Genomic DNA, 57671 nt, shown 5'->3' on the forward strand with positions numbered 1-57671 from the left:
AAAGCTACTATTTAATTTTTTATTCAGTTCTTCTGATGATCAATTGCTCCTGCCATTTGCACAGATAACTCTGAAACCTTAGCAGTAACCATGCTCATTTCGGACTGAGTTACAAACTGCTGATTCTGACGGATATAATGACGCATTTCCTTAAAAGCTCGCATAATAAAAATGCTTTGTTGCTCAGCTAACTCACCTCTAAGAACTGTCGCTAACATATAAATTCCTTGCTCTGTAAAAACATAAGGCATTTTTCTTCTACCACCATCCTGCCCTTCAAAAAATGAATCATTCCGTGAAGTCGCATTTTGCGACTTCACCAAATCAACTTCCTCTCTTGTCAATTGAAACATAAAATCTTCCGGAAATCTGTTTATATTTCGTTTAACCTGCTCATTTATTCTTTTGACTTCATATCCATAAATATCAGCTAAATCACTGTCGAGCATCACCTGTTGCCCGCGTATCGTATATACACAGTTTCTAATAGACTCAACTGTGAGTAAGTCTGTTGTATTTTTCATAAACACTATATCCCTTTGCATTTCCTTTTTTGAAGTCACAAATTGTGACTTCATATATTCTATATTCAAACAATGTGATTTTTGTGGTCGCAAAAATCGACCGCAAACCACCTTTTCAAATTTTTAAACTCTTTCCTACATCTCTTCAAGACTTTCTATCTTCTTCAAGGCCTCCACATAAGCCATAAGTCTCTTCTGCTGTTCTTCTCTAAGATTGTGATAATCTTCAATCATCTGAATATCTCCCGGCGTAAATTTGCTTTCAGGACTTGCTGCAGCAATTTCCTCTTCATCCTCAATTCCTTTACCGGTAAGAAGTTGCTCCGGAGTAATTTGCAAAACATTACAGATGTCCATTATCTTTTCTACAGTAGGATTGGTCTTTCTCTTTTCCTTTCTAAACTTACATAATTTGGCGCCGTATTTTTTACAATGACAATAATATTCGCCTAATGTAAAATCCATAACCATCTTTATGTAAAAGTTCAGTAAAAGTCTTGAAAAATCATATGAACTCATGATTGTATAGATAGATTCCCCCGCCAAACAGTCCCATGAACACCGCAGGGTACCCTATAAAGCAAAATAGCCAAGTTATTTCAGGTAATATCAATCTTCCAATCAGTCCCCATATCAAACCGCCAGTTAATCCATATAGTATTGTTGTAAGCCAAATAAACATTGTAATTTTATGATTCTTCTTGACCTTCAAGTCATTTACAAAACTCCATATTTTAGACATGCTCTGCACCTCCTAGCGCAATGCTAGCAGATACATGTAAAATCTATTATCAACATTGGTAAAATGTACGTAAAAAAACTCGTGACCACCAAATACCGATAGTCACGAGTTTTTATTTATATCATCTGAAAATGTTTTAGAGCTTCTTCAATCGCTTTAACCTTTTCCTCCGGACATCCAGGCTGTCTGCTATTCTCAGATTTTGGCTTATTGTAATTCTCTCTTTCTATAATCCCATGCTTCTGCTTTACCTGAGCAATGTTCAGATTTGTCACATGAAATCCATAGTGTTTATGCACCCATTCTTCGATTTCCTTGTATGTGGCCTTTGTCTCTGCACTTGTAGCATCAATCTCATCAAGATTAATTTCTATCTCGATATGATCATCAGGCTTTTGTTGGGACAGAAGAACAACAGTCTCCACATGGCTGCTCCAGGGGAACATATCGCAGGGACGGATGGATTTTAGGGTGTAGCCGCCGTCTGAAAGGTATCGTAGGTCTCTAGCAAGGGTTGCGGAATCGCAGCTTACATAGACGATACGGTCAGGAGACATCTTTAGCATGGTCTCAAGACACTTTTCGTCGCAGCCCTTTCTAGGGGGATCTACTACGATAACATCAGGGTTAAGGGCTGAGCCGCCTTCCCCTTTAGCGTAAAACTCAGGAAGAACCTCCTCTGCTTTTCCGCAGAAGAACTCCGCATTTTCTATGCCATTTCTAAGTGCATTCTTTTTGGCATCCTCTATCGCCTCAGGCACGATCTCTATTCCGTAGACCTTTCCTGCTGCCTTTGCCATAGATAACGTGATGGTTCCTATTCCGCAGTAAAGATCCCAGACAGTCTCTTTTCCTGTAAGGCCGGCGTATTCTATGGCCTGGCCATAAAGTTTCTTCGTCTGGGCAGGGTTTACCTGGAAGAAAGAAAGAGGCGAGATTTCAAACTCCAGATCTCCGATCTTATCCTTAATGGTGTCCTTGCCCCAGATAGTATGTACCTCTGTGCCCATTATGACATTGGTCTTTTCAGTATTAATGCTGACAGAAATGCTGGTCATTCCCTGGATCTTCACAAGGGCATCAATAAGCCTCTCCTGGCCCGGAATGAAGTCACGCTTCATCTCCCTGCCTGAAGCCCCATTTCTTGCTCCGTAATTCAGGACAAGGCAGACCATGATCTGTCCGCTTAAAAAGCCCTTCCTTATGAGCACGTGGCGCACAAGCCCATGGCCTGACATCTCGTCATAGGCACTGACATGGAAGCTCTTTATGTGCGAAAGAATGGCATCCAGAATCTCCTCGTTCTCAGTAACCCCGATCATACAATCGGACACCGGGATTATGCTGTGGGTCCTTCCTGCATAAAAGCCTGCCACAGGATTTCCGTCCTTACCTACTCCAATAGGGTACTGTGCCTTGTTCCTGTATCTCCAGGGCTCTTCCATTCCCATGATTGGCTCCATAATGCCTTCCACAAAGGCCTCGTCAAAACCTCCCAGCCTCACAATATTATTCCTGACCTTGTTCTGCTTAAAGAAAAGCTGCCTTTCGTAGGTCATGTTCTGAAGCTGGCACCCTCCGCACTGTCTGGCAACAGGACATGGTGCCTCCTGCCTGAAGGGTGACTTCTCAATGATCTCCTCAAGATGGGCATAGGCGTAGTTTTTCTTGGCCTTCATGACCTTTGCCCTGACCACATCGCCAATCACAGCATCCTTTATAAAAAGAGTATAGCCATCAATCTTGCCTATACCCTCCCCATCGATTCCAATATCTGTAATTTCCACTGTCAGCATGTCATCCTTACGATACTGACCAATCTCTTTTTTGTTAGCCATAAATATCCCTCTGGTCCATTTTACTTAGACCACTTCAGCCTGTGAAGCTCGCCTTCCCTCTCAAGTCCGGCGAAATCATTTTGCCTAAGAGCCTCGTACAACACTATTGCCACTGAATTAGACAGATTAAGTGACCTGATGTCCTCCAGCATTGGAATTCTGATGCAGGTCTCTTCGTTTTCCACCAGTATCTCCTCGGGAATTCCAGCGCTCTCTTTTCCGAACATTATGTAATCGTCCATGGCAAAAGAGACTTCGGCGTAGGTACGCTTTGCCTTGGTGGTGGCGTACCATATCTTTGCCCCGGGATGCTGTGCCTTAAAATCCTCATAGTCTATATATCTGGTAACAGAAAGCTTATCCCAGTAGTCCATTCCGGCTCTCTTTAGCTCTTTTTCACCAAGACGAAATCCCAATGGCTCGATCAGGTGAAGGGAAGTTCCTGTAGCCACACAGGTCCTTCCTATATTTCCGGTGTTCTGTGGAATCTCCGGCTGATGTAAAACTATATGCATAATTTACTCATCCTCTGCATCCATGGCTGCTGCTTTTGGAAGAGAGAAAATAAACTCCGTTCCAACGCCCTGGGTGCTTATTACATTTATGTTTTCCTCGTGGGCTTTGATGATCTCTTTTACAATGGAAAGGCCCAGTCCTGTGCCCTTCTTGTCCTTACCTCTTGAAGCATCTGACTTATAGAACCTGTCAAAGATAAGCTTCTGATCTTCCTTGGGAATACCAATTCCGCTGTCCTTCACCGATACAAAAACCTTGCTGTGCTTTTCCGTGGTCTCGATCTTTATAGAAGAATCATGGTGACTGAACTTAATGGCATTATCAAGAAGGTTATATAGTACCTGCTGGATCTTACTCATATCAGCATTTACCAGCATCTTGTCGTCCGTCAATACCAGCTCAATGGCAATATGCTTATCCCTGCAGGAACCCTCGCAGGACTCAGCCACCTCCCTGATGACCTTGTTGATATCAAAGTCTGTCTTATCAAGGAGCATGCCCTTGGAGCTTATATTGTTCAGCGTCAAAAGCTCATTGGTGAGCTTAGTCAGTCTGTCAGTTTCGTTAATAACAATTCCCAGATACTTACCATGCATCTCCTCCGGTATTGTTCCATCCTGCATAGCCACAAGATATCCCCTTATGGAAGTCAACGGAGACCTGAAGTCGTGGGACACATTGGCAATGAATTTCTTCTGGTCCTCCTCCTGACGGGCAATCTCACCTGCCATATAGGAAAGAGAAGCTGCCAGATATCCCATCTCATCCTCTGACTCCACAGAAAACTCATATCCCATATTTCCCGCAGCGTACTGCTCTGTAGCTGTTGTGATCTTGCGAAGTGGCACATAAACCAGCTCCGTGAAGAAGATCAGGATGATAAGAGACAACAGGAAAAGAACTATCAGCATAAGGTAGGAAATATTTAAAAGGGTATTGGCCTTACTCTGAAGTCCGGCTATAGGAGTATGTATTACCACATAAGCCTGTACCTTGTAGTTAGCTGTAATAGGCGCAAAAACACTGAGCATTTCCTGCCTGAAGGATCCCCAGAAATTACCTGTGGTGTAATAGGAACTGCCTGTTACCGTAGGATCAAACCCATCGATCACTACCTCATTCCCCGGAACCAAAGCTCTGGAGGAATCAAGAACCAGTCGTCCTGATGGGTTTACGATCCATATGGGAGAACCATCCATATACATGGAAAGAGATGTCAGCTCCCCATAAACCGCCTCTAATGATGTTTCACTGTTATAAAGATCTGCCGCATAGGTGTTAGCTATCTGTGTGGCCATCTGGTACATGCTGTCAGCCTTGTCCCTCCTAAGGCGATCATAGGTCATGCCATACACGAAGGTTGCTACCACAACAAATCCAAATATTCCGAAAAGCAGATATGCCAACAGAAATTTGACATATAGAGTTCTTTTCATTTACTGCTGTACCTCAAACTTATAGCCGATACCCCAGATAGTAGCCAGTCTCCACTTCTCGTGGTCGCTTAGCTTTTCACGAAGACGCTTGATGTGCACGTCAACGGTTCTGGTATCGCCGATATATTCATAGCCCCAAATCTGATCAAGGAGCTGCTCTCTGGTAAATACATGGTTTGGAGAAGCAGCCAGGAAGTACAAAAGCTCCAGCTCCTTTGGTGGCATATCCACTCTCTCGCCCATATATGTAACAGAGTAGTTGGTCATGTTGATCTCAAGATCAGGGTATCTGACAACTTTGTCATCAGACACAGGAGTCTCCTGTACCTGTGGCTTAAAGCGCCTAAGAACAGCCTTTACTCTTGCCACAAGCTCTTTTGAATCAAAAGGCTTCTCCATATAGTCATCAGCCCCCATCTCCAGGCCAAGAACCTTATCAAAAACCTCGCCCTTGGCAGAGAGCATGATGATCGGCACCTGTGACTTTGTGCGGATCTCTCTGCAGACCTGATAACCGTCAATTCCCGGAAGCATCAGATCAAGAAGAACCAGGTTTGGTTCAAAGGTGTCAAAGGTGTTGATGGCTGTCTCACCATCATTACATATCTTGGTCTCGAAGCACTCTTTTACCAGATAAAGAGATATAAGCTCTGCAATATTATTGTCATCATCTACGATCAAAATCTTCTGTTTAGTAACCATTTATCCCCCTTGCTTACTTCATAAAAGTAACTATGGTAACGCCCGCGTCACCCTCTCCAAACTCACCGAGTTTAAAGGACTTGACGTAGGGCACACCCTTTAAATAATTATGTACTGCCTGTCTAAGAATACCGGAGCCTTTTCCGTGAACCACCCTGACGTTATTAAGGTGTGATACGTAGGCATCGTCCAGATATTTATCCAGTGCTGCAATAGCATCGTCGCTGTTCTTGCCAATAAGATTTATCTCTGTCCTTATATTGGAAGCCTTTGAAAGATCCATCTGCCCTCCGGAGGTATTCCTTCCGTAGAACTTCTTCATTGCAGCCTTTGGATCCTCATCTCCAACCAAAACCAGGTCTCTGATGTTGGCCTTGGTCTTTATGATTCCGCACTGAACAAAGAGATTTCCATCCTTGTCGGGCTTTGACGATATGGTTCCCTTAAGCCCCATGGACACTATCCTTACAGTCTCACCTAGCTTTAACTGGGATTCCTTAAGTACAGGATGATTCTCCTTTGGCTTTTCCTTCTTGGCAATGGCCTTGTTCTTGTCCGAGATCTTCTGACCAAGACTGGTCCTTGTCCTTTCAAGATCCTGCATAGAGGCATTAGGGCCTGCCTTCCTGAAGACTCGTATGGTCTCGTCTGCAACGTCCTTGGCTTCCTGAAGGATCTCTCTTGCCTGCTCATTTGCTTCACGAAGGATATCATCACGCTGCCTGTCCAGCTTATCCGTCTTTTGCTCAAGCTGCTGACGGAGCTCCTGAGCTTCCTTCTTGTACTGCTCTATCTCAAGGCGCTCATTTTCAATGATCTTACGGCTCTTTTCCAGATCGGCCAAAAGATCCTCAAATTGCTTGTCATCTGTGCTTATCTGTTCCTTTGCTGCCTCGATGATACGATCTGAAAGGCCAAGCTTTGAGGAAATAGCAAAAGCATTACTCTTTCCGGGAAGTCCGATAAGTAGCTTATAGGTGGGCTTTAAGGACTCCACATCAAATTCGCAGCTGGCGTTCTTGACCCCTTTTGTATTCAGGGCATAGACCTTGAGCTCGCTGTAATGGGTGGTTGCCAGTGTTCTTACCTTCCTGGTGTGAAGCTCATTCAGGATAGATATTGCAAGAGCCGCTCCCTCTGTAGGATCAGTTCCTGCCCCCAGCTCATCAAACAGGCACAGCGAGTTCTCATCCGCCTTCTCAAGGATTGATACCGTATTGGTCATGTGCGACGAGAAAGTTGAAAGAGACTGCTCAATACTCTGCTCGTCTCCAATGTCTGCATAAACCTCTTCAAACACCGCAAGCTCTGACCTGTCCCCGGCAGGAATCGCAAGACCAGCCTGTCCCATCAGAGTTAAAAGACCTACTGTCTTAAGTGTTACTGTCTTACCACCGGTATTAGGTCCTGTGATGATAAGCATATCAAAGTCCCGACCGGCATAAACATCAATGGGCACCACTCTGTCCTTGGGAATAAGTGGATGCCTTGCCTTCTTAAGGTCAAAGGCATGATGGTCGTTAAATATCGGCGTTATAGCATTTATCTCAAGGGCATAGGATGCCTTGGCAAAAACAAAGTCAAGATCCGTCATGATCTCGCTGTTATAGCGGATGGTATCCACATGCTCAGCCACAGAAAGGCTCAGCTCTGCCAGGATCTTCTCAATCTCTGCCTGCTCCTGAAGAGCCATCTCCCTGAGTTTGTTGTTCAGTTCTACAACAGCCGCCGGCTCAATGAAAAGAGTTGATCCCGAAGATGACTGATCGTGGACAAGGCCGTTTATCTGAGACTTATACTCAGCCTTAACAGGGATACAGTATCTGTCACCACGCATGGTAACAACTGCATCCTGAAGGTAGGTGCGAAGTGTCCCGTTTATCATCTTGTTCAGTTGTTCATGGATACGGTCATTGGCAAGCATTATCCCACGTCTTATGTGCTTAAGGGCAGGACTTGCCTCAGAACTCATTTCATCCTCTGATACAATACATCTTCTGATCTCTGCAGATACAAAGGTAAGTGGCTCAAGCATCTCAAAGGACTCTGAAAGGGAATCCCTTGCTTCATCGTCCCTTCCGGGTCTTCCATAGCTCTTTACCCTGTTTACATTGTCAAGAAAAGCTGCCAGCCTCAAGAGCCCCGCCATATCAAGAGAGCTTCCGATCTTAAGTGCCTTTAGTGTTCCGGAAAAGTCCCTGTTATCCCCAAAGTTTATAGAACCCTTTTTGAAAATCCTTGCTATGGCATCAGAGGTCTTTTCCTGGTTCTTTCTGATCTCCTTTATATCTGTGGAAGGAAGCAGCTCTTTGCAAAGCTTTTTTCCTGGCTCAGAAGAGGCATGGTCAGTGAGTTTGTTTATTATCTTGTCGTACTCAAGTACGCGTAGTGCTTTAGTGTTCATTGTCGATCCTTATTAAATGCCTTATTTACGTAGTAATCCACATTACAGTTTATCATTTACGCGCAAAAAAAGGAACTGCAAGCTTTATTAACCTGCAGTTCCGTCTTCTCAAATTTCAATGGGACTATATGCCATCTTGACATTGATGTCCTGATTATAATTTCCGAAGCCCCTTCCAAATATGGTAAGTCCGCCCACATGCTCTGCACTGTCCGGTACTTCCAGTTTAAACTTAAGGGCACTCTTGGATGTAAATTTGAACTGATCGATAGATGTATCAGATATCTGGAGGCCATCTATGAAGGTTCCCTTGTGGTTAACCACAAGCATTTTAAGAAGTCCATACTGATTCCAGTTTGGGAACCACCAGTCAGGGGTGAAGATTCCTTTAACATCTCCGAAATCTCCTGGGCTTGTCCAGGTTCCAAGCAGGGTATCATTCAGATAAAAATAGATATCTGAAGGCCATACATTATTTACTCCCGGTGCCTCTGAGCTCAGCTCCAAAGAAATACATATCTCATCTATCCTCTGGTTTGAAGGAACAAAATTTGGAATAGCATACTCAACAAAGCCCTTGGTGAACCAGAGAATATCTGCTTCATACCTGTCCGGATGGGCAAAGTATCTGGTATCGTCCACCTCTCCAATCAGCCTTGTGCTTGTAGCAAGACCACAGGTAGGATATACACAGTAATCTGAAAACAGCCCCACCTTGATGTCTGTGGTATAAACATTCTCATTCTCAGGCTTGTCCTGAAGTTCAATAAGTATCTTGTCCAAATGTACAGAGCACACCTTCTGGTTGCCATGACCGGATGCTTCAGAAGAAACTGTTACAACTCCGCATTCTTCCAGCTTTTTTATATGACTGGTCAGAGCGCCATTGGTAATATTCAGGCGACTTGCCAGCTCATTCATATTCATGGCATTTTCATTTAGAAGTATCTTTATTATCTCGACTCTGACATCTGAGCCAAGAGCCTTAAAAAGCTCTAGTCCCTCATCAAGAGATTTAATATGAAGCATTGGACAACCCCCATTATTTGATTCCGCTGATTGCGATTGATTCAATGATAACGCGCTGGAACAAGAAGAACAATACCAAAGTTGGAAGCATTGCTATTACTGAAGCCGCCATTATCAGGGCATAATCACTCTGTATCGCATAGTAGTGATTGAAGGATCTGATAACCACCTGCAATGTCCAAAGCTTTTCGCTTCGAAGGAAGATCGTTGGTGCAAGATAGTCATTCCAGATTCCCATAAACCACAGCATGAGCTGGGTACCAAGTGCTCCCTTCATAAGAGGAAGGAAGATCTTATAGTAGATCTTGAAATAGTTACATCCATCAATCTTAGCAGCATCCATAAGGTCTGATGGGATGCTGTAAAGATTCTGCCTCAGGAAGAATATCATGCTTACATTTCCAAAGCATCCCGGAATAATCAGCGGTGCTAAAGAATTTGTCCAGCGAAGCTTGGTAAAGAGCACGTACTGAGGGATCATTACTACTGCAAAAGGAATCATGATTGTTGCAAGGAGCGCAAGGAATAAAGCATTCTTGCCTCTGAATTCCATCTTTGCAAAAGCAAAGGCAGCCAGTGATGAAGTGAATCCACCGATAAGAAGTACCGGGATCTCAACCTTTATTGTGTTGAAGATACCGCTTATGAACTGGCCCTTTTTCATAACCTCTGAGTATTTTCCAATGAGGATAGGATCCGGAATGATAGTAAGGGTTCCGGAAAGGATCTGATTCTTTGTCATAAAAGATGTTGCCACCATATAAATAAGTGGGAACACCATTGTTATCGCAAAAAGAAATAACAGGATAAATATTAAAACATTAAACGCCTTCTCCTTGGGAGTTGTGACGTGATCAGACTGATAATCTTTTTTACTAGCTTTTGGTTTGTTCATTAATGCTACATCCATTGTCACACCTCCTTAATCTATAGTCTTAACCCATTTATCCTGGCCCCAGAAGTTGATGGCCGTGATAATGAATATGATTATCGCAAGAATAACTGCAACTGCACTTCCGTATCCCAGCTGGCCATTGGTGAAGGCCTTTTCATACAGATAGAATACAACTGTCGCAGAGCTGTAGTTTGGTCCGCCGTTTGGTGTCATAACCTGAACTTCTACGAATACCTGGAAACCACCGATAAGGGAGGTGATAAGTACATAGAAGGTTACAGGCGAAAGAAGCGGAAGTGTAATGTTGCGGAACTTATTCCATCCGTTGGCTCCATCGATCATAGCCGCCTCATAATAGTCTCTTGGGATATTCTGTAATCCCGCCAGGTAGAGAATGACGGTTCCTCCAAGTCCCTTCCATACCATAAATATGATCAGGGAAATCTTTACCATGTGCTCATCACCGAGCCAGTTAGGTCCGTGCATTCCTGTTAGGAATTTGTATATTCCATTTAAAAGACCGTAGTCATAGTTGAACACCCATGCCCACAAAATTGAAACAGCAACCAGTGAGGATACTACGGGAACGTAGTACATGGTGGTGAGGAGTCTTTTCCCGGGAATTCCTCTGTTAAGTCCCATAGCGATCAGCATACCCAGGATCATTCCGATAGGAATACCGATCATATAGATAATGGTTGTAGCCATGGATTTCCAGAACTTATAGTCTGCAAAAATCTTTGCATAATTGCGAAGCCCCACAATGTTGCCCCACAGCGAATTCATTCCGGTCCATTTACTGGTACTTGCTATAAGTGCGAACACGATAGGGTATGCCATAAAGAGCATAAATCCGACAAACGGAGCTGCTATAAAGAGCCACGCCCATCGCTCTTCTCTTTTTGCCATGGCAGATCTGTGTACTTTAACTTTGTTCTTTGCCATCTTTACTCTTCCCCTGAAAAATCTTAAAAAACGAGCCCCTCAGCAATTATACAGAGGGGCTCTGTTTGGTTTATGATCTAGTGTTTGCCCAAATTACTTTGTAGCAGAATTCTGAAGCTCGATAGCTTCGTCAAGAAGTGCCTGCATCTCAGGCTCTACCTGGTTGAGGTAATCCTGAACTTCGATGTCGCCGTTCTTGATGTTGAATACACCTGACCAGAAAGGTGTGAACCACTCTGAGTTGTATGTGTAATCTGTCTCCTGAAGAGCTGCTGCGTAGTGATCATTGCCATCAAAGTATCCGAAGATTACATCAACGTTTGAAGCGTAAGGAACCTTGCCTGAATTTACAGCGTCCTTGAACTCGCCATAAGCAAGCTCTGTGATGTTAGGAAGCTGGATAGAAGCACCAGTTGAAATACCTGAAACTGCTCTCTGTCCGTCAACATCTGTTGAAAGCTTTGAAACAAGCTCTGCGCAAAGGTCAGGATACTCTGTTGTAGCAGATACGCAGTAACCAACTGATCCCATCCATGTGTGTGATCTTCCATCACCTGAAGGTCCTACAGGCCATCCGCAAAGATTCCACTTGTAAGGGAATGTAGCGTCATCCATGAATGCTGCAACGTCCCAAGTACCACATGCGTAGAAAGCAACCTGGCCATCAAGCCATCTCTGGTATCCACCAAGAGCTGTATCCTGCTCAACAGAAGGTGTAAGGCCATTTCTTGTAAGGTCTGTGTAGAATGTAAGGGCCTCTGTAAGCTGAGGGTTGTTTGCAACGTTAACCTTTGTCATGTCATCGTTGAGGAACTTAACACCGTTTGAGTAAAGGATAGGTGTCATGCCCCACTGATCAGCACATGCAACGCCCCACTGATCAACTTCGCCGTCGCCGTCTGTATCCTTTGTAAGAGCCTTGCAGACCTCTACGAACTCATCGTAGGTGTATGGCTTTTCCGGATCAGGATACTCAAGACCTGCTGCATCAAAAAGATCCTGGTTGTACGCAAATGCAAAGCATGAAAGATCCTTAGGGAATGCATAGAGAGAACCTGTTCCGATGTTCTTGCCGTCATAGCGGTAGATCTCCTGAGTTGTTCCCCAAATGCTCTTTATGGTTGCATCGTCTACATATTTGTCAAGAGGAAGTACATAGCCGTTGTCTACATAAGAACGAACAGCTGCAGGTCCTACGTAGAATACATCAGGCATATCGTTAGCAGTCATGTTAGCGATCATCTTCTGGTTGTACTCATCCTGAGTTGTAACCTCGAATACAACTTCCTTAACCTGATCCTTGTGCTCCTCTACGAACTCGTCGATGAGCTTCTGGTAGATTTCCTTCTCATGCTCCTGCATGTAAAGGAATACGTGGATTGTCTGATCTCCCTCTCCTGCGAGAGTCTCGGTTGTTGACTCTGAGCTTGTCTCAGCAACTGCTGTGTCAGTCTGAGCCTGTGTGTCAGCTGTAGCCTCGCCAGCCTCTTCAACAGTTGTTGTTGAACATCCGGTGAGGATACCAAGTGTCATGCAACCAGCCAGTAAAACACTTAAAACCTTCTTTTTCATAGCAAATCCTCCTAAAAAATTGCGTTAAGTTACATCTGTTACAGCAATTTTACTAAACAGGAGGATTGGGAGTCAATATCTATTTTAGATTTTTCTTAAATATTTTAAATTTTTGTCGTTTTACACAAAAATCTAAAGTTGTTTTTGTTTATCTATAAATGGTATTCAGTCCATTTTTGTTTCAAAGATGTTACTCTCGAAGAATTTGTTGAATCCCTGCCATCCGGGAGTAGTGATATTTGAAAGGATTTCAGTGAAGGTCTCCATCTTCGCATCAGTGTTGTCGGCCAGATTCAATGCCACAGCCTCCATAATAGCGGGCTTTTTGGGAGATCCATACTCAAACTCACCGTGATGAGCAAGGATACAGTGCTGAAGCTCCTGCTTTAAAAGCTCCGGAAATCCTTCAATAAGCCTTGCCTTTTCTCCTACCATCTCACAGCCCATGACGATGTGGCCAAGGAACTGCCCCTCATCAGTGTAGTCATTTACAGGGAAAAGACTCAGTTCCTTTGTTTTACCTATATCGTGGCAGATAGCTGCTGTAAGAAGAAGATCTCTTTTCAGCATTGGATAAGCTGATGCCATATAGCTGCAAAGCTTTGTAACACTGAGTGTATGCTCTAAAAGTCCGCCGATAAAGCCGTGGTGTACAGTTTTTGCCGCGCTGGATCTTCTGAAAAGCTCTATAAAATCCGTATCGTTTACAAAGAATTCCTCAAGAAGCTTCTTGAGATAGGGATTCTCAATAGTGCCAATAATTCCCAAGAGTTCTTTGTACATCTGGTCATTGTCCTTGGAGGAAACAGGAAGATAGTTGGAGAGATCAAACTCACCCTCATGGCACTTCCTTGCCCTTTTGATGTTGATCTGAAGAGCACCGTTAAAGCTGGTCACTTCTCCGAAAACATCGATGCAGTCTGTATCGTCAAACTCATCTATTCCATCACTGTTGGGCTCCCAAATCTTGGCGTCAACAGTACCTGTCTTATCCTGGAGAGTTACGGAATAGTACTCCTTTCCGTTCTTGGTGGTAGCTGACTGTTTGTGCTTGCACATGTAAATGTCAGCAATTCTGTCTCCGGTTTTAAGATCCTTGATAAACTTCATAAAAAAATCCTCATTTCTAATACTTAATTATGTGTGGCACTTGTTAAAGTTGCCTCTATTTCAAGGTCAATGTAATCATTTGGACCTTGTCTTTTTACTGAAAAGGTGGCTGTTTCCTCAGGCGAGCACCCTGAAAGCTTTGTTACAAGCTGCTCGTAGGTTCCAACCTCCTGGCCGTTGATGGAGGTTATGATATCTCCGCTCTGGATTCCCGCCTGCATAGCAGGGCTTCCAAGCTCTGTCTGGATAACGTAAGCTCCTGCCGGAATGCTTTCAGACTCCTGGACATCCGCAGGAATGGTTGCTCCGTGAATCCCAAGATATGCTCTGTTTCTGCCATTTGAAAGATCCTCAATAAGGCCCTTGAGCTCTGTAATGCCAATGGCGCAGATATGGTTCTGAAGATCTTCTGTGTTATAGGACATGTCTATGATACCAATGACCTGTCCGTTAAGATTGGTGAGAACTCCCGTGCCCTTCGTGCTTCCATAGATGTCTGTGGTAAGGAGCTTATAGTAGGAATCCTCAAGGGCAAGGGCTGTCTTCTCCGAGGTGATGATCCCATAGGATATGGAGTCCTGAATTCCAATAGGACTTCCAGCAGCAATAACAGGTATTCCCGTCAGAGTGCCTGTATTGGAACTTCCAAGGGTTGCAGTGGAAACCTTATCCCTGGTGCTCTCTGTAAGAGTGGCCCTTCTCACCGTGATAACACTAAGACCTGTAATGTCGTCAGAAAGGCTAATCTCCGCTGTTGCTACAGCACCGTTGCAGAAGGTGACCCTTATACTCTCAGCTTCAGCAATTGCTGCTGAGGGAGTGACAATAAAGTAGTTGGTAACGTTGTTCGCAACGATCACTCCAGACGCAGAACCGCTGCTCTCAAAGGACTCGCTGAACCAGTTGGTATCACTTGACACAGCTGTCACCGTCACAAGACTGGATGAAACATCAGCTGCGACCGCCTTAAGAGAGGACATCATCTTCCCATAATCAGAAGCAGTAAAACTGTATGATGCCAGGGCAGCATCAATCTTATCCTGCTGAGAAGCCTCAAGATTCTGAACTTCATTCTCCAGGATGGCGTTGTCATCCACATACATCTCCTCAGGAGTCAGCTCGTCCTGAATAGTCTCCTCCGGAAAAGAGATCTTCTCCGGCTCAGCTTCAGGATACAGCTTATCACTAAAGACCGGCTGCAGGAAAAGAAATGTGAAGCAGGCAACTATACCGAACACAATGGCAAGAAAGAAGGTAATTGCAGTTCTTCGAAGAAGCTTCTTTCTGTTTATAGGGCGCTGCTTGATCTTTTCGCTGATAAAGCCTGTGTCCGCCAGTTTCTCCTTGTTGTCTTCTGAATTAAGTGGCATGTTCATGTCCTTCCTTATTTCACAACGTTACCCCTATTATAGCCTATGGCTCAACGCTATACAAACAAATATAGGCCTGTCTGGATAGCTTTGGTTAAGCTCCCAGGACAGGCCTGTATTATTCTTCTGTTATTATGATCCGGTTTACTTTACCCTGATCTCTACAACACTTGCAGCAGGAACCTTAACCTTAAGGCCGCCATCAAGTGAGTAATCCTTGAACTCCTTCTCAACTACCTTCTCAGGCTCTTCAAAAGTGTTGTGGTCGTGGATGTCTCCGCCTCCAACATACTTTGCTTCAACAACCTGGATATCTTTCTTTTCAGCAAATACAACATCAAGCTCTTTTGCCTCAGAAACAGAAAGGTTATTAAGGGTGATAGTGATGATTCCGTCTTTTTCTGAAACAGATTCTGTGATATCCGGAACCTTTCCATTCACAACATCTGCTCCGATCTCTGATGCACCTGTAATGTCACTCTCAAGAAGGTCAGCACCCTGATGGTGACGGTACATGTGGAATACGTGATAAGTAGGAGTCTTTATCATCTGAGCGCCATCTGTTAGGATCACGGACTGAAGCACGTTGATCATCTGTGCGATACATGCCATCTTTACTCTGTCGCAGTGCTTGTTGAAGATGTTAAGGGTAATACCTGCAACAAGAGCGTCTCTAATAGAGTTCTGCTGATACAAAAATCCAGGATTGGTTCCAGGCTCTACCTGGTACCAGGTTCCCCACTCATCGACTGCAAGGCCGATCTTCTTATCTGGATCATACTGATCGATGATCGCGCTGTGTCTTACGATGAGCTCATCCATGTAATATGCCCTGTTCAGGGTCTTGTACCAAAGCTCGTCATCAAACTCTGTAGCACTTACCTTAGGCTCCCAGCCAAGAGGCATATCGTAGTAGTGAAGGGAAATAAGATCCATGAAACCATGCTCATGCTCAGGAGAATGGTCAAAGCAGGTCTTAAGCACACCTTCTGTCCAATGGTAGTCTGACACATTTGCTCCGCAGGCAATCTTCTTGAACTTCTTATCCGGATTGTACTGGCGAAGGTAGGTCTGATAGCGACGATAGAGATTACCATAGTACTCGGGAGTCATGTTACCGCCGCAGCCCCAGTTTTCGTTACCTACAGCAAAGTAGTCCAGCTGGAATGCATCCTCGTGACCATTTTCTTTGCGCAGGTCTGCCATGGGAGATACTCCCTCAAAGGTCATATATTCAACCCACTGGCTCATCTCCTGAACAGTTCCGCTTCCCAGGTTACCATTTACGTAGGTCTTACATCCAAGCTGTCTGCAAAGCTCCATAAACTCGTGGGTTCCGAAGCTGTTATCTTCCATTACTCCGCCCCAGTGAGTGTTTATCATCTTCTTGCGCTTTGACTTATCCCCGATACCGTCCATCCAGTGGTATTCGTCAGCAAAGCATCCGCCGGGCCAGCGAAGGAGAGGTACGTTTATCTCTTTTAACGCATTTACAACGTCGCTCCTCATTCCATTTACGTTAGGAATATCAGAATTCTCCCCAACATAAAGACCTTCATAGATGCATCTTCCAAGATGCTCCGAGAAATGTCCATATACCTCGGGTTCGATCCTGCCCTTTTTCTTAGTTTCATTGATCACCAGTTTTGCCATATCTTACTCCCCATATTGAATGATTGTTATCACCAACTGCACTGATGCATAAGGTGTTGTTTCCTGCTTCATCTGTCATCTCTACCATAATGCCCTTATAGGTTACATCCTGAGCACTAATAGTAATATAGTTTGTACCTTCCGAAACCTCATAGGTGCCGGTCAATCCACCCGTTATCTGTCCATCTTCAAAGTGACACTCTTTTGTCTCGTTCACCAGATTGTTTATCTCAAGTCCGTGGTCAAGAACGTAGAAGGTTCCCTTTATGTCTTTTTGCTTGTATCCCGTCTCGGAAAGGCTCTCACCATTTGTTGCAAAAGGGAATACACAGGGCCATCCCTCTTCATTCATGGCCATCTGATGAACTCTTACAGAGTGGAACTCGCCATTATTCTTGAATCTCTGATGGTACACGATATAAAGCTTTCCGTCACTTCCCTCAAAGGTCGACTGTCCGCCCGGAGCCATGTATGTAACATTAAGGCTGGGCAGAGTGTAATTGCCCATAAGCTTTATACCATAATCTGCGTAGGCGTTAAGGTCTCCCCTTATTCCAAGGCTCTGTCCCATAGAATCCACATAGGGACCGTCAGGATTCTCAGACCTGAGCACCCTTATCTGATATCCGCCATCTGCCTGGAGATTCCCATAGGAAAGAAACAGATAGTAGTATCCTGTTGTCTTATCATAGTGAATGTATGGGCCCTCGATAGAATGGTGGCAACCACCGATAACCCTTTTCCCAAAGTATGCATCCACCTCGTTATCGTCATCTGTCTCAGGATGAATAGGCTCTCCCGTCTCCTTATCAAGTTCCAGTACAAAAATGCCGCCAGACCAGGAACCGTATACCATCCACAGCCTGTCATCCTTGTCATAGAACATGGCCGGGTCTATGGCATTTGGCCAGAGCTGGTTGTTGTAAGCTCCGCCTGCTATATACCTGTTCTTAGTTGCCGCATCATCCGCAAGGATGTCGTAAAAATTAGTCTGATCCAGATCCTTCTTGGTGAAGCCTGAATATATGATGGTCTTTTCGTAGTGATAAGGTCCGCCAATATTGTCAGAGGTTGCGATCACAATGTTGGACTTAATATATGATGAAGTGGTGCAAAAATACATCATGTATTTCCCGGTGGTCTTATTGTGGATCACGCTGGGAGCCCACACAGAGTAACCATTCTGATCATTCTTTCCCACAAAAGAAAAAGCCTCGAAGGGCTCAGCTATCACGTTGTCAAAAATCTTATTGGAACCATTCACACCATCAGCCCAGGTGTTCCACTTCATCAGGTCAGTGGAGGTTGCAGCTGTCATATGGGTTCCGTAGCAATAATAGGTGCCATCATCCCCAAGGATAACCTGTGGATCATGAAGTGAAGCCCCTGAATTAACCGAGCCTTTTGCAATCTCTTCCATTGGAATCTCCTCCGGCAGTGAAGAGGCCTCTTCCGCGGCATTTCCACAACCTGCTGCCAAAAGAGTCATGCATACACTCATCCCCACTGCCATATATTTACAAAGCTTATTTCTCATTGTTATTCTCCCTGTTCAAAAGAAAAAACAGGCCTTCCCTCAGCATCCCACTTAACAGGCATAAGTCTCGCATGTCTGTTGGGATTGTAAAGAGGATCCCCCTCTATCGTTTCTTCATTTCTTGCGTGGAAGACGCATATATCTCTTCCTTCCTCGTCCACAGTAAAGCTGTTGTGCCCAGGACCATAAATTCCCTTTGTTTCATCAGACTTAAGCACAGGGTACCTTTCTTTAGTCCAGCTCCTTGGATCAAGAAGGTCGCTGTCCATATCTGCCGTCAACATGCCCATGCAGTAAGCCTTTCCTGTTTCACTTGCTGAATATGTTAAAAAGAGCTTGTTGCCATGCTTAATAACTGAAGGACCTTCATTTACCCAGTATCCAACCCTCTCCCAGTCATAGTCGGGAGTAGTGAGCATCACCTGTACGGTTGAAAGCTTCCATGGGGTCTGCATCTTAGCAATATAAAGGTTACTTATCTGCCTTCCAACGCCGACCTTCTCTGCCCAAACGTAGTATCTCTCACCTTTATTTTCGAAAATAGTGGCGTCCAGTGAAAACGCTTCAAAAGAAAACTCATCCTCGTCAGCTCTCTGGATCTTTCCGAGCTCTGTCCAGGTTCCTGTTATTGGATCTTCGTCCTTACACTGGAGCACATAGGGCCTGATCTCCCAGATATTGTCCTTATCCCCTCCGGCGTAGTATATATACCAGGCTCCATCAAGGAAGTGGAGTTCCGGAGCCCAGATGTGAATGCTCATGGGGCCACTTTCATGCTTATGCCAGATTTCCGTCTCAGGAGCATCTGAAAGTCCCTGCAGAGTATCAGATTTCCTTAAGACAATCCTGTCATATTCCGGTACGGAAGCTGTGAAATAATAAGTTCCGTCAGTATGCCTGTATACGTATGGATCTGCCCTCTGAAGTATCCATGGTTCGAAATATTTAAGCTCTGTATTACCATTCATTCCAGTATTTTCTCCTGATTTTTGCCTGATGTTACCATTCCAGGCTCTATGTAAATTCTAATTTCACCAAAACACAGTGTCAATGATTATTTTAGATATACATGAAATAGTTTAGATATTCATTGATTTACACAAAAAAAGTCCTGCTTTTTGTGCATTTTTATCACAAAAAGCAGGAGGCTTTAGATAATACTAAATATGCTCAAAGCTTTGATATAAATCTTTCAAGTCTTTCCATAGCAGCCTTAAGATTCTCTAAAGAGTATGCATAGGACACTCTTATGTAGCCCTCTCCGCTGTCACCAAAGGCAGTTCCTGGAACAACAGCAAGCTTTTCTTCCTTCAGAAGTCTTGTACAGAATTCTTCACTGGTCATGCCAAACTTCTTGATGCTTGGGAATACATAGAAGGCTCCAAAGGGTTCAAAGCATGGAAGTCCGATACGCTCAAACTCATTTAACAGATATCTTCTTCTGTGATTATACTGCTCACGCATCATTGCAACGTCAGCGTCGCCGTTTCTAAGAGCCTCCACTGCAGCATACTGGCTGGTTGTTGGAGCGCACATGATGGCAAACTGATGGATCTTTACCATCTGGGCCATGATCTCTTCAGGTCCACAGGCGTAGCCCAGTCTCCAGCCGGTCATGGCATAGGCCTTGGAAAATCCGTTTATAAGGATTGTTCTCTCCTTCATTCCGGGAAGAGAAACAATTGATACGTGTTTGCCACTATAAGTCAGCTCACTGTAAATCTCATCGGAGATAACAAAAAGATCCTTTTCAATGACTACCTTTGCTATAGCCTCAAGATCTTCCTTATCCATGATCGCACCTGTTGGGTTGTTGGGGAAAGGAAGAACCAGTATCTTTGTCTTGTCGGTAACCTTATCAAGTACCTCCTGAGCAGTAAGGCGGAAGTCATTCTCTTCCTTAAGCTCGATTATCACAGGTACAGCGTCAGCCAAAATAGCGCAGGGCTCATAGGATACATAGCTGGGCTGAGGAATAAGGACCTCATCCCCCGGGTCAACCATAGCGCGAAGGGCCAGGTCAATAGCTTCAGAACCTCCTACAGTGATGAATATCTCTTTTATGGGGTCATAGCTGACACCCTGAGTTCTGTTTATATAGTTTGATACTTCACACCTAAGCTCCTTAAGTCCGGAGTTTGATGTGTAGAAGGTCCTTCCCTTTTCAAGGGAATAGATACCCTCATCTCTAATATGCCAGGGAGTGTCAAAGTCTGGTTCGCCCACACCAAGAGAAATAGCTCCCTCAGTCTCAAGGACGATGTCAAAGAACTTCCTGATACCCGATGGCTTTATATCTACTACCTTTTTTCCAATAGGGTTTCTCATGGTGAAACAATCTCCCTTGTGTCTTCATATTTTTTATCAAGAATAGTTCCGTGGTCCTTATATTTCTTAAGGATGAAATGTGTTGCTGTGCTAAGGACAGTGTCCAGAGTAGAAAGCTTGTTGCTCACAAAGCCAGCTACCTCCTGAAGGGTCTTCCCCTCAAGGATAACCATAAGGTCAAAGCCGCCACTCATTAGATAAACACTTGTAACCTCGGGATATTTGTATATTCTCTCAGCTATGCTGTCAAAGCCAAGGCCCCTCTGAGGTGTAACCTTTACTTCGATAAGGGCGTTTACCTTCTCTATATCAGTCTTGGACCAGTCTATCATTGTGTGATAACCGCAGATGATCCCCTCTTCTTCCATGGCCTTAAGCTCATTGGCCACCAGGATTTCCTCCGCCCCCAGCAAAACACTGAGTTCATGAACATCGATGCGACTGTTCTTCTCGATTATGTTAAGTATCTCCTGTCTTGTGTTCATTCATTTCTCCCCTTTTCTATTTTTATAAATACTAATTATACACTACAAAACCTTGTGAATCTCATCTGCCTGTGGAAGTTCCAAAAATCTCTCCTCATCGTCGTTTACAATTATACGGTCATTGCCTTCCTTAAGGCTTCCAATTACCGCAGCGTGGATACCGGCTTCCTCAAGGCTTTCTACCAGCTTTTCACCGTCATCACAGGCGATCAAAAGAGATCCACCAGATATTAACTGATATGGATTAACTTCAAAAAACTCACAGATCTCTATAGTCTCCTGCTTTACAGGTATGCTCTTTAAGTCGACTCTAAGTCCGCATCCCGCTCGCTCAGCCATCTCCCAGAGAGCTGCATAAACGCCTCCCGATGACAGGTCGTGGACGGAAATTCCACCGGTGCCCGTGGCCGTATCAGCATCCAAATTCTGTCCGGATGTCGCCTTACTGGTTAGCTGTGCAATTACCTGCGCTTCTTTTCGAATGTCCAGAAAATCCCTAAAATCTGCCGCCCCATCTATGAAGGGAGCAGGATACCTGGTGACAAGTTCAGACTGCTTTTCCTTCGCAAGCATGGCAGTGCCTTCCAGAGCGATCCACTTGGTGATCACAAGGTCCTGTCCCGCTCGTGGCTTGGGGCTCACGCCATGTTCAAGGTCCGCCTTCTTCCCGGCCTTTCCAACAACGGCTTCGGAGCCTTCCTCCTTCGAAGCAACAGTCCTCTCATACCCAACTGCCGTTGCCGTAACTATCGCCCGGTTCACCGCCTCCGTGACTTCCGTATGTCCTCCGGCGTAGGTGGTTTCGCATATTCTGGCGGCTTCTATCGCATCACTTACAATGGTCTTAAGGGTCTTTTCCTCCGCATCCGCAGGTAACAGGATGGAAAGCGTAACGTGATCCGGCTGTATTCCCTGCGCAATCAGGCTGTTTGCTGCCTTGATGACAGCGTAAAAGCCCGGGTTAGAAATGTCCGCCGTGACAGGACATATGGCACTAAATGCCCTTTTATCATTAGAAAAAGCGCAGTCTGACCCTACAGCTGCGCTTTCAATTCCTTTATATTCGGTTCTTATCTGCTTCAAAACTGAGCGCTTAAGTGCATTCTCAGTTATCTTACCAATTCTCATCCACTCTCCAAAGTCTGTCAGCCGTCTGTCTGAACACTCTCCATGTCAGGTGCTGCTTCCTGTTGCTGCTGAAGCTGAGCATTTGCTGCGTTTACTGCATCGTTGATTGCCTGATTTGCTGCCTCTTCACCATCAGTACCTGCGGCATTTCTGGCTGCTGCCAAAGCTCCGGCAACTGACTTAACTGTAGCTACATCCCCTGTGGCAATGGCTGTCTGGATCTGGGCCATCTGTGTTCCATCTGCTCCGGCAGTACCAACAGTAACAATCTTCGGTACCATCTTGTAGTTGCTGCTATTTACAACTTCTCTGGTGGTCTGACCGTTTTCTGTGACGATCTTCCAAAGCTGAGCCTTGTAGCCAAGGTGTGCTGACTGGGTGCTAACAGAACCAAGAGCTGATGACGGATCTGTCACAAACTGATCTGCAGAAGCAGGAGTCTTTTCCAAGACTTCACTCTCATAGGACACCTTTCTTGATGGGTCCCTGGTCTCAACACCATAGATGGTAAATGTAATGTGCTTATCTGAAGTAGTGTATCCTTCTATATAAATAGGTGCCTGAGTGCTGTTTACAAACTTAAAGTTCTTTCCACCGGACTCTGCAATAGCTGCATCGGCTGAAGGTTCCACGTAAGTTACTATCATTGAGTGGTTGTGTCTTTCTGTAACCTCAAGCTCTGACAAAAGAACTGCGTTATAAAGAGTAGTGGAAACCTGGCAGATTCCTCCGCCAACACTCTCAACAACAAGACCATTTAAGTAGGAACCGGCAGGGAAATAACCGTTTGCCTCTGTAAATGGAGTGATAGTATCAAGTACGGAGAACTCCTCTCCGGGATAGATGGTTGATCCGTTTATCAGTCTGCAGCCGTTAGCTACATTGGCGCTTCTTGATGCACCTGAAGTCTTATAACTTGTAGTAAAGGTTCCTAGAACATCTCTTACCTTGGAGAGTTCATCGTAGCTTCCTCTTGGCTCGTCAACCTTAACTGCCAGGGAAACCACATTGCTGCCTTTGCCCATTCCTGTCTGAATGAAACTGTCAATGGCAGAAAGAGATGCCTCCTGGTCCACAAGATATCCTGACTGGCCGTCAGATACCACAAATCCGTCTGCTGTCTTGGTCAGGGTGTAATTGATGGTCTCCTGATCAAACTCCTTGGAACAATTTGCTACTATTTCCTGAAGAGCCTCTTTTTCATATCCGTACACAATATCAAAGGTATGTGTGTTATGCTCAAGATCCTTGAGCGCTTTGTATCTCTGTAAAATATTGCCCTGGTGTCCCAGTGCGTATGCGTCCTCTACTACGCCTGTGTTACTCCAGTAGAGGCCAATATCAGTTCCGGTAAACGAAAGCTCTTTTCCCTCGCCCGCTGTAAGTGTGATGGGCTGTTCGCAGAGCTCATTAACATATGTAGAAACCTTTGCTTCCGCATCAGTTATACTAAGGCCTGACACATCGACAGTTCCGATATTTACTCCTTTGGCAATCTGCCTGGCGTCTGTCGCATAAACTCTGCTGCCGGGAATGGTAAGAGCCAGCAAAAGAGCTACAACAAACCCCTGAAAATATTTTTTCATAATACTTCCTCTGTGATATTATGTAAATGTGACCGAATTTACTGAAAGGATATTATAGATGAAATTCCCCTTTTTAGCAAGTTTCATATTGTTATGCATATTCATGAACATCAACATGCGTCGCGTTTCCAGAAAGACGGAACAGCGTGAAGAAGATTTCTGGGCAAGAGAATCCCAGGCCAACAACACCCGCAAAAAGAGCCTTGAAACTCTGGACTATGTCCATATTCCTTTTGACCTTCTTCCCTTCGGAACTGCCGATGGAAATCCAACGCTACAAAGTGCCGAAGATGAACTTATGGCTCTTAAGGACGAGAAGATCGTCAACCTCACAGGTATTCCCAACACGGACCTTAAGCTGGAGTATGGGACAGCCAATATCACTGTTCTTTCCCAGTACGACCAGAACTACACCGCCCTTGTATGCTCTCTTCAAAAGTGGGGAAAAGAGCTTTATGATGTGGGGCGCTATGAAGATGCAACCAAAGTCCTTGAATTCGCCATAAAGACCAGAACTGATATAACCGGAACCTACAGACTCTTAATTGACCTGTATCAGACCAAGCTCGGCTACAGCGAGTCAGAGATCCAAAAAAAACTTGATGGTCTCATTCCGATCGCCAAGGGCCTTAACTCTTTGAGTCGTAACACGATCCTGAATCTCCTTGATTACAAGGAAGAAGCTGTAAATGCATAAATACTAATAGTAATGCCGGGAGCTTGCAAAAGTACAGTCTCCCGGCTCTTATTTATCCTATGGTCTTAACAAATCTGTCAAAGGCCTCCTGGCCCTCTTTGGTTCTCTTGTAAACTCCAGCATCCTCCAGAACGTGCATAAACACTATGCCGATCTCCTTCTGAATGATCTCATGGATGTTTTCTTTATTAATGCTGTCGTATTTGGTCTTAAACTCATCTACCCAATCAGCGTGCTTTTCAAGGACCTCATCCGCCCTAAGGTCAGCCCCTGCAATAATAGCTTCTTCAAGTTTTGCCATTTCTTCCTTAAGTCTGGCAGGAAGTACAGCAAGTCCCATTACTTCGATAAGGCCGATGTTTTCCTTCTTGATGTGATGAAGCTGGGCATGTGGGTGATAAACTCCCAGCGGATGCTCATCAGTAGTGATGTTATTTCTAAGTACCAGATCAAGCTCGTAGTCTTCTCCGCGCTTTCTGGCGATAGGAGTGATGGTGTTATGAGGTGTACCGTCAGTCTCAGCAAAAATAAAGGCTGCCTCATCTGTATATCCTCTCCACTTCTCAAGGATAACGTCAGCAAGGGCAATAACTCTCTCATAGTCCGGAGCAGACAGTCTTATAACTGACATAGGCCACTTAACGATTCCGCTCTTAACATCCTCAAAGCCTTTTACGGTAAAGCTTCTCTCCACAGGAGCCTTTGCCATGGCAAAGGTATAGTGTCCTCCCTGGAAATGATCATGGCTAAGGATAGATCCTCCAACAATCGGAAGGTCAGCATTTGATCCCACGAAGTAATGAGGGAACTGCTTTACAAAATCAAAGAGCTTGCAGAAAGTGCCATGCTCGATCTTCATTGGGATATGCTTTGAATTAAATACTATGCAGTGCTCATTGTAATAAACGTATGGAGAATACTGGAATCCCCACTTTGAATCCTGGATAGTTACAGGAATGATCCTGTGATTCTCTCTTGCCGGGTGATCAACTCTTCCTGAGTAGCCCTCGTTCTCCCAGCAAAGCTGGCACTTTGGATAGCCACTCTGCTTTGCATTTCTTGCAGCTGCAATAGCCTTAGGGTCCTTCTCAGGCTTTGAGAGGTTAATTGTGATATCCAGATCGCCGTACTCTGTGGGAGCGATCCACTTCATATCCTTTGCAATTCTGTAGCGTCTTATATAGTCTGTATTCTTGGAGAAGTTATAATAATATTCTGTAGCTGCCTCCGGGCTCTTGGCATACTCCTCTTTGAACTTCTTTATTACTGCGCTGGGTCTTTCTGTCATTACGCCCATGAGCTTTGTGTCAAAGAGATCTCTGTATACAACGCTGTCGCTTTCAATAAGGCCTTTTTCTGCCGCGAAATCGCAAAGCTCCTTAAGAACACTCTCAAGATAAGAAGAAAGCTCTTTTTCATCGGAAGGCACCTTCTCTACAAGTGCTTCCACATCTGCTACTTCAATGTCTGTTGCATCCAACCCCAGCTCTATAAGAAGAGAGTTGACGGTATAGATTATGTCTTCCCTCTCAATAAGGCCTGTCTTAACACCATATGCAACAAGTTTGCTGACTGCTTCCATGATATTTCCTCCTGTTGTGACCTTGAATCCTTATATCGCTCAGATTACCTCCGGGCCACCACCAATTTCTACTGTGTAGAAGGTTGCATCGTATCCGATCTTCTTTTTGTAGTTCTCGCCTACAGTCTTCTTGAAGTTCTCGATGGCCTCGTCCTTTACGATGGAAACTGTGCATCCTCCGAATCCACCACCGGTCATTCTTGAACCGATAACTCCTGGGATCTTCCATGCCTCTTCAGCAAGGGTATCAAGCTCAACGCCTGTTACGTCGTAGTCATCACGAAGGGACTCGTGGGACTGTCTCATGAGCTTTCCGAAGTGCTCAAGATCTCCGTCCTTAAGGGCCTTAACCGCCTCGATAGTGCGCTGATTCTCATATACAGCGTGCTTTGCCTTTTTCTGCATATCAGGATCTGTCAAAACATCCTTGTTAGCCTCAAACTCTTCGATAGAAAGATCGCCAAGCCCCTTGATATCAACCTTCTTCTGAAGGATAGCAAGAGCTTCCTCGCACATGCTGCGCCTTGCATTGTACTGGGAATCTGTCAGTTTGTGCTTCTTATTAGTATTGGCGATTATGATCTTTGCTCCCTCAAGCTTGATTGGAGCATATTCAAAAGAAAGATCGGCTGTATCAAGGAAAATAGCATTATTATCCTTACCCATGGCAACAGCGAACTGGTCCATGATTCCGCAATTGCAGCCGTTGTAGTTGTTCTCAGAATACTGTCCGATAATGGCAAGATCCTGGTTGCTTACTTCAAACCCATAAAGGTCTCTTAAGATAAATCCTGTAAGAACCTCTAAAGATGCTGAAGATGAAAGACCTGAACCATTAGGGATGTTTCCGTCGATAACCATGTCAAAGCCCTTGTCCAGCTTCATGCCTCTTTTCTCAAATGCCCAGATAACTCCCTTTGGATAGTTGGTCCAGCCTGCCTTGTCGTAGGGCTTAAGATCATCAAGGGAAGTCTCAACAACTCCAAGTCTGTCCTGATTTACTGAGTAAAAACGGAGCTTGTTGTCATCTCTTTTAGCTGCTGCTCCGTAAGTTCCGATTGTAAGTGCACAGGGGAAAACGTGTCCTCCGTTATAATCTGTATGTTCACCAATAAGATTTACTCGTCCCGGTGCAAAGTAAGCCTTAACATTATCATTCTTTCCATAAACCTTCTCAAAGCTGTCAAGAACTGTCTTTTTCATCTCCTGATCGATCATATAACCCTCCTGAAATACAGAAATAAAGTGTTGTTTGTTGCCATTATCATAAACTTTATCCCCTGTTTTTTCCATACCACTTTGTTCAAACAACCTGTCAAAATGTTAAAAATAAGTCGTCAAAAAAATCCCGGGGCTTCCTTAGACAGGTAGTCCCGGGCTATCAATCATTTTATTATTTATATCAGCTCTTAGCTGCCTGGATAAGCTTATCCTTAAGCTGATTCTCGATCTGAGCAAGTTCAGCCTCAGCCTCATGGCGCTTCTGCTTACCTTCTGTCTGGATCTTAAGGACTTCATCCAAAGTTGTGATAAGAGACTCGTTAGTGTGCTTGAGGGTCTCGATATCAACAATTCCTCTCTCAGCCTCTTTTGCACTCTCGATTGTAGCAACCTTAAGAGCATCAGCGTTCTTTCTAAGGAGCTTGTTGGTCATATCGTTAACCTCACGCTCAGCCTGAGCAGCCTGTGTAGCGTGCTCGATGCCCATAGCGATGACCATCTGGTTCTTCCAAAGAGGAATGGTGTTAACGATGGTTGACTGGATCTTCTCAGCCATCATTGTATCTGAAGACTGTACCATACGGATCTGAGGACCTGTCTGCATAGCGATGGTTCTTGTGAGCTCAAGGTCATAGATCTTCTTCTCAAATCTGTCGCACTTGTTTGCGAAATCCTTAGCTGCTTCAGCATCCTCAGGAAGTCCTGAAGCCTCAGCCTTCTTCTGAAGCTCAACAAGAGTGGTACTTCTCTCTTCCTCAAGCTTCTTCTTACCAGCCAGGATGTACATTGTAAGCTCTTTGTAGTAGTTAAGATTCAGGTCGTACATCTTATCAAGAACTTCAACGTCCTTAAGAAGAGTTACCTGGTGTCTTTCAAGCTCATTGCTGATAGCCTGAACATTGGTCTCAGCCTTGCTGTATTTAACCTTAAGGGCCTCAAGCTTGTTAGCACTCTTTTTGAAAAGAGCTTTGATTCCCTTCTCATCCTCATCAATCTCGAAACTCTTAAGCTCTGTAACAAGGTTTGTGATCATGTCACCAACCTCGCCCATGTCCTTGGTTCTTACGTTTTCAATAGCCTTCTCTGAGAAATCAGCCAGCTTCTTCTGAGTGCCTACACCGTAGTTCATAATACCTGTTGTGTTGGCAATGTCGATCTGCTTACTGAAGTCCTCAACCTGCTTAAGCTCTTCAGCTGTAAGCTGAGCCTCCATAGCTATGTTGCCGTTTGACTGCTCTTTCTCAGCCTCTGCTGCAGGTGCTTCCTGGGTCTGAGCTGCTGCCCCAAACTCAAGTGATGGTGCTACCGGTGCTTCACCGAACTCTAACTCTGCTCCCATATCATCCTCCTAATACTTTTTTATATAATTATTTACTCTCTGGCATTGTCTGATACTGCCCCTGAGCCTGAGCTTCAGGCTCTGTCTGGAAAGCCACTGCAGGGCCTCCGGCTGACTGCATCTGTGATGCCATGCCCTGACCTTCAACGGTAAGTCCGTCCTGAGCCATCATGGTCTTCATAACTGAGATATCTGAAGAAATATCCCAGGCCATATCCTGGAACATGCTGTCCAAAAGACTTTCAAAAGCTGTATTTATGGTATCAATAGCATCGTCGATCTCGCGCTTTGTCTGAGTGATGTTCTCTCCAACCTCAGGCATTTTATCAAGCTCAACATAAGCATTTAAAAGCTTCTTGGTGGTAGGCAGATAGTAGTTCATAAGCTTGTGAAGCTCATCTGCACTGGATGGATCTTTTTTAACCTGAGCAAAGATCTTGTTCATTATCTCTTCAAGCCTGTAAAGCTTGTTTGAAAGCTCCTCTGTATCAGGAATAACATCATTTATCTGTCTTACGAAGACGATGTACTCTCTTCCTTCCTCAAGTATCTCAACTGCCTTTGTAGGAAGTCCTTCGTACTCAGCATTTCTTGCCTTGGCCTCTTCCACTGCCTTCTTTTTATCAGCAATAGCTCTCGCTTCTCTGTCTTCCCTGTCCTTCTCAGCTCCAAGGTACTGATCGTAGGCCCTGTCAGTGATCATACAGGTGGTCTCAGCCCTGTCCAGCTTCGCCCTTGGAAGAAATCCCAGCTTGATCATGTCCTTGATATCCTTAAGGACTGTCTTGTCACGGCTCCTTAAAACCCTTGCAAGATCCGTTATACTGAAGTACTCAGCATCCTTTAAGACGCTTCCGTACTGATAGTACTTCTTAACCAGGTCAAACTTCTGTTTTCCCTTGAAAAATGCCAGTGCACAAAGAGCTGTAATAGCGCCCGTAACAGCTGCTCCCGGCCAGGAACCAATGAGAAGAAGTCCCAGGCAATCCATTAACATAAATGCTCCGAAAGCCGCTGATGCAGCCATCTGAGGTACTCCAAGATACTTGCTTATCCTCTTTTCAAGGAATGGATAAACCTTCTGCCTTGGAGCCTGAGCTCTCATGGGTGCGCCATTGTTCATCTTGCTGGCGTACATGGTCTTTCTGTCTATAGTGACGGATTTGATCGCTTTATTCACATCCGCATGAAGCGTGCTGTAATCATTTCTGTCTATTGCACTGGAAACACTGTTTAAAATTTCGTTTCCCGCTTTTAAAAAATCCTGAATATCGTTTTGCAACTCTTTTTCCCTTTCACACCCTGAGTTTAATGCTCAAAATGCATCTTACATTTTACCTTAATTTGCCCCAAAATACAATTGTCTGGGGGCTTCTAAATGCGTATAATTTCCATATAAACATGATTATCACGAGGACAAACCATGGAAAAAGCCTATAAACTCCTGTTCAACACAGAAGAATCTGATGATCTTTACGTGTATTGCTGCGGTCTTTCACAGACTCTGCCCGGTCACAGCTTTGGCCCGGCCCTAAAGCCCCACTTCATGATCCACTACTGCCTCTCCGGCAAAGGCAAGTTCTCCATCGGCGGAAAGAGCTATCCACTAAAGGAAGGCTACGGCTTTCTTATCGTCCCGGACGAGCTTGCTTACTACGTCGCAGATGAAAAGGATCCCTGGACCTATGCCTGGGTGGGCTTTGGAGGCAAAAGAGCTGAGGCAATCGTTTCGCAGCTTGGCCTCTCACTGCAGCAGCCGGTGTTTAAATCCAAGGACTCAGCTACCATCTATGACCTGGTAAAAGACATGATGGACCACAACACCTTCAGTGTAGAGGATGTACTTCGAAGAAACGGCCTTCTTTCCATGTTCCTTTCAGTTATAGCCTCCGGAATAAGCGTCACCCAAAAGAGCGACTCCGGAAGCGCCAACAATTATGTCACCAAAGCTCAGGCCTACGTCAGAAGCAACTACTGCAACCCCATCAAGGTCACGGATATCGCCAATTATGTCTGCATCAACAGAAGCTACCTGTACACTCTTTTTGAAAAGACCCTTGGGATATCTCCTCAACAGTACCTGACAAGCTATCGCATCGCCAAGGCTCAGGAGCTGTTGCAGCTGACACAGCTTCCCATCGAGTCAATCGCCATATCCTGTGGCTATTCGGACCCTCTAGTATTTTCAAAAGCCTTCAGGCAGGAGAAAAAGATGTCTCCCTCAGCCTACAGAAAGTCTCTTCCAAAGAGCGATACAGATGCTGGAAATAAAGAACATCTTCGGCAGGTGGAAAAACTCATTGAAGAGCGCCACCTGGAATCCAACGATCCAAACTAAAGAAATATCCCCAGCAATTAAGGGCAGTACCCGTAATAAAAGGTACTGCCCCATTTTAATGCACTCTGTGATTTATTTAACTTCAATCTGAAGCTTGTCCAGATGCCAAACCTCGTCCACATATTCCTGAATAGTTCTATCTGAAGAGAACTTACCGCAACATGCTGTGTTCAGCATGGACATCTTAGCCCAGCGTCTCTTATCTGCATAGGCATCAGTGATCTTTCTGTGGGCCTCAAGATAAGCCTCAAAGTCCTTCAGGATGAAGTACTGGTCTGCCTTGTTGGAGTTAACAGTATTAAGCAGGCAATTGTAGAGCGGCCTGAACAGCTCTCTGTCTGATGAGAAGGTACCATCCACAAGCTTATCCAGAACTGACTTAACATTAGGATCGCTATTGTAGATATCCATAGGATTGTAGCCGCCGTTCTTCTCGTAAGCCATAACCTCCTCGGAGGTAAGTCCAAAGATGAAGGCATTTTCCTCACCTACTTCGTTGACGATCTCTACGTTAGCACCATCCAGTGTTCCAAGAGTAACTGCACCGTTAAGCATCATCTTCATGTTACCGGTTCCTGATGCCTCCTTACTTGCTGTGGATATCTGCTCTGAAATATCAGCTGCAGCAAAGATAAGCTCTGCATTTGAAACCTTGTAATCCTCGATGAATACTACTTTAAGTCTTCCTGCAATATCAGGATCATTGTTAACCACATCAGCTACAGAGTTAATGAGCTTGATGGTAAGCTTTGCTGTAAGATATCCGGCTGCTGCCTTTGCGCCAAAGATATAGGTCTTTGGATAGAAGTCCTTGCTTGGATGAGCCTTGATATCGTTGTATTTATGAATAACCTGAAGAATGTTGAGGAGCTGTCTCTTATACTCGTGAAGTCTCTTTACCTGTACATCAAAGATGGACTTAGGATCAACCTCAATGCCGTTGTGCTCCTTGATATAAGCAGCCAGACGCTTCTTGTTCTGGTACTTGATCTCCATGAACTCGCTCTGGGCCTTCTTATCATCAACAAATTCCTTGAGTTTGGACATCTCTGACAGGTCTGTGATCCAGCCATCGCCGATCTTTTCTGTTACCCAGTCAGCCAGGAGCGGATTTGCGTGCATGAGGAATCTTCTCTGGGTGATACCGTTGGTCTTGTTGTTGAACTTCTCGGGCATCATCTCGTAGAAGTCCTTCAGCTCTCTCTTTTCAAGGATCTCTGTATGAAGCTTGGCAACACCATTTACAGAATGTCCTCCTACAATTGCCAGGTGAGCCATCTTAACCTGGTTGTCATAGAGGATAGCCATGCTTCTGATCTTAGCCTGCACATCGATTCCTGCAGAATTTGTGTACTGGCGCATGATCTGGTCAACAAATCTTCTGTTGATCTCATCAACGATCTGATAGATTCTAGGAAGAAGTCTCTGGAAAAGATCTACCGGCCACTTCTCAAGGGCCTCAGCCATGATGGTGTGGTTTGTGTAGCAGCAGGTCTTCAAAGTCACATCCCAGGCCTCATCCCAATTGAGATAGTACTCATCCATGAGAAGTCGCATAAGCTCTGCAACTGCAACTGTAGGATGTGTATCGTTCAGCTGGAATACAGCCTTTTCATAGAACTTTCTTATATCATCGTGTCTCTTTAAATATCTCTTTAATGCCGTCTGAACTGAAGCAGAGATAAAGAAATACTGCTGCTTAAGTCTTAGCTCTTTTCCTGCAATGTGATTGTCGTTGGGGTAGAGGACTTCGCAGAGCTGGCTTGCGAGATTCTCCTGCTCAACAGCCTTCTGATAGTCGCCCTTGTCGAAGGAATCCAGCTGGAAGCACTGTACAGGCTCAGCATCCCAGATTCTAAGAGTGTTTACCACGCCGTTTCCATAGCCCACGATAGGAAGGTCGTATGGAACAGCCTTAACAACCTGGTAGCCTTCCTGCTTAAATACAGTTCTGCCTCGGTCGTCGGTGTACATATTTACATAGCCGCCAAACTTAACCTCCTTGGCGTACTCATTTCTTCTAAGTTCGAAGGGATTACCGTTTTCAAGCCAGGTATCAGGAGCCTCAACCTGGTAGCCATCCTTGATCTTCTGACGGAACATACCGTATTTGTAACGGATTCCGCAGCCATAGGCCATATAGCCGAGGGTTGAAAGTGAATCAAGGAAACATGCTGCAAGACGACCAAGACCACCATTGCCAAGGGCCGGATCCGGTTCCTGATCCTCGATGAGGTTTACGTCTATTCCAAGTTCGTCGAGAGCTTCTTTGACAGGCTTATAGGCCTGGAGATTTATAAGGTTGTTACCAAATGCCCTTCCCATAAGGAACTCCATGGACATGTAGTAAACGATCTTTGGATCCTGCTCATCTGCTGCCTTCTGGGTTGTCATCCAGTGGTCAACAATGGCATCCTTTATGGCATAAGCTGAAGCCTGATACAGCTCCTGTGGAGTTGCCTCATCCATAGTCTTTCTGTAAAGAGTCTTTACATTGTACTGGACGCTTCTCTTGAACAGATCCTTGTCAAAAGAGAGTTTCTTTTTCTTCATAACGCTTCCTCCTCGGAAAAACAAGTTTACCTTACTATTTTACCGCATATTATCGCACAATTCTATAAAATATCCGTAAACTGCGGCATTAAGGCATTAAAAAACCTCTGTACGCCGGCTTTTGCGCGCCTTTGCACAGAGGTTGTTATTCATTTTACATCATTGAAGGAGACTTAGCACTCCCTGATTTGTCTGATTAGCCTGAGCAAGCATTGCCTGACCCGCCTGAGCCAGAATATTGTTATTGGAGTACCTTACCATCTCAGCCGCCATGTCGGTGTCACGGATCCTGGATTCTGCTGATGTTGTGTTCTCTACAACGTTGTCCAGATTCTTTACCGTATGCTCAAGACGGTTCTGCATAGCACCGTAATATGAACGCATGGTACTTACATTAATAAGAGCTGCCTTAAACTGCGTAATTGCTTCCAGGGAATCAGCATGAGTAAGAGTGTTTGCCTGCTCCATTCCCAGAGCTGCTGCAGAAAGAGCATATCTCTTTAATGCAATCTGGTTCATGGATGAAGTCTCAGATCCTACCTGGAGGTAAAGAACTGTCTTATCAGCTTCATCTGAACCTGAAGAATCAATATTTTTAACGTACATTGGCTGATCTGATGTAGCAGTCGATCCAAGAACATAGGGAGAATTCAAGGAATCTGCAACTATTGATCCTGCTCCAAACATATTACCACTGACTGGCTTACTTGCATTGGCAAGCTTTAAAACAAAGGCTGCAGCATCATCACTGCCGTTGTCTATTTCGTTTTTAACAGTGCTTAAGTTCTTTCCGCTAGTTGAAATAACCTGATTGATCACTCCCTCAAAGGATTTAACGCTGGCAGACTTTCCGTTGGTTTTATACTCATTCTCGTTTGCCATCAGAGCTTTGAAAATATTGTTTGCGCCTTCAATCAGGCTTTCCTGCGTAACTGCTCCTGCTACTCCGGCTGAACTTGCCAGTTGGCACAGATATGCACAGGCCAGATATCCATGGCCATAAGGTCTGTCATCCACTGTAAATGCACCGGGATACTTGTAAGTAGCACCACCAATAGTAAATGTTCCATTGTTCAGATATGACTTAATTGCATTGGTCTTTGGAGTGTCATCAGCAGAACTGTTAGCAATCTTAATAATTCCGTCATTCCAATTGGTGGTAAAACCTCCGCCCACCAGCTGTGCAGTACCTTCTACGAACCATTTAGGGAAGTTTCCTGCATCATTATCTGCCGTATCCTCTCTGTACATCCCCTCAGGCATAAGCACATCCATAACTCCGTGCATAAGCTCATGGGCTATGGTGGACTCGAATTCCTGCTTAAGTGAATCGCTCATATTAGCTGACGAAAAGTCATCGGAGTCAACTTTCATAAGGAGCTGGCCTGCAGCAAATTCATCATAACCGGGATTATTTGCATCAAAAGCCGACTGCATATAGGCCAGAGTGTTTCCCGGGCCATCAATATAGGAAATATTAAGATCCATTCCATAGGCATCCTTTGAAGGCGGATTAGCTGCAAGAGTGTTGAGCGCCCCACCGACAGAACCGCTTAGCTTACTAACGATCTGTGATATAGCTGTTGGAACATACTCGCTGGAGATCTTCTTTGCAAGCTCCTTCTGGGCTTCATTCATCTCGGAAATCGAAGCTCCATTATCAGGGAAGATCCTTATTTCATTGAAAGTTGTCTTTCCACCTATAGAATTGATCTCTTCCTTAAGCTTTACTATCTCTGCATTGATATAGGTTCGATCTATAGAAGTAAGGGTGTCGTTGGCAGCCTTAACAGCCAACTCATTTCCCCTCTGCAGCATATCATGAACTTCGTGAAGTGCTCCGTCTGCAATCTGCACGAAGGAAATTCCATCCTGAGCATTCGAAGATGCCTGGGTAAGGCCACGGATCTGACGTCTCATCTTTTCAGATATGGCAAGTCCTGCTGCATCATCTGCTGCCCTGTTTATCCTGTAGCCGGAGGAAAGCTTTTCAGACGACTTAGCCTGAATACCAGTTGTAATATTCAGTTGTCTGTTGGCATTCATGCCGGATAGGTTATGTTGTACTACCATAAGGCTTTCCCTTCGCTATTGGTTAGCAAGTCAATATTTATATCGGCTTCAATTTGCATTTCACTAACAAAAATTTAATTTTTTTACTGAAGAAGTGACAAAACTCCCTGATTTGTCTGGTTTGCCTGGGCTAGCATGGACTGTCCGGCCTGGGCAAGGATATTACTGTTGGAGTATCTGACCATCTCGGTAGCCATGTCTGTGTCACGGATTCTTGATTCTGCTGCCTGTGTGTTCTCTTCTATGTTTCTGTTGTTCTTATATGAATGCTCCAATCTGTTTTGCTGGGCTCCAAGGTTCGATCTCTCAGTACTGATCGTGATAATGGCAGTTTTTACCTTCTCGATTCCCTTTTTAGCATTTTCATGAGATGAGACATCCACATCATTTACACCAACAACCTCACTGTTTATCCTATTGATGGTAAGATAGAGGCCCTCGGTTATTTCCGGCCCGGTCTGGATCCAGAGGTCACGAATCTCACTTTCAATGTTAATGTCCATAGAGGAGCAGTCTACCCTTCCCATTCCGGGACTAAAGGTATGATTTTTTGCCCCATCAGCCGTGGGATATCCACCGCCTACATTCCCCCACAGAACAAATTTAGCAGGACCTGTCCTTTCAATAGTATTTGTATGGCTTACAGGCACTGAAGTTGCAGACATTTCCGCCATTTTGGAGGCTGGCATTCCATTTAATGGATTGTTGTATGCAAACTCAAAGATCTTATCAACGATATCTTCGCCGTTTTTACAGTCTGCTATTCCGATAATGTATTTATGGGTTCCTCTACTATACTGAGTAGATCCCTCTATTCTGCTGCTGGAAGTTGATGTGTCAAAAGAAAATTCGAAAACCTCACTACAGCTTGCTGCACAGGTGAAAGAAAAACCCTTTCCATCCAACGCCTTCACCACATTTGCATCTACTTCGGTAAGGTCCATATTTGCTGCCGGATACCATCTGCCATTTTTCTGGAAAGCTTCTGTCAGTCCTCCTGTCTCTGCTGCTGAAGACTTGATAACATCCGAGAGCTTCTTATATTTCTTTTCCCCGGGGAACAGATCATCAAAAAGAAGTCTCTCATTGAATGAGGCTGTTGCCGAAATATGGTCTATTTCCTCTTTTAACTGATTTATCTCCTGCTGAATATAGCTTCTGTCCACAGACTGTAGGGTATCATTGGCCGCCTTAATGCAAAGCTCATTCATGCGCTGAAGCATGTCCTGAACTTCCACCAGAGCAGAATCACCCACCTGAAGCAGGGAGATTCCATCCTGAATGTTCTCAGACCCCTGATTAAGTCCTCTTACCTGTCTTCTCATTTTCTCGGAAATAGCAAGGCCGGCTGCATCATCTGCAGCTCTATTGATCTTATAACCAGAAGACAACTTCTCAGACGACTTGGCCTGTATCCCAGTCGTTATTCCAAGCTGTCTATTAGAATTCATCGCCGAAAGGTTATGCTGTATTACCATGCCAAGATCCTTCTATCACCATGCCCGACTACCCAGGCGCCTCCTTAAAGCATCCATGCATATAACCACCACATCCTTGCAGTCATAAGTTATATCGACAAGAAACTTAATTTCAGTAATAGATTGCATAAAAAAACTCTCTTTCATTTTCAGAAAGAGAGTTTACTGGAGTAAAGATAATACTCCCTGATTTGATTGATTCGATTGAGCCAGTATCATCTGCCCGGCCTGAGCAAGTATGTTGTTATTGGAATATCTGACCATTTCCTCAGACATAGCCGTGTCCCTAATAAGGGACTCCGATGCCGATGTATTCTCGACCACGTTATCAAGATTCCTTATCGTATGCTCAAGGCGGTTTTGCAACGCACCATAATACGATCTGATATTAGTCCCAAAATATTCCTTCCGTTGTCTCCACCAAACCCATCTATGTTCTCCAGCTTAAAAGTAATGGCATAATCTTCATTTTCATCGATGCCCCTGGTTCTTTCCTTAAATTCACGCCCCGCGGAATCGTCTGCTGCACGATTGATTCTGTATCCTGAGGACAGCTTTTCAGATGACTTAGCCTGAATGCCAGTCGTTATTCCAAGTTGCCTGTTTGAATTCATCGCTAAAAAATTATGCTGTACGACCATCCCTGTTCCCTCTAATGCACATCCTGTGATTTCTATATCGGCTTTTGAGCAGAAAAAGTTTAGCAAAAAAAAATTCCGGAAAGCGTTTTTTGCCTTCCGGAATTCTAAGTTGTTTATTTAGTTAAAAAAGCTATCAGACCTTCTCTACGCCGATTGTAACCTTCTCGCCGTTGATATCCCACTCTTTTGCATTTGCAACATCTGAGCCGTATACGATCTCGTTTGCAAGAACCTTTGTTGAGATAGCTGCTTCACTGCCCTTAACGATCTCAGCAAGCTTGTCGTTTCCGTTAAGAGAAACCTTGATGTGATCCATTACTTCGAAGCCTGAATCCTTACGCATGGTCTGAACCTTACTGATAACCTCAAGTACAAAGCCCTCTTTGATGAGCTCCTCTGAAAGGTTTGTATCAAGGACAACAGTGATTCCCCAGTTCTCCTGAGAAATGAAACCTTCCTTCTGAGCCATCTCGATAAGGAGGTCTTCCTTAACAAGCTCAACATCCACATCATTTACTGTGAACTTGATCTTTCCGTTGGTGTTAAGCTCATCCATTGTAGCGTTTCCATCAAGACCCTCAAGGTATGCCTTGATTGCTCCGATGTTCTTGCCGTACTTAGGTCCAAGAGTCTTAAGCTGTGGCTTGAAGCTGTAGCTTGTGAAGTTCCTTACGTCATCTGTGAACTCAACACTCTTTACATTGAGCTCTTCTCTGATGATATCTGTGTAGAACTCGCCTACAGTCTGCTCAGCCTTAACATACATCTGTCCGATAGGCTGACGGTTCTTGATGTTTGCTGCATTTCTGCCTGCACGTCCAAGAACTACGATATCAAGAACTTCCTCCATGTCCTTCTCAAGCTTAGTATCAATGAGTGACTCATCAACTACAGGGAAGTCACAAAGGTGAATTGACTCCGGTGCATCCTTGAAGCTGTTGCGAACAAGGTTCTGGTAGATCTCCTCTGTCATGAATGGAACCATAGGAGCTGCTGCCTTAGCAACAGTAACCAGTGCTGTATAAAGAGTCATGTAAGCAGAGATCTTATCCTGCTCCATTCCCTTAGCCCAGAATCTCTCACGGCTGCGGCGAACATACCAGTTGGACATTTCGTCAACGAAGTTATCAAGCGCCTTACCAGCCTCAGGAATTCTGTAGTTGTTAAGGTTCTCATCAACAGCCTTTACGCAGCTGTTAAGCTTTGAAAGAAGCCACTTGTCCATAACAGTAAGCTTATCGAGCTCAAGCTTGTAGTTTGCCGCATCAAAACCATCGATATTAGCATAAAGTACGAAGAATGCATAGGTATTCCAAAGTGTTCCAAGGAACTTACGCTGTCCCTCCATAACTGCGTCTCCGGAGAAACGGCTTGGAAGCCATGGAGCAGAGTTTGTATAGAAGTACCATCTGATTGCATCTGCACCGTACTTCTCAAGAGCATCGAAAGGATCAACAGCGTTGCCCTTTGACTTACTCATCTTCTGTCCGTTCTCATCCTGAACTAGTCCAAGAACGATAACGTTCTTAAATGCAGGCTTATTGAAAAGAAGTGTTGCCTCAGCATGGAGTGAGTAGAACCATCCTCTTGTCTGGTCTACAGCCTCTGAAATGAACTCAGCAGGGAACTGCTTCTCAAAGAGCTCCTTGTTCTCAAATGGGTAGTGGAGCTGTGCAAATGGCATTGCTCCTGAATCGAACCAGCAGTCGATAACCTCTTTTACCCTGTGCATCTTCTTGCCGCACTTAGGGCAGGTGATCTCAAACTGATCGATGTATGGTCTGTGAAGCTCAACTGTCTCAGCAGATGGATCTCCTGAAAGCTCAGCAAGCTCTTTTCTTGATCCTACTGAAAGCTGGTGACCACAGTCATCGCACTCCCAGATATTAAGAGGAGTTCCCCAATATCTGTCACGGGAGATACCCCAGTCCTGAATGTTCTCAAGCCAGTCACCGAATCTTCCCTTACCGATTGACTCAGGAACCCAGTTGATCTCTTTATTGTTGCGGATAAGGTCGTCCTTAACCTCTGTAACCTTGATAAACCATGAAGAACGAGCGTAGTAAAGAAGTGGTGTTCCACATCTCCAGCAGTGAGGATAATCGTGCTCCATCTTAGGTGCGGAGAACAGAAGTCCTCTTGCATCAAGATCCTTAAGTACCTCTGGATCTGCACTTACTGCACCCTCATCCATTTCCTTCTGAGTAGGCTTACATCTGTATCCGCCGAAAGGAGTCTCAGGCTTAAGACGTCCTTCGCTGTCAACCATCTGTACTAAAGGAGCGTCATACTTACGACCAACTCTTGCATCGTCTTCACCGAATGCAGGAGCGATGTGTACGATACCAGTACCATCTGACATAGTTACGTAGTTGTCGCAGTAGATGAAGAATGCCTTCTTGTGCTGCTTGTCAGCCTCATCCTTAGCGCACTGGTAAAGAGGCTCGTACTCCTTGTGCTCAAGGTCTGTACCAACGTATGTCTCAAGCACCTCATAAGCTGCCTGTCCCTCTTCCTTAGCAAGAGATCCAAGAACTGTATCAGCAAGAGCCTGTGCAAGATAATATGTGTAGCCGTCTGCTGCCTTAACCTTTACATAAGTCTCATCAGGGTTTACGCAAAGACCGATGTTTGAAGGAAGTGTCCAAGGTGTTGTTGTCCATGCCAGGAAGTAAGCGTCTTCTCCTACAACCTTGAAACGAACTACAGCTGTGCGCTCCTTAAGAGTCTTATAGCCCTGTGCTACCTCGTGAGATGAAAGAGGGGTTCCACAACGAGGGCAATAAGGAACTACCTTGAAACCCTTGTACAAAAGACCTTTCTTCCATATCTCATTAAGAGCCCACCACTCAGACTCGATAAAGTTGTCATCATAGGTGATATATGGGTGATCCATGTCAGCCCAGAAACCAACTGTTCCTGAGAAATCCTCCCACATTCCCTTATATTTCCATACGGATTCCTTACACTTCTTGATGAAGGGCTCCATTCCGTACTCTTCGATCTGCTCCTTGCCGTCAAGGCCGAGCATCTTCTCAACTTCCAGCTCTACAGGAAGTCCGTGAGTATCCCAACCAGCCTTACGGGGAACTGTGTATCCCTTCATGGTACGGTATCTTGGGATCATATCCTTAATGGCACGGGTAAGAACGTGTCCGATATGTGGCTTTCCGTTAGCTGTTGGCGGGCCATCATAGAACATATACATCTCACCCTGGCTGCGGGTATCAACACTCTTCTGGAATATGTCTTCCTTCTTCCAGAACTCTTCAACTTTTTTCTCTCTTCCGACAAAATTCATGTCGGTCTCGACTTTTGTGTACATTGACATCTCCTTTCTTGGTCCGTATGAAGCAGACACAGACTCGAAAATGCTACGCATTTCCTCGTTCGTGTTGCTCGCCATATATTGATGTACAATTGTGTGCCAGCACACATTGCACATCACTGCATGGCTCTGCTTCACACGGAAAAAAAGCCCCGTCCTGTAAAAAGGACGAGGCTAATAATTTACTCTCGTTATACCACCTGTTTACACATACGCGCCGTGAGCTTAGCTCCGGTTGAATACGCTTCCCAATCACGCTGGGAGTACGTCAGGATCTACTTTTTATTTTCAATCCTGCAGCTCAGAAGTGATCTTCAGTCATCTCTTAATCGCACTGCCTTTCACCAACCGGCAGCTCTCTGTGGCTTTGGGAGAGCCTACTGTCTTCGTCATAGCTTTTCTATTAGATTTTAACGTTCACATAATACTACTATTTCCCTAATGGTGCAAGTAAATTTTATGTAGACCGTTAAAGATTACTGCTCCCCAGCCATAAACCTTGCAAATTCCTCATCGGTGCACTTTACATAGTGAGTGCCACCAACAAGGTGCTCTGTGCCCTTGGTGTAATCAAGCCCCGAGGTCTTATAGTCATAATTCAGGGCAATCCTGTTCTTTTCCAGCTCCGGATTTGGAATAGGAATTGCAGAAAGAAGGCTCTTTGTATAAGGATGGATGGGATTTGAGAAGATCTCATCCGTAGTTCCTGTCTCCAGAAGGTGCCCAAGGTGCAGAACTCCGATCCTGTCGGAGATGTACTTTACCATGGAAAGATCATGAGCAATGAAAAGATATGCTGCCCCTGTCTCCTCCTGGATATCCTTCATAAGGTTAACCACCTGGGCCTGGATTGAAACGTCAAGAGCAGAGATACACTCATCTGCTATAACCAGCTTAGGGTTCAGGATCAGAGCCCTTGCTATTCCGACACGCTGTCTCTGTCCGCCGGAAAACTGATGGGGATAGCGATCCGCATGCTCTTTGGCAAGACCAACCTTCTGAAGGATAGCCTCTACTCTTCTGTCCCTCTCTTCCCTGGTGTTGTAGAGCTTATTTACATCCAGAGCTTCTCCGATGATATCCTTGATCTTCTTTCTGGGGTTAAGAGAAGCCATAGGGTCCTGGAAGATCATCTGCATCTGCATTCTCAGCTTATCCTTTGTGGACTTGGACATCTTTCCGCTTATGTCCATTCCTGCAAAAGAGATCTTGCCCTCGGTAGGGTCATACAATCTTATGATACTTCTTCCGATAGTAGACTTTCCTGATCCGGATTCTCCTACCAGGCCGTAGGTCTCACCTGGATAAACCTTGAAGCTTACATCATCCACAGCTTTTACTGTATAAGTGGAGCTTATGGGGAAGTACTGTTTTAATCCCTCCACCTCAAGAAGGGGGGCTTCATTATAATTCGCTGCCATTTTCCTTCGCCTCCTTCTTCATTCTTTCTATTCTGGTCTTAATCTCAACCGGCATCTCAACCTTTGGAGCCCTTGGGTCAAGAAGCCATGTAGCAGCAGAGTGTGTCTCTGTGATCTGGAACATAGGTGGCTCAAGCTTATCATCAATCTCCAGTGCATATGCATTACGTGGTGCAAAAGCATCGCCTTCCTTCTCATGAAGAAGGTTCGGAGGTGATCCGGGAATAGTGTAAAGCCTGTCATCATCAGTTCCAAGGTCAGGCATAGCTGACAAAAGTCCCCAGGTATAAGGGTGCTTTGGATCATAGAAGATCTCATTGATGTTGCCAACTTCTACTATCTTTCCTGCATACATTACGTTTACATAATCTGCCACCTTTGCCACAACGCCCAGGTCATGGGTGATGTAGATGACAGCAATGTCTCTTTCCTTCTGAACTTTTTTGATAAGCTCCAGGATCTTAGCCTGGATGTTTACATCAAGAGCTGTTGTGGGCTCATCACAGATAAGAAGGTCAGGGTTACAGGAAAGAGCTATTGCGATAACTACTCTCTGTCTCATTCCACCTGAGAGCTGATGTGGGTACTGCTTCATTCTCTTTTCAGCATCCTCGATACCAACCTCCTTAAGAAGGTTAACTGCCCTGTTATAAGCGTCCTGTTTATCAATATGGTAATGCCAGATCATTCCCTCCATGATCTGCTTTCCGATGGTCATAGTTGGGTCAAGGCTGGTCATGGGATCCTGGAACACCATGGCGATCCTTCGTCCGTTGATGTGCTTTCTGATCCACTTCTTGTCCTGTTTAAGGATATCTGCTTCCTTCCAGGTTGCATTGGCATCATCATCTGGGTTGTAGTCGATTCCTCCCACATTGTCCCTGTAGCGGTAAATGATCTCTCCGCTGTTGACCACTGCGTTCTTTGCCAGGATTCCCATGGCAGCTCTCATGGTTACGGACTTTCCTGATCCGGACTCACCAACGATAGCCACAGTCTCTCCCTGAAACAGATCGATATTTATCCCGCGGATGGCGTGAACATCGCCTGCCGTGGTTTTAAAGGTGATATCAAGGTTCTTGATATCAAGAATTTTTTCTCGCTTCTTTTCTTCAGTCATCTTTAGTCTTCCTTACATTTCTTTTAACTTGGGATCAAGGGCCTCTCTAAGTCCGTCAGCCACCAGGTTAAAGCTCAGCATCAAAAGTGCCATGATCACTATCGGAGGAATTATCTGATAGGGATGGGTCGTAAAGCTGTTAAAGCCTTCTGAGATCAGCGATCCCAGTGAGCACCTTGGTACAGGGATTCCCAATCCAACAAAGGAAAGGAAGGCCTCTGTGAAGATGGCTGTAGGTATGGAAAACATTACCTGTGTAATAACAGGTCCAATGATGTTTGGCAGAACCTCGCTGAAAATGATGTGCATGCTGCCTGCTCCAAGGGTTCTGGAAGCAAGGACGAATTCCTGTTCCTTTAATTTCAGCATCTCGGCTCTGGCAATTCGGCTCATGCCTACCCACTCAGTGAGCATAAGAGCAACAATGATCGTAAGCATTCCGGGCTTGAACACGAGAAGAAGGAGGGTTACGATAACCAGTCTTGGGATACCGTTTGCAATCTCCAGGATCCTTTGCATCACCATGTCCACTTTTCCGCCAAAGTATCCGGAAATCAGACCATAGCTCATACCGATGATCATGTCGATGATGGCTGCTGCCACTGCGATAATAAGTGATACCTGAGCTCCGGACCAGGTTCTTGTCCAGATGTCTCTTCCGAAATTGTCACTTCCAAACCAGTAGAACACATCTGTCAGCTTGTTTTCAAAATAGTAGTTGACCATCTTCGTGCCTGAAGTGGTTGAGATGTTCTCATGTCCGTCGAAAAGACCTGTGTACTCAATGACAGGTATTCTTGGCGCCAGGTTTTTCTGTGAAAGGTTCTGTCCTGAATAGGTGTACTCGTTCATGGAAGGGCCGACGAAAGCAAAGAAGGAAATCACCAGGACAAATACAAGTCCCATTACTGCGCTCTTCTTTCTCACAAACCTTGCCACAACTTCCTTCCAGAAGCTCTGGGAGGCGAAGTTTGAATCAACCTCAATACCCGCCTTATCGCCCTTTAATACAAAATCCGCATCAGTTGGGATGTATGGAGTTTTTTCTGTTACTACTGCTTCTGCTGCCATATCAATCTCCCTCCTTTGCCACACGGATTCTTGGATCTATTACTCCGTAAAGAATATCAACCACCAGCATGATGGCGATGTACATTGCTGAATAGATAAAGCTAAGTGCTATGACCACGTTGTAGTCGTTGGACTGGATAGCGTTTACCAAAAGGGAACCAACTCCAGGGATGGAAAAGATCTTTTCAACAACCAAAGATCCTGTCATAAGGTCAACAACCAGTGGTGCCAGAACAGTAATGATGGGGATCAGGGCATTTCGAAGCGCGTGGCTGAAGATCAGCTTGTTTCCTGAAAGTCCCTTTGACTCTGCAAGAAGCATGTAGTCTGAACCAAGAACCTCTATCATCTCTGATCTGGTGAATCTTGCTATGGATGCCATGGTGAACATGGACAGTGATATGGACGGAAGCACGCTGGATCCTATGACGTCCTTTGCAGAGAACAGCATTGGGAACCACTTGAGCTTAAATCCAAACTGATAGGATAGTGCCAGAGCAAACACGTAGGAGGGCACTGACACACCGATTACTGAAATAATGGTTGCCAGAGTATCCCAGATTGTGTCGTGCTTGAAGGCTGCCAGAAGCCCCAGCAAAAGACCTACTACCGATCCGATAAGTACTGCAGCAAATCCAACACCTATGGAGATTGGAAGTCTGCTGGCAATAAGCTGGGTTATAGGAGTGTTCTTGGAAATCTTATAGCTTACGCCCAGATCTCCCCTGAACATGTTGAAAACATATTTAAAAAACTGCACCACAATGGGCTGATCAAGGCCGTACTTTGCATACAGCGATGCCCTTTGTGCGTCGTTTAATTTTTCGTCGTTAAATGGTGAGCCCGGCATGAGCTGCATCAGAATAAATAAGATAAGTGTAATTGCAAGTAGTGTAAAAAATGCGGTTATTACTCTTTTTAATATATATTTTTTCATTATGACCCCAATTTGATTGAAAGAGAAAGCGCGGGGGTAAACTTCCTGCTCACCCTCGCGCATAAACCTCTTCAGATTTAGAATTACTTCTTTACTGCATTCTTATAAACTCTGTTAAGAGCTACTGGGTGGAATTCGATTCCTGATACGTTTGTTGAGATAAGTTCTGCATTGCACTGTGTGTAGAGAGGGAAGATAACAGCCTCATCCATTACGATCTTCTCTGCATCGTAAAGTGCTGACCAACGAGCCTTTGCATCCATAGCTGTCTCGCCTGTTGTGCACTCATCGATGATCTTGTCATACTCAGCATTGCTCCACAGACCATAGTTGTTTGAGTTGTTTGTGATCCACATTCCAAGGTATGTCATAGGATCAGCATAGTCAGGGCCCCAACGTGTAAGGGCGATCTCAAACTCACCTTCCTGCATACGCTGTACACGCTCTTTCTTAGGCATCTGCTGAAGCTCAAGTGTAAGACCTGGAAGTGTTGTCTCAAGCTGCTCCTTAACAACCTGTGCAACCTTGATAGGTGCATCGTCAGCGTCGTGGATCATTGTAAGTGTAAGCTCTGTGATTCCCAGCTCCTCAAGACCCTTGTTCCAGTTCTCTACAGCTACATCAGCATCATATCTGCAGATGTCTGAGAACATCTCCTGGTTTGCTGAGAAGTCTGATCCGTCAGGGCCTGCTGCGAACTGAGGAGGAACTGCTGTAAATGTAGGAGCTGAACCATCCTTAAGTACGTCTGTTGTGATTGCTTCTCTGTTAAGTGCCATTGTGATGGCAAGTCTGATGTTGAGGTTATCAAGCTCTTTTACTGCTGAGATGTTAGGGCTGATGTACCAGAGGTAACCTGCACCGATTGCCTGGAATGCCGGATCATCCTTAACCTGATCAACCTGCTCACCATTTACAAGTGTTGTATCAAGGTCACCGTTCTGGTAGCTCATAAGAGCCTGCTGTGAATCCTGGATAACCTGGTAGTTAAGACCAGCAAGAGAAACCTTTGCTGCATCATAGTAATCAGCATTCTTTGTAAGGTGGATTGTTGTAGCTGCCGGCTGATAGTCGTCAAGAACAAAAGCACCGTTTGAAAGAGTTGTCTCAGGGCTTGTTGCAAATGTATCTGCACAGCTGTTAAAGAACTCTTCGTTTACAGGATAGAATGTTGGGAAATACATAAGACTAAGGAAATAGCTGACAGGAACATTAAGCTTAACCTCGAGAGTCTTGTCATCAACTGCTGTTGCGCCAAGTTCGCTCTTATCCTTTGTTCCGTCGATGATCTCCTGTGCGTTTACGATCTGTCCGATGTCACTGAGCATGTAAGAGTACTCAGAAGCAATCTCAGGATCTACTGCTCTCTGCCAAGCAAATACGAAATCTGCTGCAGTTACAGGTGTACCATTGCTCCATACAGCGTCATCACGAAGATGGAAGGTGTATGTAAGACCATCCTCTGAAACATCAACGCTCTGGGCAATAGCGTTTACTGCCTGTCCGTCTGCGTCCATCTGCATAAGGCCATCTGTGTAATCAGCGATAACCTCAAATGATGTTCCGTCTGTTGCCTGCTGTGGATCAAGAGACTCAACAGGAGTCTCAAGCATTACGTTGAGGTCCTCTGTGGAAGCCTCTCCTGCATCTGTTGTGCCTGCTGCCTCGCTTCCTGCCTGATCTGCAGGAGCTGCTGTGTCAGTAGAACTCTGTGTCTCGCCAGTCTGCTCAGTTACTCCGCTTACAGCTGAGCTTCCGCATCCAACTGCGCTCATAGTAAGCACTGAAGCAAGTACGATAGACAATAACTTTTTCTTCATACCAATTATCCTCCTCAAAATTAATGTCACATACATGTATACAATTGATGTATATTAACCATACTAAGTGTTCACCCCAGTATATGTCAACAAAAACTTTAGCACTTTAAACCGTTTCTCCTTCAACGCGCCTAATGGCAAAAGCGAAAATGGCACAAAACAAGGCAGCTGCAGGGTTTGCAGCTGCCAAAAATTTTTTTATTCCTGAATGTCGGAAAAATCTGTTATCTCCTCCAGAGCCTTAACAAATTCCTCAAGACCTGCCTTATCCTGTTCATCAAAACGGGAAAGGCTTGGACTGTCGATATCAAGAACCGCCACCACTTTTCCATCCCTGTGGATAGGAACCACAATCTCTGAGTTAGAGGCGCTGTCACAGGCAATATGCCCCGGAAACTGGTGCACGTCTTTTACCAGCTGAGTCTCATCCCTCAAAGCTGCTGTTCCGCAGACCCCTTTACCAAGCTCTATCCTGATGCAAGCCACCTTTCCCTGGAATGGTCCCAGCATAAGAGACCCTTTATTCATTATGTAAAAGCCGGCCCAGTTAAGATCCTCCATGTTCTCATTTAAAAGAGCTGAAGCATTGGACATAACCGGAATGTAGTGGGGCTCATCCTCTGCCAGTGACCTTATCTGCGCAGCAAGTAACTTATAGTCTGTCATAAATCCAGAATCCTCCATATAAAAAAGTGAGCGTGAACTATTTAAATTCACTCCCACGATTCTAACACCCTTTTGCCTTGTGCACAATCAAGTCTTGCGTAAACTGTTTTTGATATTACGGTTTCCCAAACATTTTTAATTGTATATACCGCTAGATATCGGTATAATGACAGTTGGGAACGATTTTTTGTTAGTCTTGGCTGCAGTTTCTATGCTGCGCCTGTTGGGGGTAATTATATGATGTACGATATGCTTTTTCATGTTGCATTTTATTGTGCAGCTTTCTTGGTGTGTCTCACAACCATCGTGTTTACAAGACTTCAAAAGAGAACTGATCTTGGCCAGAACAAGATCTTTCTCATCATGAATTATATTGTCATAATCAATTCCGTAACCTGTATATGTACTGAAATATTTCAGACCTTCATGGGCCTGGTGCCTGTTTTTTCTAAATGCATTTTGGTCTCACAGTTCATCTACTTCCTGGTCCATATCGCACTGGCGCCTTCCCTGTATAACTATGTGATGACAGTCACAGATTCATTTTCTTTCAACCCCCAGATAATAAAATTCCTGGGAATGATCCCGTTTATCATCTCTGAGCTATTCGTTATCACTAACCCCTTAACCGGATACGTGTATTACTATAACTCAAATATGCAGTTTGTCAGGAACTGGGCAGAGGTAGTGCTGTACCTCATCTCACTGGCTTACATGATCGTAGCAACCGGATGCCTTTTACTATCCTGGAATACCATCCGGAAAAGAAACAGATATGCCCTTGTATATTTCTTTTGCGTAACACTTTTCGGTGTAGTGATGCAGTTTATCTATATCGGTGTAAAAAGCGAGCTGTTCTGCGAAGGTCTGGCTCTCATGGGGCTTATGCTCACAGTTGAAAACGAGGATGACAGGCTTAACACACTGATCGGCGTTTACAACAGAAATGCCTTAAGGATGGACCTTACAAGCCTCCTTGCCAGGAAGCATATCATAAATGTCATCTGCCTCAAAATGACAAATATGGATGCGATCAGCAGGATTACCGGTCTTTCCTACACTGATCAGATGCTGGTGCAAATTTCAGACTATCTAAAGACCCTGGTTGACAGAAGCAGCATCTATCACCCAAATCCCGATACTATGGTGCTGGTTCTTAAGTACGACAGATACCAGAAGGGTAAAAAAGATGTTCTCGGAATAGCCAAGCGGATTTACAACCGCTTCCAGTCTGAGTGGACGGTCCATGGTGTTCCGATAAAGCTCTCTCCGGTAATAATGACCGCTGAGGTTCCAACAAGCATTAACAGCATCGATACCCTTATGTACATGATCGACGGTCCTGTGCCAAAGGATGTTGAAAACACCATTTTAACCCACGATGACCTTCAGTTCCTTATGAGGAGATCCGCTGTAGAAGAGGTTGTGACAAAGGGACTCTCAGAGGGCAAGTTTGAAGTATACTACCAGCCCACTTACTGCACTGACGGTGTTCAGCTCCATGGGGCAGAAGCCCTCATAAGGCTCCACGACCAGGGCCTTGGAGAGCTTTATCCCGACGAGTTTATCCCTATCGCCGAACAGACCGGCTATATCGACGACATAGATGATTTTGTATTGCAGCAGGTATGCGCCTTTATAAAGAGCGGAGAGCCACAGCGCATGGGTATGGACTGCATCAACGTCAATCTCTCCGTCCTTCAGTGCATGCGAGATGATTTTGTCTCCCACATTATTGGGATCGTTGATGAATACGGCATTCCAAAATCCTTTATCAATTTTGAGATAACCGAGTCTGTATCTGCCAGCGACTATGAACTCTTAAGCGACGTCATAAAGAGACTAAAGGAGCACGGCTTCCAGTTTTCTATGGATGACTACGGAACAGGCTATTCAAATATGCACTCTCTTTTCACTCTGGACTTTGACATCGTAAAGATTGATAAGAGCATTCTTTGGGATTCAGACAAGAGTGAGCGAGGCGAGATCATCCTTGAAAACTGCATCCACATGATAAAGCAGATGAAGCGAAAGATCCTGGTTGAGGGCGTAGAAACCAAGGCACATGTTGAAAAATTACAGGCCCTTGGAGTTGATTTTTACCAGGGATATTATTTCTCAAAGCCAATAACAAAGACACAGTTACTGGATTATTGCAAAGCCGGTTAACATTTTCATTCACGGGAGGACAACATGGAACTTACAAAAGAAGAAAAGAATGTTTTATCGGGGATTACTTTCCACACTGAAGAAATTGAGAAGGGTGAGCTCTGCGAGGCCGACATGGAACTGTTAAAAGAGATGCGAGCCGTTGCAGGCTATTTCAAAGAAAAGTATCCCAGCTATACCTTTGAAATCACAGGCTGTGAGCCAAAATCAGGTACTGTACGAGAGCACAACGAGTGGTATTACAAGGTTGCAGGTCTGGACAGAGCCAGCGCCTTCATTGCCACTGCAGAAGAAAAGGATGGCAAATTTGAGATCAGGGATGACTTTTTCGGGGAGATAATTAAGGATGAAATGGCCGATGAAATCAAAAAAATCCTTACAAAGAACAGCTTTCCGGTAGTAAAAGTAACCGTCGGCTTCTGGGAGAGCCTTGGAAGTCAGCACGGAGAGGACATTTCAGCCAGTGATGTACTTAAAGGCGTTATCCGCGCAGGAAATGACATCAAGATCTTCCTGGACGGTTCAAAGCTTGACTGCAAAAAATATGAGGATGTATCTGCATCGGTTGAGAAAGCTCTTTTAACTGAAAAGATAAAGGGCGATGTCTACATCGTTGTGGTAAAGGATTCCGAGGGGGACCTGACCAAAGACAGGCTTTTTTCTGACACTTTGTATCTTGAGTAAAAGGTATTGTGGGGTATTGTATGGGTGATAATCTTTCTAGCAATTTAACAATTGAAGAAATAGTACTTATCAACAATCTTCTCTACTGCGAAAACCTCGGTGGCCCCAGGGGAACATTTCTTTCCACTAGTCAGGAATCCAGGACTATTGGGGACTTTGTAAATGGCGTCCTTCGAAACGCTGCCCAGATAGAGAATGACAAGGAATACAGCACAGGCGTTACCGGAGCTGAGTATAAAGAGATCATGTGGGCAATACGGCCTAACCAGCACTTAAAGGACATCATCATTCTTCAGGTTCATTATGAGAGCGACAGCGCCGGTGGCGGAAGAAGTGTGCTCTTATATGACCCGGCCTATAATGAGGCTATCGTTGCCTTTAAGGGGACCCAGAGCGATGCTGAGTGGATCGATAATGTTTCAGGTCTTTATCAGGTTCCCACTGTTTATCAGAGTAATGCCCTTAACTGGTTCAGGTCCCTGGATCTTGATAGCTATGACAGGATCACGGTAACCGGCCATTCCAAGGGCGGAAACAAATCAAAGTTTATAACCATCATGGATGACAGGGTGGACAGCTGCTTTTCCTTTGACGGTCAGGGCTTTTCTGATGAGTTTATTCAAAAGTATGCTTTCCAGATAAAAAAGAACCGGGGCAAGATCTTGAACATCATCGCAGAGAGCGACTTTGTAAACATCCTGTTAAACGATGTAGGTAAAAAGCAGTTCTACCTTGGAACAAACTTCGGACGTCTGGGTTTTGCTGAAAATCACTGCGCAAATGCAATTGTCTTTTACGATGATATCGGAGGAATGAGCGTCTGGAAAGCGCCAAAGCAGGATAAAAAAATGACAGACCTTGATAAAATGCTCAACAGCTTTATCAGATCTGTACAGATGTCCACCAGAGAGAACGTGGCAAATATGCTGGGTAACGTTATCGTAAATGCAAAGGGCGGCGATACTGATAAGATAATCGATACCTTTGCAAATGAAAGGTACTCAGACAGTTCAGCTCAGCTCATTGCCTTTATTTTCAGATACAAGGGTAAGAAGCCTGAGATGGTGGAATCAGTAAAAGAAATACTGAGTCAGAATGGCTTTAGTACAGATATGGTTGGAATAGCAGACTTTATAACCAACCACGCAGTTATAATGAAACTCATAGGAAGCAGACCAAAGCTGGTGCTGACCCTCCTTAGACTTCGCCATTCCCCTGAATCCCTCATAGAATTTTTAAGCAACCATCCGGATCTCTTTGCACTGGTAGATCTTATATCCAACAAGATGTGGAAGGTTAAGCCACTTAAATACAGTGGCGACGACCTGGTTCTCGACTGATAATAACAAAAACCCCAGATAAAAATCTGGGGTTTTACTACTGTAGAGCGATAGACGGGGCTCGAACCCGCGGTCTCGACCTTGGCAAGGTCGCGCGTTACCAACTACGCCACTATCGCATATATGTAAACAAGCAAAAGCTTGCTTGTGTTGATGAAAAGAGCGATAGACGGGGCTCGAACCCGCGGTCTCGACCTTGGCAAGGTCGCGCGTTACCAACTACGCCACTATCGCATTTGAAGTCACAGATAATAATTGCGACAACGAATTGATTTTAGAATATAATTAATGTATTGTCAACATATATTTTTGATTTTTATTGAATTGAATGCAAGGAGTGACCTAAATTTATGGGAAATATAGAACAGATCAAAACAGCTGATGCAAAAGTGATCCTTAGAAAAGGCCAGGGCCGTGAGTTTAAAGCCGGCGGACTTTGGATCTATGACAATGAGATAGACAAGGTAGAGGAAAGCTTTGAAAACGGTGATATCATCGAGCTTGATGACTTCGACGGCTTCTTTTTGGGCTACGGATTTATAAACACACACTCCAAGATTAGGGTTCGTATGATGTCCAGAAAAAAGGAGAATCCTGTATCTAAGGAGCTTATCCTGAAACGAGTAGAGGATGCATGGGAATACAGGAAGGCTGTAATGGCGGACTATATGGCAAAGTATCTTGAGCCTGCAGCAGGTCTTTCCAAGGAGGAAGCCTTAGCAGATCAGCTCACAAGGCTCTCCTGCAGGCTTGTATTTGGCGAAGCGGACTTCATTCCTGGCATAACCATAGACAAGTTTTCTGACGTCCTTGTAATCGAGTCCCTGGCTCTTGGAACTGACAGAATGAAGAACCTTATCCTTGACTGCTGCAAAGAGGTTATGGCAAAGGACGGCGTCAAGATCCGTGGTATCTACGAAAGAAGCGACGCCAAGGTACGCGAGCTTGAGGGCCTTGAGAGGACCAAGGGCTTTATCGGTGATAAGTTTGATACAAAGGTAATGATTGAAGAGAACGGTGTTAAGTACTACGTAGACGTTGAGAACGGCCAGAAGACAGGCTTTTTCCTGGATCAGAAGTTTAATCGCCAATCCATACGTGGTCTTTGCAAAGGTAAAAGAGTTCTCGACTGCTTTACACATACCGGCTCCTTTGCACTTAATGCTGCTGCCGGTGGAGCACAGTCAGTACTTGGCGTTGATGCTTCAGATCTTGGATGCGAGCAGGCAAGGGAAAATGCCGCCCTGAACGGCCTCGAAAAAGTAGCTACCTTCCAGTGCGCAGATGTCTTTGACCTTCTTCCTGATCTTGAGAGCAAGGGGGAGAAGTTTGATGTGGTGATCCTTGATCCTCCTGCATTTACCAAGTCCAGAGCTTCTATCAAAAAAGCTGTTACAGGTTATAAGGAGATCAACCTTCGCGGAATGAAGCTTGTTAAGGACGGTGGTTACCTTGCCACATGTTCATGCTCTCACTTTATGGATGAAGCTCTTTTCCTTAAAACTATTGCAGATGCAGCCAGAGATGCCCATAAGCGTCTTCGTCAGGTGGAATTCAGGCAGCAGGCCAAGGACCATCCAATCCTCTGGGGCGGAGCAGCCTCATACTATCTAAAGTTCGTGATCTTCCAGGTCTGCGACGAGAAGTAATAAAAAAACCCCAGATTTTATCTGGGGTTTTACTTTATCCTAATGTTGTCCTTCGGAAATTACTTATCTTCCTTCTTAACAAACAGCATATTGGTGTTGCCTGCTGCATTAAGTTTTCCAAGCTCATCATCTGAAAGTGCCTGTATCTCCTGAGGATATCTCTCCTCTACACCCTTGATCAGTTTATCCAACCTTGGATTACTCTCATATTTCTGATAATCAAATAACTTTGACAAAATCTTCTCCATGGTTACCTCCATAAAACACTAACATCATTTTCTTTCTGCAAATTTATACGAGCCAGAAAGAATTATGGCAGAAAAAATCATAACAAATCTTTAAGCTTTCCCAAAGCCTCTCTGTGACGCAGCTTCGTAACACCATAGGAGAGATTCATCTTCTTGGCAACTTCCTGAAGTGTCAGACCCTTATAATACCTTAAAACAATAATATCCACAAGCTCCTGCGGAAGTTTCTCCAGCGCCTCTGCTAACCGCTCTAGGGACTCACTGTTTAAAACCTCATCCTCAACTGAGCTTCCGTCATCTGTCAGGTCCTCCGGAATCTCCGAGTGAATGTGGTTTGTTCTGTAAAAATCTATCACAGTATTGCTGGTCATTGAATATATCCAGGTGGAAATACTTGCCTTGCTCTCATCATAGGTGTCCAGCTTGGAATAGATCTTCACAAAAATATCGCTGGTAATATCCTCAGCGTCCTCTATGGAATTGACATGGTTCTTCACATATCCAAAGACCTTGTCTCTATACTGCAAATAAATCTCATCCTTCGTCAGCATATTGCCTCCTGAAATACTGATATACGTCAATTATATACTGCTTCTTAGGTCTTGCGAAAGATAATATTTTAAAATATAATAGGTAAGTCGGCACAACAGCCACGGGGCGTGGCTCAGCTTGGTAGAGCGCTGCGTTCGGGACGCAGAGGTCGCGTGTTCGAATCACGTCGCCCCGATTCCCTATTTATAAGGGTTTGAAGAGATTCAGACTCTTATTTTTTTGTCTTTTTTCTACCCGGATTTCTACCCACAAGTATTGCACTTGATCTAGGACCAAGATTTAATACGCTCTGGTCTATTTCAAAGTTCTCTGATCCTTCGTCAAAAGAGATGCCGGAGGATTCAAAAGCTATTCCCCACTTCATACCCTCAGGAATAATGGGAAGCTCAAAGCTATGCCACTCCCAGTGGGCATTTACTGCCACATATATGAAGCAGTCTTCCTTCGTTCCGTACTTTTCATGGTCCTCGGCGTACATGTAGCCAAAGGTAAGTGTGGGCGCATACTGATCCAGGTTCCATGCACCAAGGCCATGGAAGGATAGTTCCGGATAACCGGTTCCATTATGGCTGAAATTATAATCGGTAGCCCTAAGTACCGGATGCGCCATTCTGAAGGCAATAAGTCTTCTTACATAGTCATACTGGCACTTGTTCTTTGAAAGATCTCCCCAGTTAAGCCATGAGATCTCATTATCCTGACAGTAGGCATTGTTGTTGCCACTTTGGCTGTTGGCAAACTCATCCCCGGACAGGAGCATAGGAACTCCGCGACTGGTCAAAAGAATATTAAGCATATTCTTCATCTGACGCTGTCGCAGGGAAAGGATTTCGGGATCATCTGTTTCTCCCTCTACTCCGCAGTTCCAGCTGTCGTTATCATTACAGCCATCGTTATTGTCCTCGCCGTTAGACTCGTTGTGCTTCTCGTTATAGGAAACAAGATCATTTAAGGTAAATCCGTCATGACAGGTAACAAAGTTAATTGTGGTTGAGGCTCCTCTTTCTCCGTAAAGATCCTCAGAGCCTTTTATGCGTTGGAATAATTCCGGCGCACATTCAGCGCCACCCTTGATAAAACGCCTTAAGCAGTCACGATATCTTCCATTCCACTCGGACCATCTCTTATGTCCAGGGAAGCTACCGACCTGATATAGTCCCCCGGCATCCCAGGCCTCTGCTATAATGATGCTCTTTCCAAGCACTGCATCCTGGGCAATGCTGTCCAGAAGCGGAGGATGTATCATTGGTGCACCATTTTCATCCCTGGACAAAATAGCCGCCAGGTCAAACCTGAAGCCATCGACATGATAAGCAGACACCCAGTATCTGAGGCAGTCAATTACCATGTTCCTTACCACAGGATTGTTGCAGTTCATGGTGTTTCCGCAGCCACTGAAGTTAAGATAATGCCACTCAGGGGTCAAAAGATAATAGGTCCTGTTATCAATTCCCCTGTAGGAAATAGAAGGTCCGTTCTCGTTGCCTTCTGCAGTATGATTAAACACGACGTCGAGGATTACCTCGATTCCGTTGCTGTGAAGCTTTTTTATAAGATTCTTAAGCTCATCCACTTCCATACCAAAGGGAGCGGAAGCAGCATATCCCGCCTTGGGAGCAAAAAAGCAGGTTGTAGAATAACCCCAAAGATTAACAAGCTCCTTGCCATTGTATTTTCTGGAGCCTTCTAACTCATCAAACTCGAAAATAGGCATCAGCTCTACGCAGTTTACTCCAAGCTCTTTAAGGTAGGGTATCTTTTCCACCATACCTGCATAGGTTCCCCTGTGCTTGACTCCACTGCTCTTATGCTGGGTGAATGAGCGTACATGCATCTCATAGATGACAAGATCCTGCAGCTCTCTTTCAAGAGGTTTGTCACCATTCCAGGTGTAATCTTCACGGATGATCTGTCCCCTGAAGGGTACCTGCTCATCCTTTTTCTTCTTTTTCCCCCAAACTGATCTTCCGGATACGGACTTGGCATAAGGATCAAGAAGAACTCTGTTTTTATCGAACCAAAGTCCCTCCTTAGGTGCATATTGCCCATCGAATCTGTAGCCATACTCCATGGTGTCCATGTTTATCCCATAGACTCTCATGGTGTAAACATTTCCTATACGGAAGCTCTCCGGGAATGGAATCTCTACCAGCGGCTTTTTCTGCCCATGCCGATAAAGCACCAGTGTGCATCCTGTTGCCTCCTTGGAGTAAATGCTGAAATTGACACCGCCGTCACCATCTAATGTGGCTCCGAAAGGAAAGATCCTTCCTATACGGTATTCAAAATCTCCAATTCTATCCGTAGGAAAAGTATCGATGAGCCTCATGCAGTAATCCCCTTCTTCAAGTGAATTCAGTTGATGCTGCCTTCCTCTTCAGACTCCTTGGCGCTATCCTGTGATGGAGTCTCTGTCTCATTCTGAACCTTATCTTTAGCCTTTTCTTCTTCCTTAGGCTTGTCCACTGCATCAAACAGATCATCCAAAGTGATCGTCATCATATCTTCTTCAGTAGGATTCTCGATAGATGCAATCCTTCTAGCCTGATTTGTGATGATCTCCTCAAATAGGTTTCTTACCTCTCTTGCATTAGCGAAATTATCTATATTCTCGATCTTCTTGGAGGTGATAAGAGCCCTGATCTGGTGCTTCACATCCTCCTGAACCTTGTAGTCGTACTTCTTGCAGTTCATGTCAAAGATCTGTTCAAGCTCATCGATACTGTAGTCAGGGAACTCAATGTACTTGTTGAATCTTGACTTTAAGCCCGGGTTGCTGTCAATGAACTTCTTCATTGGCTCAGTGTATCCTGCAACAATTACAACAAAGTCATCCCTGTTATCCTCCATAGCCTTGAGGATCGTATCTATTGCTTCCTGACCAAAAGCATCATCTTTCTGAGCCAGTGCATATGCCTCATCGATAAAGAGCACTCCACCCTTT

The 57671-nt window shown here is 44.8% G+C and carries 46 protein-coding genes, 3 tRNA genes, 2 pseudogenes and 1 other annotated feature (1 of these 52 cut by a window edge); of the genes and pseudogenes, 7 read left to right on the forward strand and 44 right to left on the reverse strand.

All coding sequences use genetic code 11. The features are described 5' to 3' along the window. Positions 1-23: 23 nt before the first annotated feature. The 21 genes from BO18_RS07180 to BO18_RS07280 all read right to left on the reverse strand — a co-directional run bounded on the left by BO18_RS07180 (position 24) and on the right by BO18_RS07280 (position 23800). Positions 24-524 (reverse strand): ORF6N domain-containing protein, encoded by a 501-nt coding sequence (locus BO18_RS07180; RefSeq protein ID WP_081861039.1) that lies wholly within the window; start codon positions 522-524, stop codon positions 24-26. A 135-nt stretch (positions 525-659) separates the two neighbouring features. Beyond that, a complete protein-coding gene (locus tag BO18_RS07185; protein ID WP_185752369.1) occupies positions 660-1043 on the reverse strand; it encodes a hypothetical protein in 384 nt (127 codons plus the stop codon). Beyond that, complete coding sequence (locus BO18_RS07190; RefSeq protein ID WP_034444909.1) at positions 1030-1266, reverse strand: hypothetical protein; 237 nt, start codon at positions 1264-1266, stop codon at positions 1030-1032. Before BO18_RS07190 ends, BO18_RS07185 begins: the two co-directional genes overlap by 14 nt. A 116-nt stretch (positions 1267-1382) precedes the next feature. Continuing rightward, on the reverse strand, positions 1383-3104 hold the full coding sequence (gene rlmD, locus BO18_RS07195; protein WP_034444912.1) for a 23S rRNA (uracil(1939)-C(5))-methyltransferase RlmD: 1722 nt from the start codon (positions 3102-3104) through the stop codon (positions 1383-1385). Between the two features lie 20 nt (positions 3105-3124). Next, positions 3125-3622, reverse strand: coding sequence for a tRNA (cytidine(34)-2'-O)-methyltransferase (locus BO18_RS07200; protein ID WP_034444914.1), 498 nt, complete (start codon positions 3620-3622; stop codon positions 3125-3127). Beyond that, complete coding sequence (locus BO18_RS07205; RefSeq protein ID WP_034444916.1) at positions 3623-5056, reverse strand: HAMP domain-containing sensor histidine kinase; 1434 nt, start codon at positions 5054-5056, stop codon at positions 3623-3625. It lies immediately after the preceding gene. After that, positions 5057-5758: a response regulator transcription factor gene (locus tag BO18_RS07210; RefSeq protein WP_034444918.1), complete on the reverse strand. Its 702-nt coding sequence runs from the start codon at positions 5756-5758 to the stop codon at positions 5057-5059. Between the two features lie 13 nt (positions 5759-5771). After that, positions 5772-8162 carry an endonuclease MutS2 gene (locus BO18_RS07215; RefSeq protein WP_034444921.1) on the reverse strand — a complete coding sequence of 797 codons (2391 nt, stop codon included), beginning with the start codon at positions 8160-8162 and terminating at the stop codon, positions 5772-5774. 108 nt (positions 8163-8270) lie between these two features. Continuing rightward, a complete protein-coding gene (locus tag BO18_RS07220) occupies positions 8271-9191 on the reverse strand; it encodes an ArsR/SmtB family transcription factor (RefSeq protein ID WP_034444924.1) in 921 nt (306 codons plus the stop codon). A 13-nt stretch (positions 9192-9204) separates the two neighbouring features. Beyond that, positions 9205-10101 carry a carbohydrate ABC transporter permease gene (locus BO18_RS07225; RefSeq protein WP_242856528.1) on the reverse strand — a complete coding sequence of 299 codons (897 nt, stop codon included), beginning with the start codon at positions 10099-10101 and terminating at the stop codon, positions 9205-9207. Positions 10102-10113: 12 nt separating this feature from the next. Beyond that, positions 10114-11031 (reverse strand): carbohydrate ABC transporter permease, encoded by a 918-nt coding sequence (locus BO18_RS07230; protein WP_034444926.1) that lies wholly within the window; start codon positions 11029-11031, stop codon positions 10114-10116. 93 nt (positions 11032-11124) lie between these two features. Then, positions 11125-12603 carry an ABC transporter substrate-binding protein gene (locus BO18_RS07235; protein ID WP_034444928.1) on the reverse strand — a complete coding sequence of 493 codons (1479 nt, stop codon included), beginning with the start codon at positions 12601-12603 and terminating at the stop codon, positions 11125-11127. A gap of 165 nt (positions 12604-12768) precedes the next feature. After that, positions 12769-13713: a 3'-5' exoribonuclease YhaM family protein gene (locus BO18_RS07240; RefSeq protein WP_034444931.1), complete on the reverse strand. Its 945-nt coding sequence runs from the start codon at positions 13711-13713 to the stop codon at positions 12769-12771. Positions 13714-13736: 23 nt separating this feature from the next. Then, positions 13737-15083 (reverse strand): S1C family serine protease, encoded by a 1347-nt coding sequence (locus BO18_RS07245; RefSeq protein ID WP_051688560.1) that lies wholly within the window; start codon positions 15081-15083, stop codon positions 13737-13739. Between the two features lie 144 nt (positions 15084-15227). Beyond that, a complete protein-coding gene (locus BO18_RS07250) occupies positions 15228-16736 on the reverse strand; it encodes an alpha-N-arabinofuranosidase (protein WP_034444934.1) in 1509 nt (502 codons plus the stop codon). Continuing rightward, positions 16714-18273: a glycoside hydrolase family 43 protein gene (locus BO18_RS07255; RefSeq protein ID WP_034447134.1), complete on the reverse strand. Its 1560-nt coding sequence runs from the start codon at positions 18271-18273 to the stop codon at positions 16714-16716. Before BO18_RS07255 ends, BO18_RS07250 begins: the two co-directional genes overlap by 23 nt. A 2-nt stretch (positions 18274-18275) precedes the next feature. Further along, positions 18276-19241 (reverse strand): glycoside hydrolase family 43 protein, encoded by a 966-nt coding sequence (locus tag BO18_RS07260; RefSeq protein WP_034444936.1) that lies wholly within the window; start codon positions 19239-19241, stop codon positions 18276-18278. A 202-nt stretch (positions 19242-19443) separates the two neighbouring features. Next, positions 19444-20601: an aminotransferase class I/II-fold pyridoxal phosphate-dependent enzyme gene (locus BO18_RS07265; RefSeq protein ID WP_034444940.1), complete on the reverse strand. Its 1158-nt coding sequence runs from the start codon at positions 20599-20601 to the stop codon at positions 19444-19446. Further along, on the reverse strand, positions 20598-21086 hold the full coding sequence (locus BO18_RS07270) for an Lrp/AsnC family transcriptional regulator (protein ID WP_034444942.1): 489 nt from the start codon (positions 21084-21086) through the stop codon (positions 20598-20600). The genes BO18_RS07265 and BO18_RS07270 overlap by 4 nt, the downstream gene beginning before the upstream one ends. A gap of 42 nt (positions 21087-21128) precedes the next feature. Further along, positions 21129-22214, reverse strand: coding sequence for an AIR synthase-related protein (locus BO18_RS07275; protein ID WP_034444944.1), 1086 nt, complete (start codon positions 22212-22214; stop codon positions 21129-21131). Positions 22215-22231: 17 nt separating this feature from the next. Beyond that, positions 22232-23800, reverse strand: a complete 1569-nt coding sequence (locus BO18_RS07280; RefSeq protein ID WP_034444946.1) for a VanW family protein — start codon at positions 23798-23800, stop codon at positions 22232-22234. A gap of 58 nt (positions 23801-23858) precedes the next feature. Between BO18_RS07280 and BO18_RS07285 the strand changes: the two genes are divergently transcribed. Then, the gene (locus BO18_RS07285; protein WP_066738218.1) at positions 23859-24497 is read left to right on the forward strand and encodes a hypothetical protein; all 639 of its coding nucleotides are present in this window, start codon (positions 23859-23861) and stop codon (positions 24495-24497) included. A gap of 52 nt (positions 24498-24549) precedes the next feature. Here the strand turns inward: BO18_RS07285 and galT are convergent, their stop codons facing one another. From galT to BO18_RS32525, 4 genes are all read right to left on the reverse strand, one after another. Next, positions 24550-26079, reverse strand: coding sequence for a UDP-glucose--hexose-1-phosphate uridylyltransferase (gene galT, locus BO18_RS07290; RefSeq protein ID WP_034444948.1), 1530 nt, complete (start codon positions 26077-26079; stop codon positions 24550-24552). Between the two features lie 39 nt (positions 26080-26118). Continuing rightward, entirely contained in the window at positions 26119-27282 is a 1164-nt protein-coding gene (locus BO18_RS07295) for a galactokinase (protein ID WP_034447136.1), read from the reverse strand. Between the two features lie 199 nt (positions 27283-27481). Continuing rightward, on the reverse strand, positions 27482-28639 hold the full coding sequence (locus tag BO18_RS07300; RefSeq protein WP_034444951.1) for a toxic anion resistance protein: 1158 nt from the start codon (positions 28637-28639) through the stop codon (positions 27482-27484). Positions 28640-28667: 28 nt separating this feature from the next. Further along, positions 28668-29921, reverse strand: coding sequence for a 5-bromo-4-chloroindolyl phosphate hydrolysis family protein (locus tag BO18_RS32525; protein WP_051688562.1), 1254 nt, complete (start codon positions 29919-29921; stop codon positions 28668-28670). A gap of 141 nt (positions 29922-30062) precedes the next feature. Here BO18_RS32525 and BO18_RS07310 point away from each other — a divergent pair, with 141 nt between their 5' ends. After that, positions 30063-30977, forward strand: a complete 915-nt coding sequence (locus tag BO18_RS07310; protein WP_034444954.1) for an AraC family transcriptional regulator — start codon at positions 30063-30065, stop codon at positions 30975-30977. Positions 30978-31049: 72 nt separating this feature from the next. Here BO18_RS07310 and BO18_RS07315 read toward each other — a convergent pair whose 3' ends face one another. From BO18_RS07315 to BO18_RS07370, 13 genes and pseudogenes are all read right to left on the reverse strand, one after another. Further along, positions 31050-33530 (reverse strand): glycogen/starch/alpha-glucan phosphorylase, encoded by a 2481-nt coding sequence (locus BO18_RS07315; RefSeq protein WP_034444957.1) that lies wholly within the window; start codon positions 33528-33530, stop codon positions 31050-31052. A gap of 159 nt (positions 33531-33689) precedes the next feature. Further along, a complete protein-coding gene (locus BO18_RS34275) occupies positions 33690-35276 on the reverse strand; it encodes a flagellinolysin (protein ID WP_242856570.1) in 1587 nt (528 codons plus the stop codon). After that, a pseudogene (locus BO18_RS36605) lies at positions 35250-35603 on the reverse strand (flagellin N-terminal helical domain-containing protein); the annotation flags it as partial. The gene BO18_RS34275 and the pseudogene BO18_RS36605, both read right to left, overlap by 27 nt. Before the next feature lie 83 nt (positions 35604-35686). Next, the gene (locus BO18_RS35565; RefSeq protein ID WP_034444959.1) at positions 35687-37081 is read right to left on the reverse strand and encodes a flagellin N-terminal helical domain-containing protein; all 1395 of its coding nucleotides are present in this window, start codon (positions 37079-37081) and stop codon (positions 35687-35689) included. A gap of 162 nt (positions 37082-37243) precedes the next feature. Further along, positions 37244-37465: pseudogene (locus BO18_RS36480) on the reverse strand (flagellin); the annotation flags it as partial. Then, complete coding sequence (locus tag BO18_RS35575) at positions 37420-37722, reverse strand: flagellin N-terminal helical domain-containing protein (RefSeq protein WP_034444962.1); 303 nt, start codon at positions 37720-37722, stop codon at positions 37420-37422. The pseudogene BO18_RS36480 and the gene BO18_RS35575, both read right to left, overlap by 46 nt. Before the next feature lie 133 nt (positions 37723-37855). After that, positions 37856-41047, reverse strand: coding sequence for an isoleucine--tRNA ligase (gene ileS, locus BO18_RS07340; protein ID WP_034444965.1), 3192 nt, complete (start codon positions 41045-41047; stop codon positions 37856-37858). Positions 41048-41211: 164 nt separating this feature from the next. After that, positions 41212-41452: a binding site (T-box leader), on the reverse strand. A gap of 74 nt (positions 41453-41526) precedes the next feature. Further along, the gene (locus BO18_RS07345; RefSeq protein ID WP_034444968.1) at positions 41527-42471 is read right to left on the reverse strand and encodes an ABC transporter ATP-binding protein; all 945 of its coding nucleotides are present in this window, start codon (positions 42469-42471) and stop codon (positions 41527-41529) included. Beyond that, positions 42455-43591, reverse strand: coding sequence for an ABC transporter ATP-binding protein (locus BO18_RS07350; protein WP_034444969.1), 1137 nt, complete (start codon positions 43589-43591; stop codon positions 42455-42457). Before BO18_RS07350 ends, BO18_RS07345 begins: the two co-directional genes overlap by 17 nt. A 12-nt stretch (positions 43592-43603) precedes the next feature. Next, a complete protein-coding gene (locus tag BO18_RS07355) occupies positions 43604-44662 on the reverse strand; it encodes an ABC transporter permease (protein ID WP_034444971.1) in 1059 nt (352 codons plus the stop codon). A gap of 1 nt (position 44663) precedes the next feature. Further along, positions 44664-45599: an ABC transporter permease gene (locus tag BO18_RS07360; RefSeq protein ID WP_034447140.1), complete on the reverse strand. Its 936-nt coding sequence runs from the start codon at positions 45597-45599 to the stop codon at positions 44664-44666. Between the two features lie 83 nt (positions 45600-45682). Beyond that, positions 45683-47419 (reverse strand): peptide ABC transporter substrate-binding protein, encoded by a 1737-nt coding sequence (locus tag BO18_RS07365; RefSeq protein ID WP_034444974.1) that lies wholly within the window; start codon positions 47417-47419, stop codon positions 45683-45685. Between the two features lie 198 nt (positions 47420-47617). Then, positions 47618-48142 carry a GAF domain-containing protein gene (locus tag BO18_RS07370; RefSeq protein WP_330379457.1) on the reverse strand — a complete coding sequence of 175 codons (525 nt, stop codon included), beginning with the start codon at positions 48140-48142 and terminating at the stop codon, positions 47618-47620. 180 nt (positions 48143-48322) lie between these two features. On the opposite strand from BO18_RS07370, the gene BO18_RS07375 reads away from it, so the two are divergent. From BO18_RS07375 to BO18_RS32530, 3 genes are read left to right on the forward strand one after another with little or no spacing between them, the layout of a single operon-like run. Then, entirely contained in the window at positions 48323-50254 is a 1932-nt protein-coding gene (locus BO18_RS07375; protein WP_034444978.1) for an EAL domain-containing protein, read from the forward strand. Positions 50255-50278: 24 nt separating this feature from the next. Next, entirely contained in the window at positions 50279-50938 is a 660-nt protein-coding gene (locus BO18_RS07380) for a hypothetical protein (RefSeq protein ID WP_034444980.1), read from the forward strand. Positions 50939-50958: 20 nt separating this feature from the next. Further along, entirely contained in the window at positions 50959-52278 is a 1320-nt protein-coding gene (locus tag BO18_RS32530; protein ID WP_081860947.1) for an Mbeg1-like protein, read from the forward strand. A 46-nt stretch (positions 52279-52324) separates the two neighbouring features. Here the strand turns inward: BO18_RS32530 and BO18_RS07390 are convergent. Both BO18_RS07390 and BO18_RS07395 read right to left on the reverse strand, forming a co-directional pair. Further along, positions 52325-52397 (reverse strand) — tRNA-Gly (locus tag BO18_RS07390). Between the two features lie 42 nt (positions 52398-52439). After that, positions 52440-52512, reverse strand: a tRNA-Gly gene (locus BO18_RS07395). A gap of 116 nt (positions 52513-52628) precedes the next feature. On the opposite strand from BO18_RS07395, the gene BO18_RS07400 reads away from it, so the two are divergent. After that, positions 52629-53927 (forward strand): class I SAM-dependent rRNA methyltransferase, encoded by a 1299-nt coding sequence (locus BO18_RS07400; protein WP_034444982.1) that lies wholly within the window; start codon positions 52629-52631, stop codon positions 53925-53927. Positions 53928-53986: 59 nt separating this feature from the next. Here BO18_RS07400 and BO18_RS07405 read toward each other — a convergent pair whose 3' ends face one another. Both BO18_RS07405 and BO18_RS07410 read right to left on the reverse strand, forming a co-directional pair. Beyond that, positions 53987-54175, reverse strand: a complete 189-nt coding sequence (locus tag BO18_RS07405) for a hypothetical protein (protein WP_034444984.1) — start codon at positions 54173-54175, stop codon at positions 53987-53989. Between the two features lie 77 nt (positions 54176-54252). Next, on the reverse strand, positions 54253-54726 hold the full coding sequence (locus tag BO18_RS07410) for an RNA polymerase sigma factor (RefSeq protein WP_034444986.1): 474 nt from the start codon (positions 54724-54726) through the stop codon (positions 54253-54255). 102 nt (positions 54727-54828) lie between these two features. On the opposite strand from BO18_RS07410, the gene BO18_RS07415 reads away from it, so the two are divergent. Then, positions 54829-54902, forward strand: a tRNA-Pro gene (locus tag BO18_RS07415). Between the two features lie 36 nt (positions 54903-54938). Here the strand turns inward: BO18_RS07415 and glgX are convergent. Continuing rightward, positions 54939-57056: a glycogen debranching protein GlgX gene (glgX, locus tag BO18_RS07420; protein ID WP_034444989.1), complete on the reverse strand. Its 2118-nt coding sequence runs from the start codon at positions 57054-57056 to the stop codon at positions 54939-54941. A 26-nt stretch (positions 57057-57082) separates the two neighbouring features. Further along, positions 57083-57671: the 3' end of an AAA family ATPase gene (locus tag BO18_RS07425; RefSeq protein WP_081860948.1), read on the reverse strand. Its footprint extends 602 nt past the window's final position; only the last 589 of its 1191 coding nucleotides appear in the window; the start codon falls outside the window, past its right edge — the gene reads right to left on this strand; its stop codon occupies positions 57083-57085.

The organism is Butyrivibrio sp. AE2032 (genome assembly GCF_000702965.1).

What these genes read in the sequence shown, in the direction of transcription:
- BO18_RS07400 (WP_034444982.1), top strand. Translation starts at nt 52,629, where the DNA reads ATGGGAAATATAGAACAGATCAAAACAGCTGATGCAAAAGTGATCCTT.
- BO18_RS07405 (WP_034444984.1), bottom strand. Translation starts at nt 54,175, where the DNA reads ATGGAGAAGATTTTGTCAAAGTTATTTGATTATCAGAAATATGAGAGT.
- BO18_RS07315 (WP_034444957.1), bottom strand. Translation starts at nt 33,530, where the DNA reads ATGAAGAAAAAGAAACTCTCTTTTGACAAGGATCTGTTCAAGAGAAGC.
- BO18_RS07380 (WP_034444980.1), top strand. Translation starts at nt 50,279, where the DNA reads ATGGAACTTACAAAAGAAGAAAAGAATGTTTTATCGGGGATTACTTTC.
- BO18_RS07235 (WP_034444928.1), bottom strand. Translation starts at nt 12,603, where the DNA reads ATGAAAAAGAAGGTTTTAAGTGTTTTACTGGCTGGTTGCATGACACTT.
- BO18_RS07360 (WP_034447140.1), bottom strand. Translation starts at nt 45,599, where the DNA reads ATGAAAAAATATATATTAAAAAGAGTAATAACCGCATTTTTTACACTA.
- BO18_RS07180 (WP_081861039.1), bottom strand. Translation starts at nt 524, where the DNA reads ATGAAAAATACAACAGACTTACTCACAGTTGAGTCTATTAGAAACTGT.
- BO18_RS07185 (WP_185752369.1), bottom strand. Translation starts at nt 1,043, where the DNA reads ATGAGTTCATATGATTTTTCAAGACTTTTACTGAACTTTTACATAAAG.
- BO18_RS07295 (WP_034447136.1), bottom strand. Translation starts at nt 27,282, where the DNA reads ATGAAAAAGACAGTTCTTGACAGCTTTGAGAAGGTTTATGGAAAGAAT.
- BO18_RS07410 (WP_034444986.1), bottom strand. Translation starts at nt 54,726, where the DNA reads ATGCTGACGAAGGATGAGATTTATTTGCAGTATAGAGACAAGGTCTTT.
- BO18_RS07310 (WP_034444954.1), top strand. Translation starts at nt 30,063, where the DNA reads ATGGAAAAAGCCTATAAACTCCTGTTCAACACAGAAGAATCTGATGAT.
- BO18_RS07205 (WP_034444916.1), bottom strand. Translation starts at nt 5,056, where the DNA reads ATGAAAAGAACTCTATATGTCAAATTTCTGTTGGCATATCTGCTTTTC.
- BO18_RS07265 (WP_034444940.1), bottom strand. Translation starts at nt 20,601, where the DNA reads ATGAGAAACCCTATTGGAAAAAAGGTAGTAGATATAAAGCCATCGGGT.
- BO18_RS07350 (WP_034444969.1), bottom strand. Translation starts at nt 43,591, where the DNA reads ATGACTGAAGAAAAGAAGCGAGAAAAAATTCTTGATATCAAGAACCTT.
- BO18_RS07250 (WP_034444934.1), bottom strand. Translation starts at nt 16,736, where the DNA reads ATGGCAAAACTGGTGATCAATGAAACTAAGAAAAAGGGCAGGATCGAA.
- BO18_RS07270 (WP_034444942.1), bottom strand. Translation starts at nt 21,086, where the DNA reads ATGAACACAAGACAGGAGATACTTAACATAATCGAGAAGAACAGTCGC.
- BO18_RS35565 (WP_034444959.1), bottom strand. Translation starts at nt 37,081, where the DNA reads ATGGTAATACAGCATAACCTTTCGGCGATGAATTCTAATAGACAGCTT.
- BO18_RS07230 (WP_034444926.1), bottom strand. Translation starts at nt 11,031, where the DNA reads ATGGCAAAGAACAAAGTTAAAGTACACAGATCTGCCATGGCAAAAAGA.
- galT (WP_034444948.1), bottom strand. Translation starts at nt 26,079, where the DNA reads ATGGAAGCAGTCAGCAAACTTGTTGCATATGGTGTTAAGACAGGCCTT.
- glgX (WP_034444989.1), bottom strand. Translation starts at nt 57,056, where the DNA reads ATGAGGCTCATCGATACTTTTCCTACGGATAGAATTGGAGATTTTGAA.
- BO18_RS07225 (WP_242856528.1), bottom strand. Translation starts at nt 10,101, where the DNA reads ATGGATGTAGCATTAATGAACAAACCAAAAGCTAGTAAAAAAGATTAT.
- BO18_RS07215 (WP_034444921.1), bottom strand. Translation starts at nt 8,162, where the DNA reads ATGAACACTAAAGCACTACGCGTACTTGAGTACGACAAGATAATAAAC.
- rlmD (WP_034444912.1), bottom strand. Translation starts at nt 3,104, where the DNA reads ATGGCTAACAAAAAAGAGATTGGTCAGTATCGTAAGGATGACATGCTG.
- BO18_RS07280 (WP_034444946.1), bottom strand. Translation starts at nt 23,800, where the DNA reads ATGAAAAAATATTTTCAGGGGTTTGTTGTAGCTCTTTTGCTGGCTCTT.
- BO18_RS07260 (WP_034444936.1), bottom strand. Translation starts at nt 19,241, where the DNA reads ATGAATGGTAATACAGAGCTTAAATATTTCGAACCATGGATACTTCAG.
- BO18_RS07375 (WP_034444978.1), top strand. Translation starts at nt 48,323, where the DNA reads ATGATGTACGATATGCTTTTTCATGTTGCATTTTATTGTGCAGCTTTC.
- BO18_RS35575 (WP_034444962.1), bottom strand. Translation starts at nt 37,722, where the DNA reads ATGGTCGTACAGCATAATTTTTTAGCGATGAATTCAAACAGGCAACTT.
- BO18_RS07245 (WP_051688560.1), bottom strand. Translation starts at nt 15,083, where the DNA reads ATGCCACTTAATTCAGAAGACAACAAGGAGAAACTGGCGGACACAGGC.
- BO18_RS07190 (WP_034444909.1), bottom strand. Translation starts at nt 1,266, where the DNA reads ATGTCTAAAATATGGAGTTTTGTAAATGACTTGAAGGTCAAGAAGAAT.
- BO18_RS07285 (WP_066738218.1), top strand. Translation starts at nt 23,859, where the DNA reads ATGAAATTCCCCTTTTTAGCAAGTTTCATATTGTTATGCATATTCATG.
- BO18_RS07345 (WP_034444968.1), bottom strand. Translation starts at nt 42,471, where the DNA reads ATGGCAGCGAATTATAATGAAGCCCCCCTTCTTGAGGTGGAGGGATTA.
- BO18_RS07240 (WP_034444931.1), bottom strand. Translation starts at nt 13,713, where the DNA reads ATGAAGTTTATCAAGGATCTTAAAACCGGAGACAGAATTGCTGACATT.
- ileS (WP_034444965.1), bottom strand. Translation starts at nt 41,047, where the DNA reads ATGTACACAAAAGTCGAGACCGACATGAATTTTGTCGGAAGAGAGAAA.
- BO18_RS07300 (WP_034444951.1), bottom strand. Translation starts at nt 28,639, where the DNA reads ATGGGAGCAGAGTTAGAGTTCGGTGAAGCACCGGTAGCACCATCACTT.
- BO18_RS07255 (WP_034447134.1), bottom strand. Translation starts at nt 18,273, where the DNA reads ATGAGAAATAAGCTTTGTAAATATATGGCAGTGGGGATGAGTGTATGC.
- BO18_RS07355 (WP_034444971.1), bottom strand. Translation starts at nt 44,662, where the DNA reads ATGGCAGCAGAAGCAGTAGTAACAGAAAAAACTCCATACATCCCAACT.
- BO18_RS07365 (WP_034444974.1), bottom strand. Translation starts at nt 47,419, where the DNA reads ATGAAGAAAAAGTTATTGTCTATCGTACTTGCTTCAGTGCTTACTATG.
- BO18_RS32530 (WP_081860947.1), top strand. Translation starts at nt 50,959, where the DNA reads ATGGGTGATAATCTTTCTAGCAATTTAACAATTGAAGAAATAGTACTT.
- BO18_RS07210 (WP_034444918.1), bottom strand. Translation starts at nt 5,758, where the DNA reads ATGGTTACTAAACAGAAGATTTTGATCGTAGATGATGACAATAATATT.
- BO18_RS07220 (WP_034444924.1), bottom strand. Translation starts at nt 9,191, where the DNA reads ATGCTTCATATTAAATCTCTTGATGAGGGACTAGAGCTTTTTAAGGCT.
- BO18_RS07275 (WP_034444944.1), bottom strand. Translation starts at nt 22,214, where the DNA reads ATGAGAATTGGTAAGATAACTGAGAATGCACTTAAGCGCTCAGTTTTG.